Source organism: Ensifer sp. D2-11 (assembly GCF_054161295.1).
Window position 1 is genome coordinate 2,284,218 of sequence record NZ_CP096433.1, and the last position, 56,293, is coordinate 2,340,510.

Here is a 56,293-nt window from a genome sequence, read left to right on the forward strand (position 1 = left end):
GGCGCTGGCGCTCACGGGATCAGGCGATACCGTCTGGGACTGGGACGTGGCGCGCGACCGGGTTGTTACCATTCCCGATATCTCGCACCAGCTCGGGCTTTCGCTCGGAACGATGAACGGGCCGGTGCGCAACTGGGTGCCGCGGCTGCACCCCGATGACCGCGACCGCTTCCGCGCAACGCTCGACGTGCTGCTCGAACATCGCCGCGGGCGGCTCAACCATGAATTCCGCGTGCGCGCCGAGGATGGCCATTACCATTGGCTCTCGATCCGGGCGCGCCCGGTGCTCGGCGCCAATGGCGAAATCATCCGATGCGTCGGGACCATCAACGACATCACCGAACAGCGCAATTCGGTCGAGCGGCTCTTGCACAACGCGCTTCTGGACAATCTGACCGGCCTGCCGAACAGACAGGTCTTTCTCGATCGCCTGCAGGCGATCCTCCTGATGGGCGACGGCAGCAACTCGATACGCCCGACCGTGCTTGCCATCGACATCGACCGCTACAAGCAGGTCAACGACATGCTGGGGATCGCCGCCGGCGACAATGTCCTCATCGCGCTGACGCGCCGCCTGCGCAGGCTTCTGCGCCCGCAGGACACGCTCGCGCGTCTTGGCGGCGACCAGTTCGGCTTGATCCTCATGTCCGAGCGCGATCCGGCCAAGATCGCCGACTTCGCCGATGCGGTCAGCAAAGCGATCATGGTCCCGCTCAACTACGGAAATCGGGAGATCAACCTGACCGCTTCGATCGGCCTCGTCTCATGGCTCGATCAGGAGCAGAGCGCAGCCGGACTGCTCGACGATGCCGAGCTTGCGATGTTCCGCGCCAAGAAGGCGGGCGGCAACCGGGTCGAGCCGTTCCGTCCGGCTTTCCGGACCTCCGGCTCGGACCGCCTACAGCTCGAAGCCGACCTGAAGCGCGCCATGGAGCGCAAGGAGCTTTCCCTCGTATACCAGCCCATCGTCCGCCTCAGCGATGCCGAGATCGCCGGCTTCGAGGCGCTCATGCGCTGGGACCATCCGAAGCGCGGAAATATTTCGCCGACCGAATTCATCCCCATCGCGGAGAATTCCGAGCTGATAAACCAGCTGGGCCTGTTCGCCTTCGACAAGGCCACGAGCGATCTTGCCGAGTGGCAGACGCAGACCGGCGACCTGCCGATCTTCATCTCGATCAATCTGTCGAGCGCACAGCTGCTGAACAACGAACTCTATGACGACATGCGCGCGATTCTCAGCAAGAGCCGCTGCGATCCGGCGCAGATCAAAATGGAACTGACGGAATCGCTTGTCATGGAGAACCCCGAGCAGGCCAGGCTCGTGCTCGAAAAGCTTCGCGAGGCCGGGCTGCGGCTGGCGCTCGACGATTTCGGCACCGGCCACTCGTCGCTCTCCTACCTCACCCGCTTCCCTTTCGACACGATCAAGATCGACAAGGCGCTGGTGCGCGATCCAAGCGACAAGCGCGCCGTCATCCTGCGCGCGGTGATCACGATGGCGCGCGAGCTCGACATGCGGGTGGTCGCGGAGGGAATCGAATCCGAGGAGGATGCGATCCAGCTCGCGCAGATGGGCTGCGACTACGGTCAGAGCTTCCTGTTCGGTCCGCCGGTGGGATCGGAATCGATCCTGAGGCTCCTGAAGGAGCGATTTCCGCTGATGAAGCGGGCTTGAGGGCATCTGCCCTGTCAGCCGCTCATTGCGCGATGGGGCGGCACGTTCCTCCTGCAGCCCCCGGCGTGAGAGATGCTCGAGTGACTGCCGCTTGTCCCTTCGCCCCGCCTGCGGGGAGAAGGTGCCGGCAGGCGGATGAGGGGCAATCAATCAGTTTTCAGGCGTGGCCTGAGTCCGTCGAGAGCATCGCCGGGCTGACACCCATCAGGGCCAGCGCTCTGTCGTACTTCTCGTCGAGGTCCCGGCTGAAGATCAGCTCCTCCTGCGCAGGACAAGTCAGCCAGCCGTTCTGGGTGATTTCGGCCTCCAGCTGGCCTGGGCCCCAGCCCGCATAGCCGAGCAGCATGGTCGCCTTGAGAGGTCCCTCGCCGCGCGAGATCGCCCTGACGATATCGAGCGTCGCCGTGAGGCAGATGTCGTCACTGACGGGAATGCTGGAGTCGCTCAGGTAATCGTCCGAATGCAGTACGAAGCCGCGCCCGGTCTCAACGGGGCCCCCGGCCTGGATCTGGAACTCGCGCGTAGCCGACGGCAGGCGGATCGCCTCATCCGGGTCGAGAAGCTGCAGGTGCAGCAGAACATCCGGGAAGGTCAGGCGCTGCGGACGATTCAGGATGAAGCCCATCGCCCCGTCTTCGGAATGGGCGCAGACGAAGATGACCGTCCGGGCGAAATTGGTGTCGAACATGCCGGGCATGGCGATCAGGAATTGACCGTCAAGGAAGCCGCGTTCGCGTATCGTATGCAGCACGTTTTTCGCCATGATGATGATAGCCTATCAATTCGCGACGAAATGAAAAGCGCTTCTACGTGGCGTTCGCCGAAATTTGCGCCCACGCAAGCGACACCCTGTCCATGCTCTCGTCTTGCCGATCAAGCAATTATGATCGCAGCGGCATACCGGGACCGCTGGAGACCAAGGGCGAAACGCGATACAGCTTTGGCATGACCCGACGCTCGACCCCAATGAAGATGGCCCAGCGCATCGCGACGGCAAGCCTTTTCCTCGCTTTTTTTCTGCCTGCCCGGTCCTATGGAGCCGCCAGCGAATGGGTGACCTCACCCGGTGGCGATTTCCGCATTGTCGCTTCGCAACCGAAGCCGGATGGTGCCATTCCCGCCATTCTCGAGGTTCGGCTCAACCCCGGCTGGAAGACCTATTGGCGGGATCCGGGCGCAAGCGGCATACCGCCGCAGGTCACCCTCGATCCCTCCGGCGGCGTCTCAATGCAGTCGATCCGCTTCCCGGTGCCGAAGACGTTCGGCGAAGGACCGGGACGCTACACCGGATATGATGCGCCGGTGGCGTTCCCGCTGACGCTGAAGAGAACCGGCAACGGCGGCGACGTCACCATCCGGGCCTCCGTCTTCCTCGGCATCTGCGAAGATATCTGCATTCCCGTGCAGGGGGATGTGACCGTCGCGCTCAAAAGCGGCGAGTTCGACAATCCGCTCGACGGTGCGCGCATCGAAAAGGCTTTCTCCGCACTGCCGGAGCAGCCGTCCGAGAACTTCAGGGTGGTGAACGCGAAATTCGATGCGGCCGCCGGCATGGTACGACTCGAGTTCCTGTTGCCGCCGGATGCGGCTGCCGGGTCAGCCGATCTCTTTCTCGCCGGGCCGCCCGGCGTCTTTTTCGGCAAGCCGGTTTTTCACGGTGCGCAGGGCGCCGAGCGTCGGGCCGACGTTCCGGTGAAGCTCTCCGGCAAGGACAAGAACATCGCGGGAAAGCCGATCACGCTCACCCTGCGCGCGGGCAGCCGCAGCATGGAAACGATGCTTGCCTTTGATTGAGCCGACCCTATAGTCCTGCGAAACCCCGCTACTGCATAGAGACGAGGAGAGACCAGTGACCATTGCCGTCGGAGACAAGCTGCCCAACGCCACCTTCAAGGAGAAGACCGCAGACGGCCCGGTCGAGGTAACGACCGAGCAGCTCTTCAAGGGCAAACGCGTGGTTCTTTTCGCCGTGCCGGGTGCTTTTACCCCGACCTGCTCGCTCAACCACCTGCCCGGCTATCTGGAAAATCGCGATGCCATTCTTGCGCGCGGGGTCGACGACATCGCCGTTGTCGCGGTCAACGACCTGCATGTGATGGGCGCCTGGGCGACCCATTCCGGCGGCATGGGCAAGATCCATTTCCTCTCGGACTGGAATGCCGCCTTTACCAAGGCGATCGGGATGGAGATCGATCTTTCGGCCGGCACGCTCGGCATCCGCTCGAAACGCTATTCGATGCTGGTCGAGGACGGCGTCGTCAAAGCGCTGAACATCGAGGAAAGCCCGGGACAGGCGACCGCTTCCGGTGCGGCCGCGATGCTTGAGCTGCTTTGATTCTTAAAACGGACTGCGTGCATCTGCCCCTCATCCGGCCTGCCGGCCACCTTCTCCCCGCACGCGGGGCGAAGGGACAAGCGGCATGCTCCAGTTCTAGAGCGAGCGCTCGGGAAAGACCCCGGGGCGTTCGCCGCTTGCCCCTTCTCCCCGCGTGCGGGGAGAAGGTCGCGGCAGCGGGATGAGGGGCAATAACAGACGGAGAGCTTTCTATTTCACCGCGTCCGCACGACGCGCCTTCTTGAACGGTTCCATGCCCTTGCGCGCAAGTTCGTCGGCGCGTTCGTTCTCCGGATGGCCGGCGTGGCCCTTCACCCAGTGCCAGGTCACGTTGTGGCGGTTCCTTGCCTCATCGAGCGCCTGCCATAACTCGCCGTTCTTCACCGGCTTCCGGTCGCCGGTTTTCCAGCCGTTGCGCTTCCAGCCGTGTATCCATTTGGAGATACCGTCCATCACATATTTGCTGTCGGTATGGAGATCGACTTCGCAGGGCTGCCTGAGCGCGTTGAGGGCAGAGATCGCCGCGAGAAGCTCCATGCGGTTGTTCGTCGTCTCCGCCTCTCCGCCGGACATTTCCTTCTCCACGTCGCCGTAGCGCAGGACCGCGCCCCAACCGCCCGGTCCGGGATTTCCCGAGCACGCACCGTCGGTAAAGATGTCGACGTGCTTCATGCCGGAGCCCCTTCGCGTCTGAGGCCATATTCGGCGCTCGAGACGATGGCGCGGTGGAAGCGGATCTTCGTCAGATATTCGAGCGGATCTTTCTTGACCACAAGCGCGCCCGGCGGCGTCATCAGCCAGTCATAGAGGCGCGTCAGGAAGAAGCGGAGCGCGGACCCGCGCGCAAGCAGCGGCAGCGCCTCGACCTCTTCCGCCGTCAATCTCCGCACGCTCTCATAGCCGGAAAGCAGCGCCATGCCCTTGGTGATGTTGTAGGAGCCATCCTTCTCGAAGCACCAGGAGTTCAGGCAGATGGCGACGTCGTAGGCGAGGAAATCGTTGCAGGCGAAATAGAAATCGATAAGGCCGGAAAGACGATCGCCGAGGAAAAACACGTTGTCCGGGAAGAGATCAGCGTGGATCACGCCTTCCGGCAGGTCTTTCGGCCAATGCTCCTCGATAAAGGCGAGCTCCGTCGCGATCTCGTCCTTGAGGCCGGCTTGAACCTCGTCGGCACGCGCTTCGGAGTTCCGCCATAGCGGTCGCCAGCCTTCGACGGAGAGCGCGTTGAGGCGCTTCAGGGGAAAGCCCTCGCCCGCCTGGTGCATCGATGCGAGCGCCCGGCCGACCTCGCGGGAGTGCTGCGCCTCGGGCTTTCTCAGCCACATGCCTTCCAGAAACGAGATCACGGCCGCAGGTCTTCCAGAGAGCGTTCCGAGAAGCTTGCCGTCGGCGCGTGGAAGGGGCAGCGGACAGGAAAGCCCACGCTCGGCGAGGTGATGCATGAGGCCCAGGAAAAACGGCAGATCGTCGGCGTTTACCCGCTTCTCGTAGAGCGTGAGGATATAGGCCCCTTTGGTCGTGTGGAGAAGGAAGTTTGAATTCTCCACGCCTTCGGCGATCCCCTTGTAGGAGGTCAGCGATCCCACCTCATAGGCGGCGAGGAAACGGATCAGCTCGTCTTCCGTGATATCGGTATAAACTGCCAAGGCGCGTTACTTTCCAGAGATGCGAATTGCGAGAATTTAAGCGGCTAGAGCACTTCCAGGAAAAGTGTGTAACGGTTTTCCGTCCGGAAGTGCGTTGGTTCAAATGGGTAGAGCCTTCCAGTGTTTCCATGAAACATTGAAATGCTCTAGCTTCGCTACTCGCCGTTGACGAAGGCCATGTCGGCCCCCGTCAGTTCGACGTGCCGGAGCTCGCGGTTAACGAGAAAGTGCTCATTTTCCTCCACCGTGTCGGCAAGCTCGACCGTGGCATCGTAGCGCTCGCGGAACGCTTCGATGATCTCGTTGACGATCACCTCCGGCGCGGAAGCACCCGCCGACAACCCGACCATCGAGATATCCCCCACCGTCGCCCAGTCGATTTCCGAGGCGCGCTGGACGAGAACGGCTTTTTTCGCCCCTGCCCTCAGCGCAACCTCGACGAGGCGCTTCGAGTTCGATGAATTGGGTGCGCCGACGACCAGGAAAAGGTCGCAGCCGGGCGCCGCCTGCTTCACCGCTTCCTGCCGGTTCGTGGTGGCATAGCAGATCGAATCGGCCGCAGGTGCCGTCAGGTTCGGAAAGCGCTCATGCAGCCGCTTGATGACGCCGGCGGTATCGTCGACCGAGAGCGTCGTCTGCGTGACGAAACCGAGATTCTCCGCGTCCGGCGGCATATAGACGTCGGCATCCTCGACGGTCTCGACGAGGGAGACCGCCCCCTCCGGCAATTGCCCCATGGTGCCGATGACCTCGGGGTGTCCGGCATGGCCGATCAGCACGACGTGGCGTCCCATGCGATGATGGCGCATCGCCTGCTTGTGCACCTTCGAGACGAGCGGGCAGGTGGCGTCGAGGTAGAAGAGATTGCGCTCGTCCGCATCGGCCGGAACGGATTTGGGCACGCCATGGGCGGAGAAGACCACGGGCTGCTTGCGGTGCTCGGGCGGGATCTCGTCGAGCTCCTCGACGAAAATCGCCCCCTTGGCTTCGAGCCCCTCCACCACGTAACGGTTATGCACGATCTCATGACGGACATAGACCGGCGCGCCGAACTCCTTGAGCGCGAGCACCACGATCTGGATCGCCCGGTCGACGCCCGCGCAGAAGCCACGCGGCCCGCAGAGGCGGATGGTGATCGGGGTTTTTGCTGCTGCGGATGGGGCCATCATGAAAACGCCAGTGGAACGAACAAAGCCGGATGTCGGCATGGGCCATATATAGCGGCAACGATCGGGCACACAAGGAAGAACCGGCGCGCCCTACCGCCTGCGCCGGTAGATGTAGATGCCGCTGACGGCGACGAGGGCGGCTGCAAGGCCGTACCAGGTCAGCGCATATTGCAGGTGATTGTTCGGCAGATCGAACTGGGTCACGCCGCCGATCGGCAGACCGCCGGGATTGTCCGATGCATCGGCATCGATAAAGAAGGAAACGACGCGATCGGATGCGAGGCCGGCAGAGTCCGCCATCGTATCGAGGTCCTTCCAGTAGAAGATGTTCTTGGCGGCGTCATTGTCCGGTACCAGGGACGACGGCTTTCCGGAAAGCTTCGGCCGCGCCAGACCGTTGATGGTCACACTTCCGGCGATCTGCCCTTCGGCCCGCGTGGAGGCATCCTTCTTCTCGAAGGGGACGAAGCCGCGGTTCACGAAAATGGCCCGGCCGTCGGCCAGCATAAGAGGCGTGAAGACGTAGAAGCCCGTGCGGCCTTCATGGGTGGCGAAGAAATGGCGCTCCTTGCCGTGGTCGTACACGCCGGACACGTACACTGTCCGGTAGTCGGTATCCCCGCCGGCCGCGGCCATGGCCTCGATCTTGTCGAACGAGACGGCCGGCGCCGAGCGCCGCTCGGCAATTGCGCCGATCAGCGCCTCCTTCCAATGCAGCCGTTGCATCTGCCAGGTGCCCAGCGACACGAGCACAGCGAAAGCGGCGAGCACCAGGACAACGCCCGCCGCACGGCCGGCGCGGCTGCGCGGAGCCGGCATGCGCTCGTCAACCACGGTCGATTTCACCCGGACGTGCATTGTTGCGGTATTGCAGATTGATGAGCACGCCCTTCAGCATACGCGTCAGCGCCAGGCTCAAGACGGTTGCAAGCGGAATCCACAGGAGGAAATGCAGCCAGAGCGGCGGGTTGACATTGATCTCCATCCAGAGCGCCGCGCCGACGACGACGAAGCCGACGATCAGGATGACGAAGACGACCGGACCATCGCCGGAATCCGCGAAACCATAATCGAGCTCGCAACTGCCGCAGGCCGGCCGAACCTTCAGCAGCCCGTCGAAGAGCTTTCCCTGGCCGCAGCGGGGGCAAAGACCCTTGATTCCCGTCATCACGGGATCGACGGGCGGATAGAGCGCCTTGTCTTCGTTCATGGGTTGATCACGATCGCGGTATTGTTGGGAACCATGTCCCGGATTTCGTCCATCTCGGCATTGGTAACGGCAATGCAGCCATTCGTCCAATCGAACATCTGCGTCAAAAACGCCAGCCAGCCGAAATAAGCCATATGTTCAAATGAAACGGGGCGGCCTCTCGGCCGCCCCATCATCATCGAAGCATAACGGCGTCAGCCGTGGGCGATCGGCGCGCCCCAGCCACCCCAGATATAGATGGAGAAGAAGAGGAACAGCCAGACGACGTCGACGAAATGCCAGTACCAGGCCGCCGCCTCGAAGCCGAAGTGGTGCTTCGGCGTGAAGTCGCCCCGCAGGGCGCGCAGCAGGCAGACGAGCAGGAAGATCGTGCCGACCAGCACGTGGAAACCGTGGAAGCCGGTCGCCATGAAGAAGGTCGCGCCGTAGATCGAATCCTTGAAAGCGAACGGCGCGTGCGCATACTCGTAGCCCTGCACGTAGGAGAACAGAACGCCAAGCAGGACCGTGAGCGTCAGGCCGTAGACGAGGCCCTTGCGATCGTTGTGCAGCAGCGCATGGTGTGCCCAGGTCGCCGTCGTGCCGGAGAGCAGCAGGATGACGGTGTTGTAGAGCGGCAGGTGCCAGGGATCGAGGACCTCGATGCCCTTCGGCGGCCAGACGCCGCCGGTGAACTCGGCGCGCGCGGCCTGGATCGCTTCACCGGGAAAGAGGCTGGCGTCGAAGAAAGCCCAGAACCAGGCAGCGAAGAACATCACCTCGGAAGCGATGAACATGATCATGCCGTAGCGCAGGTGCAGCGACACGACGCGGGTATGGTGGCCCTCATGCGCTTCCTTGATGGTGTCCGACCACCAGCCGAACATGGTGTAAAGGATCAGCGCCAGACCGATGAAGAAGACCCACGGATTGGCGAACTCAAGCCCGAACATCTTGAACGAGCCGCCGGAGAGATAGCGCATGTAGCCGACGCCGCCGAAGGCCATGACGAAGGCTCCGATGGAGGCAAGCAGTGGCCACGGGCTCGGGTCGATGATGTGATAGTCGTGTTGCTTCTGGTGCGCTCCGGCCATGTCGATAACCCCCGATAGTCCTCTCTTGTCGCCGTCCGGCATAGCCGAAAAGGCGCTCATGTCAAAGTTTGTTTTCGGCCTTCGCCTTCACTTGCGCGACCGGCTTGGAGGGTTCGCGCGGGTAGAAGGTGTAGGACAGCGTCAAAGTCTTGATGCCCTGCGTCTCGACCGGCTTGACGATCTCCGGATCGACGAAGAAGACGACCGGCATCTCCATTTCCTCGCCCGGCTCAAGCGTCGTCTCCGTGAAGCAGAAGCATTGCACCTTGTTGAAATAGGCACCGGCCGCCATCGGCGTCACGTTGAAGGTCGCCTGGCCCGTCGTCGGCGTGGAAGCCAGGTTCTTCGCACGGTACATGATCTGCACCGTCTCGCCGATCCTGACGTCGATATCCCGTTGAACCGGGACGAACTCCCAGGGCAGTCCGGCAGCGACGTTGGCGTCGAACGTGACCTTGATCTTCTCGTCGAGGATGAGGTCGGATGCCTGCTCGACCCGCTGCGTGGTGCCGTTATAGCCCGTGACCCGGCAGAACATGTCGTAGAGCGGAACGGCCGCATAGGCCATGCCGATCATGCCTGCCACAAAGGCAAGGCACGTGCCGACGATCACGCCGTTCGAGCGTTCCTTCCGATCTGCCTGCCTATTGTCCGCCATGCGCAACGCCTTCAATTCACCATGCCGCCGCCGACCTTGACCAGCGTGACGACGTAGAAAATTGCGACCAGGGCCGCCAGCACGATGCCGAGCGCGATGTTGCGGCCGCGGCGGGACTTCTTCTGAGCCTCGTTGAGTTCAACGGTTTCCATCAGACAATGCCTCCAAGCCAGATCCGGGCGATCGCGTAATCAACCAGGAGCGCCGAGAATATCGCGAAAAGATATGCGATCGAGAATGCGAAGAGCTTTTTCGCCGGCACCATGCGCTTGTCGCCTTCGGGCATGCGCAGTACGCCCAGCGAATACCAGACGAAGCCGAGCCCCATGGCCGTGGCAAAGGCTCCATAGCCGAGGCTCGCGAAGCCGAGCAAGGTGGGACAGACGCCGCTGACTGCGGTGAGCACTGCGTAAATGACGATCTGCCGCTTGGTCGTCGCCTCGCCGCAGACATTCGGCATCATCGGCACGCCGACCGCGCCGTAATCGCCCATCTTGAAGAGAGCCAGGGCCCAGAAATGCGCCGGCGTCCAGAGAAAGATGATGAGGAAGAGCACGATGCTCTCGACCGACACGCCGCCGGTCACGCAGGCCCAGCCTATCATCGGGGGGAAGGCCCCGGCGGCTCCACCGATGACGATGTTCTGCGGCGTCGAGCGCTTCAGCCACATCGTATAGATGGCCACGTAGAAGAAAATCGTGAAGGCGAGCAACCCGGCTGCGAGCCAGTGGACGGCGAGCCCGAGGATGATAACCGAGAACGCCGACAGGGTCAGTCCGAAGGCAAGCGCCTCCTGGGGCAGAATCTTGCCGGCCGGAATCGGACGCTTGGCCGTGCGGCTCATCACCGCGTCGATATCCGCGTCGTACCACATGTTCAGCGCACCGGAAGCGCCGGCTCCGATGGCGATGCATAGAATGGCGGTGAAGCCGATGAACGGATTGATATGGCCGGGGGCAAGGACGAGCCCGGCGAATGCGGTGAAGACGACGAGAGACATGACACGCGGCTTCAGGAGCTCGAAATAATCGCGTGCAGAGGCCTCGGAAAGTCGCGGTGCGCCTTCCATGCCAACTACCTCGTGATTGCCGATGACCGTCATGTCCGTACCTTGAACTTGCTGCGGCAGAAACAGCCGCGTCACGCCGGCCTGCCGGCGGGGAGAAGCCGCCGAAACCGGCGGCTTCTGTTCGTTACCCGTCACTTGATCCGCGGGAGCTGCTCCCACTGGTGGAACGGCGGCGGCGAAGACAGCTGCCATTCCAGCGTGTTGGCGCCTTCGCCCCAGGGGTTATCCCCCGCAACGCGCTTCTTCGCGAAAGCTTCGGCGACACAGAAGAGGAAGATCAGCACGCCGACTGCCGCGATGTAGGAGCCGTAGGACGAAACCATGTTCCAGCCGGCAAAGGCGTCCGGATAGTCGATGTAACGGCGCGGCATGCCTGCGAGCCCGAGGAAATGCTGCGGGAAGAAGATCAGGTTCACGCCGACGAACATCACCCAGAAATGCAGTTTGCCGAGAAACTCCGAGTACATGTAGCCGGTCATCTTCGGGAACCAGTAGTACCAGGCCGCGAAGATTGCGAAGACGGCGCCGAGCGACAGCACGTAGTGGAAGTGCGCCACCACGTAATAGGTGTCGTGCAGCGCGCGGTCGAGGCCGGCATTGGCGAGCTGGACACCCGTGACGCCGCCGACGGTGAACAGGAAGATGAAGCCGATCGCCCAGACCATCGGCGTCGCGAAGCGGATCGAGCCGCCCCACATCGTCGCGATCCAGGAGAAGATCTTCACACCCGTCGGCACGGCGATGACCATCGTCGCGAAGACGAAGTAGCGCTGCGTCTGGAGCGACATGCCGACCGTGTACATGTGGTGCGCCCACACGATGAAGCCGACGGCGCCGATCGCGACCATGGCGTAGGCCATGCCGAGATAACCGAAGATCGGCTTGCGCGAGAAGGTCGAGATGATGTGGCTGACGATGCCGAAGCCCGGCAGAATCAGAATGTACACTTCCGGGTGACCGAAGAACCAGAACAGGTGCTGGAACAGGATCGGGTCGCCGCCGCCTTCCGGCGCGAAGAAGGTCGTGCCGAAGTTGCGGTCCGTCAGCAGCATGGTGATCGCGCCTGCGAGAACCGGCAGCGAGAGCAGGAGCAGGAAGGCGGTGATCAGAACCGACCAGGCAAAGAGCGGCATCTTGTGCAGCGTCATGCCCGGAGCGCGCATGTTGAGGATGGTGGTGATGAAGTTGATCGCGCCGAGGATCGACGAGGCGCCGGCGATGTGCAGGCCGAGGATCGCGAGATCCATCGCGGGCCCGGGCATGCCGGATGTCGAGAATGGCGGATAGATCGTCCAGCCGCCGCCCGCGCCATAGGCGCCTGCAGGACCTTCGACGAACATCGAAAGCAGCACCAGCAGGAAGGCCGGCACGATCAGCCAGAAGGAAATGTTGTTCATGCGCGGGAACGCCATGTCCGGCGCACCGATCATGATCGGCACCATCCAGTTGGCGAAGCCGCCGATCAGCGCCGGCATGACCATGAAGAAGATCATGATCAGCGCGTGAGCGGTCGTGAAGACGTTGAACATGTGCTTGCCGCCGTCGATGGCAGCATCACCCTCGAAACCATAGACCATCTGGGCCAGACCGTGGAAGATCTGGATGCCCGGCTCCTGCAGTTCGGCGCGCATGAAGACCGACAGCGTGCCGCCGATGATGCCGGCGATGATCGCGAAGATCAGGTAGAGCGTACCGATGTCCTTGTGGTTGGTCGACAGGAACCAGCGCTGAAAGAAGGTCAGCGGCTTGTGCGCGTGGTCCGCGTGGCCATGATCGGAATGATCATGGCGTTGATCGTGATGAACGGCTGTTCCAGCCATGGTCAAGCTCCACTTCCGATTACTGTGCGGCGTTGTCGGCGACGTCAACGGCCTTGGCCGCGCCGTCGACGGACGCCATGAGCGCCTTGTTCGCTTCGCCGACATTGGTTGCGGCGGCGGCGAGCCAGGCGTCGTATTTATCCTGCGCGACAACGCGGACGGCGATCGGCATATAGGCGTGATCCTTGCCGCAGAGCTCGGAACACTGGCCGTAATAGAGACCTTCGCGGTCGGCCTTGAACCAGGTCTCGTTGAGACGGCCGGGAACCGCGTCGATCTTGACGCCGAAAGCCGGCATGGCGAAGGCATGAATTACGTCGGCAGCCGTGACGAGCAGGCGAACGGTTTTGCCGACCGGCACGACGACTTCGTTGTCGACGGCGAGAAGACGCGGATACTGCGCCTTGTCCTCTTTGCCGAGGCCCGCACGATCCTCGTCCTTCAGGAGCAGGCTATCGAAGGAGAGCGGGTTTTCGCCGACCTCATATTCATAGGACCAGTACCACTGGTTGCCGGTCGCCTTGACCGTCAGGTCCGGATTCTCCGGAGGCGTGAGTTGCGCGGTCAAAAGCTGGAATGAGGGAATCGCAAGGAAAAGCAGCACGATAACCGGGCCGACCGTCCAGACGACTTCGATCAGCGTATTGTGGCTGGTCCTCGACGGAACAGGATTGGCACTCTCGCGGAACTTGACGACCACGATGACCAGCAGCAGGAGAACGAAAAGTGTGATCGGAATGATGAACCACAGGGTGTAGTGTTCAAACCACGTGATTTCTTCCATGATGCCCGTAGCAGCCGCCTGAAAGTTCGTCTGCCAGTCGACAGGCTTGTCAGCAAAGGCGCTCGAAGCAAAAAGCAGACAGGCAAGCGCTGCCAGAACTGCATAGGCCTTGTTTTTCACAATTACGTCTCCCCAATGCGCTTGATCAGGATCAAACCCGGAACGCAGAATCCCTGCGATACTGAAGCGCTTCAAACCACAGTTTGACCAGCGCCGCAACATCTGTCCAAGCAACCTCGTGCGGCATTTTTGCACAAAGCGGAAGTTTTCGCACAGGAGACCTCGCAACCGGTCGAAAGCCCTCCCACGCACCGGCGCCCGCGCGCGGACCGGTCATTCGCCGCCCCATTTGCGGGCAGCCACGCTCACCGGCGGAGAGAAAGCGGCCCTCGGCACGCCGATTTCGTACCGGGAGGGCCCAATTTCGGCCATATGACACTGGAATGTAACGACCAGGGCTTTTCATTTATCCTCGCGCGCTTCAAGAATAGCCCTAATGATTCGAGGTTTTTGAGGTTTACATGGGCCTGTCCCTCTTCTCCCGGCTGCCCGCCCTGGCCGCGCTCGCAATTGCCGCCTTCGCACTCCCCGCAGCAAGCTTGGCCCAGCAATCCAACGCAACGCCGGGCACGGTGAAGTCAAATCACGGCGCGTGGTCGATCGTCTGCGACCAGCCGGCGGGCGCCTCGGCCGAACAGTGCGCGCTGATGCAGAACGTCATCGCCGAAGACAGGCCTGAAGTCGGTCTCTCGGTCGTCGTCCTCAAGACCGCCGACCGCAAGGCGAAGATCCTTCGGGTGCTTGCGCCGCTCGGCGTGCTCCTGCCGAACGGCCTCGGCCTCAATGTCGACGGCAAGGACATCGGCCGCGCCTATTTCGTGCGCTGCTTCTCCGACGGCTGCTACGCCGAGGTCGTGCTCGAAGACGAGCTTCTCAAGACCTTCCGCGCCGGCGCGACGGCGACCTTCATCGTTTTCCAGTCGCCCGAGGAAGGCATCGGCATCCCCGTCGACCTCAAGGGCTTCGACGAAGGCTACGACGCCCTGCCGTAACGGCAGCTTGCTTCAAGGCGAGGGAGCCGCGTCGGGTGACGCGGCTTTTATTTTGGGCTCTTCCGGATTTACAGAATCTCGGTCGCGGCGATCTTGATGCCGAAGCCCTCCAGGCCGACATAATGCCGCTCGCGCGACGAAAGAAGGCGAATGGAGGTGATGCCGAGGTCTTTCAGGATCTGCGCGCCGAGGCCGATCTCCAGCCACTCGCTTTCGCGCTCCTGTGCCTCCGAGTGGACCTCCCTCTCGTGCTTGCCCTTTCGCGCTGTCTGCGAAACTCCGACCCCCACGGAGCCCTCCCGCAGATAGACGATGACGCCCCTCCCCTCGGCGGCGATGCGCTTCATGATCTCGTCGATCTGGCGGCCGCGGCCGAAGACGTCGGCTCCGACATTTTCGAGGTGGAGACGCACCGGAATGTCGACGCCGTCGCGAATGTCTCCGAAAACCACGGCCAGGTGCTGCATCGTGTCCCAGGGCAGCGAATAGGTGTGGCCCTTGGCCTTGCCGTAGGGCGTGTCCATTTCGAAGGAATGGCCCTGCTCGATCAAGGTCTCCTTGCGCTGGCGATAGGCAATGAGATCGGCCACGGAGACCTGCTTCAGGCCGTGCGTTTCCGCGAAGGCTTCGACCTGCGGCCCACGCATGACGGTGCCGTCATCGTTGACGAGTTCGCAGATGACGCCGATCGGCGGCAGGCTCGCGAGCCTGCAGAGATCGACGGCGGCCTCGGTATGGCCGGAGCGCATCAGCACGCCGCCCTCGCGCGCCACGAGAGGGAATATGTGGCCCGGCCGGACGAAATCCGTCGGCCCGACATTCGGATTGGCAAGGTTTCTGACCGTAAGCGTTCGGTCGTCTGCGGAAATGCCGGTCGTGGTCCCGTGCTTGAAATCGACCGACACCGTGAAGGCGGTGGTGTGGGCGGAGTCGTTCTCGGCAACCATCGCATTCAGGTTGAGGCGTTTTGCCTCCTCGCGCGGCATCGGCGTGCAGACGATGCCGGAGGTATGGCGCACGATGAACGCCATCTTCTCAGGCGTGCAGTGCACCGCTGCGACGATCAGGTCGCCCTCGTTCTCACGGCCGCCGTCGTCGGTGACGACGACGATCTCGCCTGCTTCGAAGGCGCGAATGGCTTCGACGACGCGCTTCTGGTCGTAGGACATATATATTGCCTCCGCGAATATCTTGTTTGCGCAATTCCAGACGGAAAACCGCTGCGCACCTTTTCCTGCAGCGCCGCGCGTCTTTCAGACGCGCAAAGGCCGCTGCAGCAGTGGAGTTACTTCAGCCGCCCGGTCTGACCGCGGTCACGCAGATAATGATCGGCGATGGCGCAGGCAAGCATGGCCTCCCCGATCGGCACCGCCCGAATGCCGACGCAGGGGTCGTGGCGGCCCTTGGTGCGCACGTCGACCTCCTTGCCGTCGCTGTCGATCGAACGGCGCTCCGTGAGAATGGACGAAGTCGGCTTGATGGCGAAGCGCGCAACGACCGGCTGCCCGGTCGCGATCCCGCCCAGAATGCCGCCGGCATTGTTGGACAGGAAAACCGGCTCGCCCTGCGCCCCGATGCGCATCTCGTCGGCGTTCTCCTCGCCGCTGATCTCGGCTGCGGCAAAGCCGTTGCCGATCTCGACGCCTTTGACCGCGTTGATGGACATCAGATTGGCGGCGATATCCTGATCGAGCTTCGCATAGATCGGCGCGCCGATGCCGGCCGGAACGCCTTCGGCAACCACCTCGACCACGGCGCCGATCGACGATCCCGCTTTGCGGATGCCGTCGAGATATTCTTCCCAGACGGGTACGATCGCCGGGTCGGGTGCGAAGAACGGATTGTTGTTCACTTCCGCCCAGTCCCAATTGGACCGGTCGATCCGGTGCTTGCCGATCTGGACGAGTGCACCGCGGACCACCAGGCCCGGCACGACCTTGCGCGCGATAGCGCCCGCCGCCACGCGCGCAACCGTCTCGCGCGCCGAGGAGCGGCCGCCGCCGCGGTAATCGCGGATGCCGTATTTCGCATCGTAGGTATAGTCGGCATGGCCGGGACGGTATCGCTTGGCGATCTCGGAATAATCCTTGGAACGCTGGTCGGTATTCTCGATCATCATCGAGATTGGCGTACCGGTCGAAATCATCGTCTCGCCGTCGTCATCGAGCATCACGCCGGAAAGGACCTTCACAAGGTCGTCCTCACGACGCTGGGTGACGAAGCGCGACTGGCCGGGCTTGCGCTTGTCGAGCCAGGCCTGGACTTCGGCGAGCGTAAAGCGAATTCCGGGCGGACACCCGTCGACGACACAGCCAAGTGCGGGACCGTGGCTTTCGCCCCAGGTCGTGACGCGGAAAAGATGACCGAATGTATTGTGCGACATGGCGGCTACCGAACTCCGGATCGCGAAGATGGCCGATGGACCCCCTCGCGTCTATTCCAATCTCCCCGGAGCCGCAGCTGGCCCGCTCCGAGGGCCACGCGTCAGACGCGCGTGCCCTCTCTTAGTGGAAAGCGGGCACGCGGGAAAGTCCTTCTGCGCGTCGGCTGGCGCGGGTGCCATCTCCCCTGTTCCCCAGGCTTGGCGCCTTAAGGAAGATGCCGTGAAATTCCCGTGGAAAACCCGGCGAGAGCGGCTGCCGCAGAGCCGCTCCGCCGCTTTCGCGGAATCATCGGGTTGTAATTCTCTGAACCGGCCTTCACCCTCCCATGCGGCGGGCAACTGCATCGAAAAAGCAACAACATAGGGCTACTTTTGCCACAATCGGGGATCAAAGCGTGAGGACAACAAAATTCGCAGAATCATTGAAGAGGGCAAGAAGGATGCGATTTGTCATTGCCACGCTCATGGCCACCGCAAGCCTGCTTTCGCCGCTCTCCGCGCTTGCCGAGAGTGCCGACGTCGAAGCCGTGATCACCAGCGTCGATACCGACCGGCTGAGCCTCTCCCTCGATGACGGCAAGAGCTACCAGGCGCCAGAGGAGTTCAACTTCGAGGGGCTGGAGGCCGGCGTCAAGGTGCTTGTCTTCTACACCGAAGTCGACGGCAAGCGCGTCATCAACGACCTGGAGATCCTTCAGTAGGTTTGCGGCGTCAGAGCCAGCCTATCGAGCCATCCACGATTTTCAGCAGGCGGTCCTGCGGTATCGCAGCGGCCGCCGCCTCATCGGCATCCATCTCCCCAAGCAGCTTGAACAATGCCCTGATAACGCCGCCATGGCTGACGCAGACCGTAGGCCGCGTCACGCTCCTGAGCCAGGCACCGACACGCCAGGACAGGATTTCGTAGCTCTCGGCGTCAGGACCGGGCGGAATGAAATCCCATTTCGCGACGCGCCTCTCCGCGATCCGCTCGGGCACGAGCCGCTTCAGTTCGGGAAGCGTGTAGCCTTCCCAGTCGCCGAAGGACACTTCCTTCAGACGCTCGTCGGTGCGGTAGGCCAAGGGATCGAGATCCATCGCCCGCCGAAGACGCTCCATGGTTTCGCGCGTACGGCCGAGCGGGCTGCTGACGAAATCGAAGTCGGCCGCGCCGCTCCCGATGATCCTGCTCAACGCGACGCCGTTCCCGGTCGCCTGCTGCCGCCCGGTCTCGTTGAGGGGGATGTCCTTCTGACCCTGAAGGCGGCTCTCCGCATTCCAGTCCGTTTGTCCATGGCGAACCATGTAGATGAGCACAATGTCCACTCCGGGCGAGCCGCCGCGATCCCTACCGCACAATCCGCAAACCGCAGCCGGTTTGAAGATAGAACATGCAGCAGTTCAAAGTGTTACAGCCGCCATGCGGCCGAAGGACGCATGGCGGCCGTCGAGCAAAGGCTGTCAATCCTTCAGAACGCTGATGTCCGGCGCGTCAACGGCCTTCATGCCGACCGTGTGGTAGCCGGAATCGACGTGATGGACTTCGCCCGTAACGCCGCTCGACAGATCGGAAAGCAGGTAGAGGGCAGAATTGCCGACCTCCTCGATCGAGACGGTGCGCTTCAGCGGGGCGTTGTATTCGTTCCACTTCAGGATGTAGCGGAAATCACCGATGCCGGACGCAGCAAGCGTCTTGATGGGACCGGCGGAGATCGCGTTGACGCGGATGCCGCGGTTGCCGAGGTCGACCGCCAGATAGCGAACGCTTGCCTCGAGGGCCGCCTTGGCGACACCCATGACGTTATAGTGCGGCATAACCTTCTCGGCGCCGTAATAGGTGAGCGTCAGTATCGAGCCGCCGTCGTTCATGACGCGATCTGCACGTGCGGCGACCGCCGTGAAGGAATAGACCGAAATGTCCATCGTACGCGCGAAGTTGTCGCGGCTCGTATCCAGGTAGCGCCCCGTCAATTCGTCCTTGTCGGAAAAGGCGATCGCGTGCACAACGAAATCGATCTTGCCCCACTTCTCTTCGAGGGCCGAGAATACGGCATCGATCGTGGCGAGGTCGGTCACATCGCAATGGCCGGCCATGAAGGCACCAAGCTCCTGCGCCAGCGGCTCGACGCGCTTTTTCAAAGCATCGCCCTGCCATGTCAGCGCGATTTCAGCCCCTGCCTCGGCCAAGGCCTTCGCGATGCCCCACGCAATCGAGCGATTGTTTGCGACGCCCATGATGACGCCGCGCTTGCCATTCATCAGACCCGATGCCTGAGCCATGGAATGTCCCCAATACTGTCTGCCTCCACCAGCTGCTGCCGGTGGCAAAATTTCACAAATGCCAGGATGCCGCGCCTCCTGCAGCGGGTGCGGCAAATTGTCGAGCATTGCCTATGGCATAGGCGCCACAGCGGTTCAAGCAGGAGGCGGATCAGGAACTGTTAGTCCCCGTAATATTGGTTCAGCTTGTCAGAAAAGCTTCATAAAAAGAGGCCGTCACGTTGGGATCGCATGAGGTCCGTCACCTTGTCGTCCGGTTTTTCATGCAGCACCACCCGCAATTCGACGATCAGGTCGCCGCTTTCCCCGTCGGCGCCGCGCAAGCCCTTGCCGGCGATGCGGATCTCCTTGTCGGAGCCCGACCACGCCGGTACGGCCACCGTGAGCGGTCCGTTCGGTGCCTCGATCGTCGTTTCGCAGCCGAGAACCGCGTTCTGAAGATCGATCGGCAATGTGGTGACGAGGTCGAGACCGCGGGTCCGGAACGGGCCGTCCTGACTGAGGCGCAGGGTTGCCACCACGTCGCCGCGCGCCATCCCGGCAACACGGTAGCCCTGCTCCTTCAGGCGGATCGCCTGGCCGTCCGTCGCGCCGGCCGGGATGGGGACCTTCAGCAGCTCTCCATCCGGAAGCTCCACCGGCACGCGCGCGAGATTGATCACGTCTTCGACGCTGGCGTGAACGTCGACGGCAAGATCGGGCACCTTCTCGGCCGTTTTCGCGATGCGTCCGCGAATACGCTGGACGATCGCCGCGACCAGATCCGCCGCCGGCATGATCGAGCGACGGGCAAGCGCGTCGGCTTTCGGCTGCTCTTGTTTTGCTTCGGCGGCAGGCTCGGTTTTGGCTTCCACCGGCGCACGTTCCCTTTCGGCGGGACGCGCGGAAGACTTCGGCCTCGCGGCAGTGGCCTGCGGCTCGACGCCGAATATGCGCGAAATCGCTTCCTCGGCCGTTTCGGCGCCGACAGGCTCGTCCGGCACCTCCGCGCCTCGCATCTTCTCCTTCATCGCCTCCATGCGACGAAGCTCCGCCTCGCGCCGCGCCCAGTCGTAGCGGCTTCTGCGCACCGGGTCGCGAAGCAGCTCATAGGCCCTGCCCGCTTCAGCGAAGCGCTCGTTGGCGGAGGGATCGTCCTGGTTGTGATCGGGGTGGACCGCTCTGGCTACGGAGCGCCAGGCCGCCTTGATTTCCTCTTGGCCGGCGGTGCGACGCACACCAAGAATTGCATAGGGATCGCGCATGGCTGCTATCATTTTCTTTACTCGGCGGTCCTTCCCCGGATGCCCGCCTGACACCTCACGACGATCGAAGAGGGTCTGGGAAAACCTTCTCCGCCCACGAGAGATGATCGGGCGAAGTTGCTAACTATCGGTTAGTCGGAGGCGGGGACGCGCTGCCGAAAGCATCGTCCGGGACGCTTCGCCGGCCGCTTTGCGGCAATATGGTTAACCTGCGATTTCAGCTCCGCGGGCCGAAGCTCGTCAGGTACCATTCCCCGTTGCCGAGCTGGCAGGTGTTGCCATCGAACTTGGCAATGCCCTCGAAGGAGTGCCGGGTCGTCGTGAAGCGGCGGCAACGCATGCCCGAGGCATGGTCTTCCTGGATGCTGCTGATGACGCCGGCGCTGCCGGAATTCGCATTGGCCCAGGGGATGGTGCTGTCGTGGCCCTGACTGATGTCGGCAGAGGTAACGAGGTCGCGCACGGCTATGGCATCGGAAAGGCCGTCGGATGTCTTCGCCACCGGCACGGTTCCGGTCGAGACCGAACGATCGACGCCCGATCCCCCGAAGACGTCGAGGCCCGCGCCCATGCACCCCGGCAGGGCGAGAATCGTCACGCAAATTGCCGCGCTGCGCAGCAATGCGAAGGAAAGACCCTTCTTGCCATCGTTCCGCTTTGCTATGTCTTGCACGGCAATCCTGTCAGACTCGCCAGAGCGCACCACGTCCCGAGGAAGTCCGCAGGCAGGCTCTGACATTATTACGATGCGGAAACACCACTCGGGCTCATCCCGAAGCGTTCCCGCGCCAGACACACGGCATTGGAAAACAATATGACCGCGAACGAGTTAATAACCGGTGACTTCACGGAAGCAAGCGAGCCCTTTTCCCTTTTTGGCACATGGCTGAAGGAAGCCGAAAAGAGCGAGGTGAACGATCCGAACGCCGTCGCCCTTGCGACCGTCGACCCGGATGGCATGCCCAATGTGCGCATGGTCCTGCTCAAGGGGTTCGACGAACGCGGCTTCGTCTTGTACACGAATTTCGAGAGTCAGAAAGGCCGGGAAATGCTCGCGACCCGCAAGGCGGCCCTGTGTTTCCACTGGAAATCGCTGCGCCGCCAGGTGCGTCTGCGCGGTCCGGTCGAAATCGTCTCCGACGAGGAAGCCGACGAATATTTCATGAGCCGGCCCCGCGGCAGCCGCATCGGCGCCTGGGCATCGAAGCAGTCACGGCCGCTCGAAAGCCGCTTTGCGCTGGAGAAGGCCGTCGCCGAGTACACGGCGCGGCATGCGATCGGCGAGATTCCACGTCCGGACTACTGGTCCGGATTCCGCATCCGGCCGCTGTCGATCGAATTCTGGCACGACCGCCCCTTCCGGCTGCACGACCGTGTCGAGTTCCGCCGCGAAACGCCGGATGGCGGTTGGACGAAAGTGCGGATGTATCCCTGACGAAAAGACGCTGCCACCGCGCCTCAACCTGTCCGGCGGGCAAGGAGCCGGAACGGGATGCCGGAACCGAGCGCGGTCACATAGCGCGCGGCCTGGAAATGGCCGTTGAGCGAAATCCGCGGCAGCGCATGAGGATTTGCAGCCTCGGACAGCATGCCGGGCTGCGTCGTCACCGCCACGGCAAATCCGAGTTCCGCCGCCAGCAAATGATCGCGGGGCGAAACCGCGAGCCTGTCCCCATAGGGATAGGCGAAGCTCGAGGGCCGGCGACCGGTGATCGTCCTGACGCGTTCGGCGGAGGCTGAAATTTCGCGGCGCGCCTCGTCGTCGCCAAGCCGCGCGAGTGCGCGATGGCTGACCGTGTGCCCGCCGAGGCTCGCAAGCGGACTTCGGATCAGGCTCCGGAGACCCTCCTCGTCGAGCGTCAGACGCTCGGTGATGGCCAGCGGGTCGATGCCGTGCTCGTGCGCGGCCTTATTCAGTGTCACGAGCGCATGGGCCTCGTCGCTGCCATGGACATAGGCGGCGACCCGATCGAAGGCGGCCTGCTTCTGCGCAAGGTTGTCGCTCGCTACTGCTTCCTCACCTGCGCCGAAATCGAAACGAAACCTGCCGCAGACGGACAGGAGATCGGCGATCGTTTCCCACCAGAGCGTATGGCTGCGGTCGAGATAACCGGCCGTGACGAAAACGGTGAAGGGCACGCCGTGGCGCTCGAAGACCGGCAGGGCGTGATCGAGATTATTGCGGTAGCCGTCATCGAGAGTGAAGCAGGCGAAGGGCCGGTTATCGGCGGAAGCAAGGCAGGCGGGCAGGTCATCCAGCGGGACGAGGCGATAGCCGTCCCGCTTCAAAGTCACGATCGCCTCTTCGAGGAATGCCGGTGTGATTTCCAGGTGGGCGTTGGGATCGAAAGCTCGCGGAACCTTCGGGCGAACATGATGCAGGGTGAAGATCGCCCCGCGCCCGCGAGCCGCGCCCATCAGCCGCGCCCGCGCAAGCAGATGCGCAGCCTCGAGCCCGCCGGAAATGGCGGCGCGCTTGGCATGGTAGCGGACCAGACCCGCGAAGCCGTGTTTCATCTTCTTCCGTCTTCTCAAATCGTCATGTCGAGCTTGGACAGGCACTGCGGCCCGGACGGTAACGTCTGCGGGGTTAAGCCTTGCTGAATCGGCCGGGCGATGCGAAAGAGCGGGCCGCGTCTGGGCGGCGAGGTTGCAACTACGCCTTGAGCCTGTCAAAACAGCGTACCGCGTCGATATCGGCCGCACATCTCTATGAGGGGGAGTTCGATGACGAGCTTTCGATTGGCTATGGCGACGATCGCCGTGCTTTTCTTCGGTGCCGTTCAGGCAATGGCAGGCAACGCCTCTCTTGTCGTCGACGCTCGGACTGGCCGGGTTCTCTCTACCGAAAACCCCGACACGCTCCACCATCCCGCGTCTCTCACCAAGATGATGACGCTCTACATGACCTTCGAAGCGCTTCACCGCGGCCAGATCGCCTGGAAAACGCCTGTGCCCATGTCCGCGACCGCTGCACGCAAGCCGCCGACGAAGCTCGGCGTCAAGGCCGGAGGAACGATCACCGTCGAAGAGGCTGTCTACGGCATGATCGTCCGTTCGGCCAACGACGCGGCGGCAGCGATGGCCGAGCGGCTTGGCGGTTCCGAGGAAGGCTTCGCGAGAATGATGAATGCAAAGGCGCGCCAGCTCGGCATGAACCGCACATTCTTCGTCAACGCTTCGGGTCTGCCGGCAAGCGAACAGGTGACCACGGCCCGCGACATGGCGCGGCTCGCCGTGGCACTCATGCGACACTATCCACGCGAGTACCGCCTGTTCTCGGTCCAGAGTTTCGCCTTCCGCGGTCGTGTGATCCGAGGCCACAACAATCTGATGTATCGATACCAGGGGATGGACGGTATCAAGACCGGCTACACGCGGGCCTCCGGCTACAATCTCGTAAGCGCGGTGAACGACCGCAACCGACGCCTCATCGGCGTGGTGCTCGGCGGGCGGAGCGCGCGAAGCCGTGATGAGAAGATGGCGGCGCTCCTCGACCAGCACCTTGGCAGGGTCTCCTCGCCCGGCCGCCCGATGATCGCAGCGGCAAGCGCACCCCGCCTGGCCGACGTGGCAAGCTTGCCCGGCGTTTCCTTGTCTTATGTGGGTACCCAGCCCGCGGTCGAACCTGTCGCCGCAGCGCCGATGGCCGGTATCGTCCCGGCGGACCGGCCAACCGCCGTGGCGGCCGCGAGTACGGCACCACCGGCCGGCTGGCGCATTCAGATTTCCACCGCACCGACGGCGGAAGGTGCGCGCAAGATGCTCGTCGAAGCGCAATCGGCCGGCGGCGCAGCCCTTCTCGGCGCCGCCCCCCACACCGAGACCGCAGGCTCGGGCGGAGCCTATCGCATAGGTTTCGCGGGCTTCGCCAGTCGCGAGGCGGCCGCGACCGCCTGCAGCATCCTGAAAAAGCGGTCCTATGACTGCGTCTTGCTTCCTGACGGGGGGTAGAGTCCGCAACTCCTCCGCTCCTCATTCCTGTGCTCGTCACAGGAATCCAGCCAGACCAAGTCCTTGGGCTGAAAAACTCTTCCGCGCCGCAGACGCGGCGCTGCTGGATCTCTGTGACAAGCACAGAGATGAGGGAACGTTGTCAGGCTTGCGTGCCGCCGACGGTGATCTGATCCATGCGCAGGTGCGGCTGGCCGACGCCGACCGGGACCCATTGGCCGGCCTTGCCGCAATTGCCGATGCCGGTGTCGAGCTTCGTATCGTTTCCGACCATCGTCACCCGCTTCATCGCATCCGGACCGTTGCCGATCAGCATCGCGCCCTTGACGGGCGCTCCGACCTTGCCGTTCTCGATCAGATAGGCCTCGGTGCAGCCGAAGACGAATTTGCCTGAGGTGATATCGACCTGGCCGCCACCGAAGGAGACGGCATAGATGCCCCTCTTCACCGACGAGATGATTTCATCGGGCGTGCGGTCCCCGGCAAGCATGTAGGTGTTGGTCATGCGCGGCATCGGCACGTGGGCGTAGCCCTGGCGGCGGCCGTTGCCGGTCGGTTCCATGCCCATCAGACGGGCGTTCTGCCGGTCCTGCATATATCCGACGAGCTTGCCGTCCTCGATCAGGACATTGTAGCCGGAAGGCGTTCCCTCGTCGTCGATCGAGATGGAGCCCCGCCGGGCTTCGATCGTGCCGTCGTCGACGACCGTGACGCCCTTCGCAGCGACCTGTTCGCCGAGCAGCCCGGCGAAAGCGGAGGTCTTCTTGCGGTTGAAGTCGCCTTCCAGGCCGTGGCCGACGGCTTCGTGCAGCATGACGCCCGGCCAGCCGGAGGCAAGCACGACGTCCATGGTGCCGGCCGGCGCATCGATCGCCTCGAGATTGACGAGCGCTTGCCGCAGAGCCTCGTCCGCTCCGCTTTTCCAGTTTTCCTCGGTTATGAAATCGCCGAAGCCGCGCCGTCCGCCGATACCGAAGGAGCCGCTTTCCTGACGGTCGCCCTCGCCGACCACAACGGAGATATTGATCCGCGTCATCGGCCGGACATCGTGGACGCGGTGCCCGTCGGCTCTCAGAATATCCACGACCTGCCAGCTCGCCGCGACCGTCGCGGTCACCTGGCGGACCTTCGGCTCCCTGGCGCGCAGATAGGCGTCGATCTCCTGGAGCAGCTTGACCTTGGTCTCGAAACTCGGCTCGCCGATCGGGTTCTCGTCGCCGTAAAGCTTCTTGTTGGTGCGCTGCGGGGCTGCCGCGTAGGAGCCGGAATAGCCTCGGGTCACCTGCTCCACGGCATCCGCCGCCCTCTTCAGGGCCGCAAGCGACAGTTCGCCGGCATGGGCGTAGCCGACGGCTTCGCCGGCGACGGCGCGCAGGCCGAAGCCCTGGTCTGTGTTGAAACTGCCACCCTTCAGGCGGCCGTTGTCGAAGGAAAGCACCTCCGCCTGCGCATGTTCGAGGAAGAGCTCGCCGTCATCGGCGCCGGCAAGCGTTTCGGAGAGAACCTTGCGGACCGTCGCCTCGTCCGCATCGAAGAGGCTCATCAGGTTGGTGTCCATGGTTCTGCTCCCTGCCGTGAAGGATTGGGTCGTGAAACTTACTGGCTCCATTTAGGGAGCGCCGGCCCGCAAGCCAAGAAAAAACAAAGCACGAAAAATCGGTCAGGAAAGGGCAGCGTTCCAGCCCTCGAGCAAATTGACCTCCTCGACGCCGGCAAAGCGGGCGATGCGGTCGAGTTCGGCCATGAGTTTTTCCATCCGGCCCGAAGAGGGTTTGACGCCACGTTCCAGCCAGAGGCGCCGAACGTCGAGGCTTCCGCGCTTGCGATCGGCTTTCATGTCGATGCGGCCGATCATTCGGTCGCCTTCGAGCAGAGGGAAGACATAATAGCCATATTCCCGCTTCGGCTCCGGTACGAAAACCTCGATACGGTAGAAGAAGTCGAAAAGCCGTTCGGCCCGGTTCCGGTCGCGCAGCAGCGGGTCGAACGGGCTCAGCACCCGGACGCGGGCGGGCGGGTCGGGAATGTCGCCGAGCCCGTCGGGAAAGCCGGCGAAGGCAAAGGACGGGCGCGGCTTGCCGCCATTGGCAGGCTCGATGACGATCTCGCACAGTTCGTCGCGATGGGCGGCGACCCAGTCCTTCGCCTCGTCCGGCGACACGAGATCCCAAAAGGCTGCGATCTCGCCGTGGCTGGCGAAGCCCAGCCGCTCGAGCGCGCTGCGGCAGGCCCAGTCGATGAACTCCTCATGCGCGACCTCGCCGTCGTAATGGCGGGCGGGAATGACGCGTTCCGTCAAATCATAGACCTTCTGGAAATTCTCGCGCCGGGCGATCGCAAGCTTGCCCTGGCGCCAGAGCACCTCGAGAGCCGTCTTCGACGGGTGCCAGTTCCACCAGCCGCCGGATTCGTGGCCGTCCTCCTTGAGGTGGCGCGCCATGACGGCGCCATTGTTCGCGATCCTCGCATAGGTCTCCTCGCAGCCCGCATCGAAGTCTTCTCCGCGCCACTTGCGCCAGCGCTCGCGGAGCGTTTCGCTCTCCCATTTGAAGCGATGCTTCCAATAAATGAAGAAGGTGCTCGGTATGATCGAAGCGTCGTGGGTCCAATGTTCGAAGAGTTCGCCGTCCTTTTCCAGGAGCTCGGCCAGATGCTCGCGGCGATAGGTCTGATTGCGGGAAAAGAGAATCTGATGATGGGCCCGCTCGACGGTCGCTATGCTGTCGACCTGCACGAAGCCGATGTCGTGGATCAATTGCAGCAAGCCGTCCTTGCCGAGCGCGCGATGCGGCGCGGCCGAGAGCCCCTGCTTGGCGAGGAAGATGCGCCGGGCATCGCGATTGGAAAGGCGAATCGTCATGAACAGAGAGTAGGCTTTTATTCCCAAGTTTCAAACGTCAGACGGCAATAGATGTATTGTCCGCACTACATTGCCCTTTGCGATCGACTTGTCCTATAGAGCGATCACGCAAAACATCGCGAGGATCGACGGCTTGGAAATCCGCTTTACCGGTTGCTCGGTCAGCTTCGGCGAACGGGTCGCGCTTCAACCTTTGAGCCTCGCCCTCGATGAGCGGCGGGTCGGCGTCATCGGTCTCAATGGCTCCGGAAAGACCACATTCGCACGGCTGATCAACGGGCTCGTCAAGCCGACGACCGGACGGGTCAAGGTCAACGGCCTCGACACGGTCGAGGACGACAGGGCGGTGCTCACTGAGGCCGGCTTCATCTTTCAAAATCCGCAGCACCAGCTGATCATGCCGATCGTCATCGACGATATCGCCTTCGGGCTCAAGAATCGCGGGCTGCCGGCGAATGAGATCTCGTCGCGGACCGAGGCGGTCCTTGCACGCTTCGGCGTCAGCCATCTCGCACGAAGGCGGGTGCATGAGCTTTCCGGAGGCGAAACGCAGCTCGTCGCCATGGCGAGCGTCATCGTCACCGGGCCGAGAATCCTGATCCTCGACGAGCCGACCAATCAGCTCGACCTCAGAAACCGCCGGATGGTCGCCGAAACGATCGACACGCTCGACGAAGACACGATCGTCATCACCCATGATCTGGCGCTTGCCGAGAGCGCCGAACGGGTCCTGCTCTTTCACGAGGGCCGCCTCCTTGCCGATGGAGCGCCGGACGAAACCATCCGGCGCTATCACGAGGTCGCCGGATGCTGACGAGCCTCTATGTCGAGGGAGCAAGCTGGTTTCACCGCGTGCCGGTGCGCGCCAAGCTCGTCGCGCTCGCCGTCTTGAGCATCGCGCTCTTTGCGACGGACTCACCCTTCCTGCTCCTACCTGCCTTTCTCCTCAGCGGCTGGCTTTATCTCTCGTTCGGGCTGAGACCGCGCGAAGCGCTGTCGCGCGTCGGTTTCGTTTTCTTCACCATACTGATCCTTGCCGCGGTCAATCTGTTCCTCGTTCCCGTGCCGCAGGTCGCAGCGCTCGTCTTGCGGCTGATGGCTCTCGTGCTCTTCGCCGCTGCGGTCACGGCGACCACGACGATCGGCGCTTTCATGGACGAGATAACGATCATTCTGAAGCCGCTGGAGCGCCTCGGTCTCCTGAGGGCGGCAGATGTCGGCCTGGCGCTTGGCCTCGTGTTACGGTTCGTGCCCGATATCTTCACCCGTTATCAGGCACTCGCCGAAGCGCATCGGGCACGCGGGCTGCCGGTCCGGCCGTTGACCATCATCGGCCCGCTGATCATCCTGACGCTGAAAGATGCGGACACGATCGCGGCCGCCATTGACGCGAGGGGATTTCGCCGTCAATAAATTCGCGCTTTCTAATAAGAGGTAGGACTATATGAATACCAGAGATCTCGTCCTCGTCGCGCTTTTCACTGCCATCATCGTCGTGCTCGGCCTCGTACCGCCGATCACGCTCGGCTTCATTCCCGTTCCGATCACGGCGCAGTCGATGGGCGTGATGCTCGCCGGCTGCATCATCGGCGCGAAGCGCGGCGCGCTCGCCTTCCTCCTCCTCGTCCTGCTCGTCGCCATCGGACTGCCGGTGCTCTCGGGCGGCCGCGGCGGGCTGGCCGTCCTCGCCGGTCCTTCCGGCGGGTTCATCTTCGGCTGGGCAGTTGCCGCCTTCGTCACCGGCCTGATCGCCGAGCGCTTCGTCAAGCCTGCGACTTCCGAAGCGCGCCAGTTTGCCGGCTTCTTCCTCGCCTCGGTCGTCGGCGGCATCGTCGTGCTCTATGGGATCGGCGTTCCGTGGCTTTCGGCCGTCACCGGCACGCCTCTCGCGGCCGCCGCAACCGGCTCGCTCGTCTTCATTCCGGGCGACCTGTTGAAAGCCGCGATCGCGACGCTCGCCGCCCGGGCCGTCTACGCCGGCTACCCGCTGCTGCCGGCGCGCGTCTGACGCAGTGCCGCTCGCAGAGGCAGTCGCGCTCCATGCGAGCGAACGCCCGCATTCCCCGGCCTTCCGCATGGAAGGCCGGGTTCTCACCTATGGCGAGCTTGCCGCGGGAGCCAAGCGCATTCTCCCGGCCGTTCAACGATCGGCAGCAGAGGCGACGGAGAGAAGCCTCCTTTCCGGGCCCGTGCGGCTGGTTGCGCTCGAAACCGGCAACCATCCACTTTTTCCTGCGGCTTTCATCGCTGCGACCGCGGCCGGCCATTGTGCCGCTCTGATCGACCCGCATTTGCCGGAGATCGTGCGCCGGCGAATGAAAGAACGGCTGCGGCCGGAGATCGTCATCCGCGCCGAAGGCGATCTCTTGCGCATCGATGTGCCATCGGCAGGACAAAGCCGTCTGCTGCAAGGCGCCTCCGATGCTCCGCCTCCAATCCCGGCCGGCGACGGCGGTGAACTCTTTCTCGTGGTCTTCACCTCGGGCACGACCGGTGAACCGAAGGCGATCATCCGCAACCGCCGGTCCTGGCGGGTGAGCCTCAAGACCGGCCAGGGCTTTTTCGGGCTCGGGCCGGAGACAACGACTTACGCGCCGGGACCGCTGGCGCACGGCCTGACGCTCTACGCGCTTGCGGAAACCTTGACGGCCGGAGCCGAATTCGTCGGCGCCCGGCACTTCGAGGCGGATCAGGCTTTGGCCACGATTGCGGCCGCCGGGGCGAAACGGCTGGTGCTGGTGCCGACGATGCTGCGGCGGCTGTGCGAGCGCGCGGCCGGTTCGCCGTTGACATCAGTCGGACAGATTACCGTTGCCGGAGCCAAGCTCACGACGGCGGATCGGGATGCGGCGAGACGCGCTTTTCCGGAGGCTCAGGTCACGGAATATTACGGCGCCTCGGAACTCGGTTTCATCAGCGTTTCCCAAGCGACGGACAGGCACATGCCCACCGCAGTCGGAAAGGCCTTTCCGGGCGTTCGCCTGGAGATCCGGGACGAGAGAGGCGAGCGCCTTCCCGCCGGAGAAACAGGCACGATCTTCGTCGAAAGCGAACTGATATCCGACGGTTACATCGCGGGCGGCGACGGAGCGGGATTCCGCCGGCAAGGAAAGCTCGCGACGGTCGGCGACCTCGGTTTCCTTGACGAAGACGGTACGCTGCACCTCATCGGCCGGGCGGGCGGAATGGTGGTCTCGGGCGGGAACAACATCTATCCATCGGAGGTGGAGACCGCGATCCAGGGGGCCGGCGGCGTGAACGCGGCCTTTGTCTTCGGTCTCGATCATCCGGATCTCGGCAGCGAGCTTGCGGCGGTGATCGAGCCTGGCGACGGATTCGATCATGCGGCACTCGAACGTCATCTCGCCGCCGACCTGCCGCGCTACAAGCGCCCGCGCAGGATATGGCTCTGCCGGAAGATGCCCATGACCGCCTCCGGCAAGGTCGCGGCCGGGGAGCTTCGCCAATGGATTGCGACGGAGAACAGCGCCCTTGAACGCCTCGTCTGACCCCGCTCGCACCCCGGTCGTTATCGCCGCGCTGCGGACGCCGATCGGCCGCGTCAACGGCAGCCTTGCTGCGGTCGAACCGGCAAGCCTTGCCGCCTTGCTGATCGAAAGGATCATTGCGGATACGGGCATCGACCGGGCAGAGATCGACGACGTGCTCGTCGGTAATGCCGCCAACAGTGCCGGCAATCTCGCGCGCCTGGCCGCCCTCGAGGCAGGATTGCCCGTCGCAATTCCGGGCGTCACCGTCGACCGTCAATGCGGTTCGGGGCTGGAGGCGATTGTCCTTGCGGCCCGGCAGATCCAGGCCGGCGCGGGGCGCTTCTACCTTGCCGGGGGCACCGAGAGCGCCAGTCGCGCCCATATCCGCCTTCGGCCCCCGCTCACGCGCGGCGAAGAGCCTCAGCCGGTCAAGCGCGCGCGGATGGCTCCCGACTCGATCGGCGATCCGGATATGGGCGTTGCGGCGGAGAACGTCGCCACTGCCTGCGGCATCTCGCGTGAGCGGCAGGATCGTTTTGCGCTCGAAAGCCACCGACGCGCCGTTGCGGCCGAAGCGGAGGGCCGGTTCTTGCGCGAGATCGTGCCCGTGCCGACACCAGAGGGGCCGGTCGCCAGGGACGAATGTCCTCGCGCAAACGCCTCTGCCGAGACGCTCTCGCGACTGAGGCCGGTTTTCGTTGCCGGCGGCACCGTCACCGCCGGAAATGCCTGCCCCGTCAATGACGGCGCGGCGATGGTACTGATGACGAACCTCGCGGAGGCGCGGAAGCTCGGTGCGCGCTTCGGCCTCGCTTTCACCGATGCTGCGGCGGCCGGCGTCGAACCGAAGCTGCTCGGCCTCGGCCCCGTCCCCGCCATGGCGAAGCTTCGCGCGCGCAATCCCGCGCTCGATGTGGCCCGCGTCGATTTCATCGAATTCAACGAGGCCTTTGCCTCGCAGGTTCTCGGGAGCCTCGACCAGCTCGATATCGCACCCGAACGCGTCAATCGCGACGGCGGCGCGATCGCGCTCGGCCACCCCTATGGCGCTTCCGGCGCTATTCTCGTCGTCCGGCTGTTTTCGCAGATGTTGGCGGCTTCATCCCCGGCCGAGGGGCTGGCCATGATGGGCATCGGCGGCGGCATGGGGATCGCCGCCCACTTCAGCAGCTGCAGACCGGATCAGGCGGCATAGCCGGCGAGCCATTCCCGGGTGGGGCCCGGCAGCTGTACCGGTTGATGGCGGGCACGGTCGACGGCCACCCAGACGATCTCGACCTCGGCAGCAAGCTTGTCGCCGGTCTCGACGCGCACGGCAAAACCTATCGAGCTGCCGCCGATCTTCGCGACGGTGACCGTAAAGCGCGCGGGCTCGTCGAAGCGCAGACCGCGATGGAAGATGCAGGCGGAGCGGCGGACGAGATAGGCCGGTTCTTCCGCGATTGCCGGCCGGTGCCGCCAGAGATTGGCAAGTGCGGCCTCCGCATGCGCATAATAGGCCGCATTGTGCATATGGCCGTGCATGTCTATATCGCGGAACGGAATGCGAATTTCCGTGACATTTTCCCGCTCTGTGCCGTCCATGCGAGGCTCCCCGATGCGCTCCACACTCGTTAGACAGTTTGGCGACCCCGGACAAGTCATCGAGCTCGTCGACGCACCCCGCCCTGCCCCAGGCACGGGCGAAGTCGAGGTCGAGATATCGCTCGCGGCAATCAATCCTTCGGACCTGGTCCCCGTTACGGGCGCCTATAGCGCGCGCACCGCCCTGCCTTTCGTCCCCGGCTTCGAGGGCGTCGGCATCGTCAGGCGCGTCGGGCCGGACGTGCAAGGTTTCAAGGCCGGAGACCGGGTCGTCCCGATCGGCGCGAGCGGGCTTTGGCAGCAATTCCTCCTCCGTCCGGCCGAGTGGTGCTTTCACGTGCCAGGCGGGATCGAGGACGCACAGGCGGCGATGAGCTATGTCAATCCGCTAACGGCGTTGAGGCTTGCCGAAGCGCTGCGGGAGCATTTCGGATCGCTCGAGGGCATGGATGTCGGCGTGACCGCGGCGGGCTCGGCCATCGGCGGCATGCTGATGAAGCTGCTTGCGCTCGAAGGCGCGGTGCCGACGGCCATGCTTCGCAGCGACAGAAGCCGCGGCCGTCTCGGCGAGACACACCGGATCCTGGTGGCCGACAGCGGCGACGGCCTTATGGGCAGCCAATTCGATGCGGTGCTGGACGCCGTCGGCGGCACGCTGGCGGGCGAACTGATCGGGCGGTCCATCCGCCCCGGCGGGACCTTCATCCAGTATGGAGCGCTCAGCGGCGCACCCGTGCCGCAGACGGCGATCAGCGGCCGGCCGGACATACGCTTCGCCTTTCTTTGGCTGAGAACCTGGGTGCATTCCGCCGGCCGGGAGGCACTCGAAGCCGCTTTCCTGCGCAGCTTCGCCGGGCTGCAGAGCGGCCTCTTTGCCAGCCCTATTGCCGCCACCTACCCCTTGAGCCGGCTTGCCGACGCCCTTGCGCATCAGGCCGACCCGCGTCGCGACGGCAAGATCCTGCTCGATCCGCGCTGTTGAAAATCGGCAGTTTCGCGTCGCCCACCATGGATTTTGACAGGCATGCGCACTAGTTTCGCCGGATGACCACGCATCTCTACGAAAACCCGGTCTTCCTGAAGCACGAGGTCCCGGAAGGGCACCCCGAGCGGCCGGATCGGCTGAAGGCCTTGAATCTTGCGTTGGAGCATCCGAATTTCGCGGATCTCGAGCGGGTCGAGGCATCGAAGGGTGACGAAAATCTGGTGTTGCTCGCCCACACCGAAGAGCACCTGCTGGGGATCAAGCGGGACATTCCGGACGAGGACATCAACCAGATCGAGTCCGATACCTATGCAAGCCCGCAAAGCCTCGAGGCCGCATTGACCGGTATCGGCGGTGCTGTGGCGGCCGTCGACGCGGTCTTCGCCGGCGAAGCGGACAATGCCTTCGTGGCAGCCCGCCCGCCCGGCCACCACGCCGAGAAAAACAGGGCCATGGGCTTCTGCTTTTTCAACAATGTAGCGATCGCCGCGCGCTACGCGCAGACGGCGCATGGTGCGGAACGTGTTGCCATTGTCGACTGGGACGTCCACCACGGCAACGGCACACAGGACATTTTCTGGGACGACCCGTCGGTGCTCTTCTGCTCCACGCATCAGATACCGCTCTATCCCGGCACCGGTGCCAAGGACGAGACGGGCGTCAGGAACAATGTCGTCAATGCGCCGATTTCGCCCAACAGCGGCAGCGAGCATTTCCGCGATGCCTTCCGATCGCGCGTGCTGCCCGCGCTTGAAAATTTCCGGCCCGATTTCCTTCTGATTTCCGCCGGCTTCGACGCCCACCACCGCGATCCATTGGCCCAGATCAATCTCGTCGGCGAAGATTTCGACTGGGCGACGGGTCGCCTCCTAGACGTTGCCGGCAGGAGCGCCGGAAACCGCATCGTCAGCCTGCTCGAAGGCGGTTATGACCTGCAAGGGCTCGCCGAGTCGGCCGGCCTGCATATTCTGAGATTGATGAGAGGGTAATTCATGAACAACAATGCGCAACCGGACGTTTCCGCCCTCTCCTTCGAGCAGGCCGTCGAGGAATTGGAACGTATCGTTTCGGCGCTTGAACGCGGCGACGTCGCACTCGACAAATCGATCGAGATCTACGAGCGCGGCGAGGCCCTGAAGAAGCACTGCGAGGCCCTGTTGAAGGCGGCAGAGGATCGTATCGAAAAGATCCGCCTCGACCGCGCCGGTCGGCCGCAGGGAGTCGAGCCGCTCGACGCGGAGTAGCCTTCATTCCAGGCGAGATTCGCCCCCTCATCCGGCCTGCCGGCCACCTTCTCCCCGCGGGCGGGGCGAAGGGACAAGCGGCACGCATCGGTGCAAAAGTCCCTCTCTCCGCTTGCGGGACTCGGAACAGGAAACGCTCCGTCTCCCGATTGCCGCTACCGAACCGGAAGCACTGAGGGTAATCTTCAGTGAATGCCACCAACCGGAGCGCCTGCCATGTCCTTCTTTCCCGGTCCCGATCCGCTCGCCGGAGACAAGCCCGCCTGCGACGCAATCGAGCATCTGATCATCCCGCGCACCAGCGATATCGGCGGCCTGCAGGTCAGGCGGGCGCTGCCGACCGCGAAACGCCGGCTCGTCGGTCCTTTCATCTTCTTCGACCGGATGGGCCCGGCGCTGCTGCGTGCCGGCCAGGCGATCGACGTCCGCCCGCATCCGCATATCGGCCTTTCGACCGTCACCTACCTGTTCGACGGCGAGATCAAGCACCGCGACAGCCTCGGCACCGAAATGGTCATCCGCCCGGGCGACGTGAACCTGATGACCGCCGGGCGCGGCATCGTGCATTCGGAGCGCTCGCCGGAAAACCAGCGCGGGCACGAACGCTCGCTTTCAGGACTGCAGACCTGGCTGGCGCTGCCCGACGCCATGGAGGAGATCGATCCGGTCTTCGTGCACACCGAGGAGCGTATGCTGCCGCATCTTGCCGACGGCGGGGTTCGCGCGCGCGTCGTCATCGGCCAGTTCGAAGGGGCGGCTTCGCCCGTTTCCACCTTTACCGATACGATCTATGTCGACCTCATGATCGAGCCCGGCAAGAGCGCGCCTTTCGCGGCCAACTGGGAAGAGCGGGCGCTCTACATCCTTTCCGGCGAAGCGATCATCGCCGGCGACCATTTCGACAACAATCAGCTCCTCGTATTTCGTCCCGGCGACGAAATCACCATCACCGCAGGGCCTGCAGGCTGTCATGTGATGCTCTTCGGCGGGGCAGCGCTCGGCTCGCCGCGGCATATCTGGTGGAATTTCGTTTCCTCCTCCAAGGAGCGGATCGACAAGGCAAAGGAAGAATGGCGCACGGGACGCTTCGATATCGTGCCGGGAGACGAGGAAGAGTTCATACCCTTGCCCGCAAGCTGATCTCCGTCAAGCTCGCTTTCAGGCGTTGGATCGCGGTGCGGCGGAAAACCGCGCAGGTTTTCCTCATCCCGCACTTGGTTGAAGCCGCAGGAAAGCCTAATTTTGCATTCAACGGCGATTACCTCTAATAAAGAGCCGTTCCGACGACCCATCAACAATGCGCGCGCCTGTCTCCGGCGCGCATGAGGCATGCAGCGTGACACAACTGCCAACCAACCCGATGCCGGCAACTCCCCTGCTCGATAAGGTCGACTATCCCGACGATCTGAAGAAGATCGACGACAGGGACCTGCCGCAGCTGGCGGCCGAATTGCGTGCCGAGATGGTCGATGCCGTGTCGCGCACCGGGGGGCACCTGGGCGCGGGCCTCGGCGTCGTCGAACTGACGATCGCAATCCACAAGATCTTCGACACGCCGCATGACCGTCTGATCTTCGATGTCGGACACCAGTGCTATCCGCACAAGATCCTGACCGGCCGGCGTGATCGCATCCGCACCTTGCGCCAGGAAGACGGGCTCTCGGGCTTCACCCGGCGGGCGGAAAGCGAATACGACCCCTTCGGCGCAGCACATTCCTCCACCTCGATCTCGGCCGGTCTCGGCATGGCTGTCGCCGCCGAACTCGACGGCAAGAGCCGCAATGTGATCGCGGTGATCGGCGACGGCGCGATGTCGGCCGGGATGGCCTTCGAAGCGCTCAACAATGCCGGCGCGCTCGATGCGCGCCTCATCGTCATTCTCAACGACAACGACATGTCGATCGCACCGCCGACCGGCGCGATGAGCGCCTATCTGGCGCGACTCGCCTCCGGGCGGACCTATATGGGCATTCGCGAGGTCGGCAAGAAACTCACCGCCTATCTCGGCAAGACCGTCGACCGGGCGATCACCCGCGCGGTGGAGCATGCCCGGGGCTATGTCACCGGCGGCACGCTCTTCGAGGAGATGGGTTTCTACCATATCGGCCCGATCGACGGACACTCCTTCGACCACCTGCTTCCGGTCCTGCGCAACGTTCGCGACAATGCGAAAGGCCCCGTCCTGATCCATGTGGTCACGCAGAAGGGCAAGGGCTATCCGCCGGCCGAAGCCGCGGCCGACAAGTATCACGGCGTCAACAAATTCGACGTGATTACCGGGGCTCAGGCGAAAGCCAAACCCAACGCCCCCGCCTATACCTCCGTCTTCGCGGACGCGCTCACGCAGGAGGCGAGCCTCGACGACAAGATCGTCGCGATCACCGCCGCCATGCCGTCCGGGACGGGCCTCGACAAGTTCGCGTCGGTGCATCCCTCGCGCTGCTTCGATGTCGGCATAGCCGAGCAGCATGCCGTGACCTTCGCGGCCGGCCTTGCGGCGGAGGGATACAAGCCTTTTGCGGCGCTTTATTCCACCTTCCTGCAGCGCGCCTATGACCAGGTTGTCCACGACGTGGCCATCCAGGGTCTGCCGGTCCGCTTTCCGATCGACCGCGCCGGTTTCGTCGGCGCCGACGGGCCGACCCATGCCGGCTCCTTCGACACGACCTATCTGGCGACACTGCCGGGCTTCGTCGTCATGGCGGCGGCCGACGAGGCGGAACTGAAGCATATGGTGCGCACCGCCGCGGCCTACGACGAGGGTCCGATCTCGTTCCGCTATCCGCGCGGCGAAGGCGTCGGCGTCGAGCTGCCGGAGCGCGGCGAGATCCTTGCGATCGGCAAGGGCCGGATCGTCAAGCAAGGGAACAAGGTGGCGCTGCTTTCCTTCGGCACACGGCTCGCCGACTGTCTGCTGGCGGCTGAAGACCTGGATGCGGCCGGCCTCTCGACGACCGTCGCCGACGCCCGCTTCGCCAAGCCGCTCGATCATGATCTGATACGCCAGCTTGCCCGCCATCACGAGGTTCTGATCACCATCGAGGAAGGGGCGGTCGGCGGTTTCGCAAGCCACGTCCTGCAGTTCCTGGCGGAAGAAGGCCTCATCGACGGCGGCCTCAAAGTGCGCCCCATGGTGATGCCCGACATCTGGATGGAGCAGGCAAAGCCGGAGGCGATGTATGCCCGTGCCGGGCTCGACCGTGCCGGCATCGTGTCCACCGTCTTCAAGGCGCTCGGCCAGAAGCACGGCGTCGGCCTCGGCGCCGCCGGCTGAGCCGTCCAAGAGTTCGCTTGCATTGCGCGGCGGGACGCGCGATGTCGGCCAATGTCCCAAGATACACAGATGACGATCCGCCTCGATCAATTGCTCCTGAACAGGGGCCTGGTGGCCAGCCGCGCCCGCGCCCGTGACGCGATCCAGCGGGGAACCGTGAAGGTCGACGGCCGCACCGTGACCAAGCCGGCTTCGACCTTCGCGCAAGGCGTGACGCTCACCATTGACGATCCGGCGCAGGATTATGTTTCGCGTGCGGCACTGAAACTCGTCGCGGCGCTCGATCATTTCGGCCTCGATCCATCGGAGCAGACCTGTCTCGACGTCGGGGCTTCGACCGGCGGCTTTACCGAGGTGCTGCTGAAGCGCGGCGCCGCGCATGTGGTCGCCGTCGATGTCGGCCACGGTCAGATCCATCCGCGCGTCGCCGAAGACCCGCGCGTGACGAATATCGAGGGCTTGAACGCCCGGTCCATGACGCGCGGCGACATCGATGAGCGCGCCATCACTTTCATCGTCTCGGACGTCTCCTTCATCTCGCTGAAGCTTGCGCTGCCGCCGGCCCTCGGCCTGGCCGAACCGGGCGCCTGCTGCATCCTGCTCGTCAAGCCGCAGTTCGAGGCCGGCCGCGATGCGATCAGCAAGGCCGGGCTGCTGAAGGATCCGGAGAGCGCTCCGGCGGTGGCAGCCGAACTCGAGCGGTGGCTTGTCGAGGACATGGGCTGGCGAAGCCTCGGCCTGATCCCCTCGCCCATTGCCGGCGGTGACGGCAACAGCGAATTTCTTCTGGCGGGGCGCAAGCCATGAGCACCGGGACCGTGACCATCGATCGACTCGGCGCCCAAGGCGACGGCGTCGCTCGGACGGAAGCCGGGCCCGTCTTTGCACCGTTCACGCTCCCCGGCGAAACCGTCTCGCTCGCGGTCAACAAGGCGAACGGGACGCTGATCTCGCTGAAGGAGGCTTCCCCGGAGCGGGTGGAGCCGCCATGCCGGCATTTCGGGCCGGACGGCGTCAACGGGACGTGCGGCGGCTGCACGCTGCAGCACGCATCCGACGCGCTCTACCACGCCTTCAAGCGCAATCTCGTCATCGACGCCTTGAGGTCGAAAGGGCTGACGCCGGAAGTCGGAGCACTCATCATCGCACGGCCCGGCGATCGCCGCCGCGCCGCTTTCACCGCCCGGCGGACGGAAAAGGAACTGCTGCTCGGCTATAACCAGATGCAGAGCCATCACATCGTTTCGATCGGCGAATGTCCCATCACCAGCCCGGGCATCGTCTCGCGGCTGGCGACCATCCGCAAGATCGCCGCGGCCATGGCGTCGAGCGCCGAACCATTCCGTATCACCGTGCTCGAAACCGATACCGGCCTCGATCTCGCCTTCGAGGGACTGAAGCTCAGCGACCCGCAGCGGCGCTCGGCCGTCGATGCCGTTCTTGGCGAGCGGGGTATCGCGCGCGTCAGCTTGAATGGCGAAATCGTCGTCGAGCCGCTCAAGCCTGCGATCGATTTCGACGGCGTGACGGTTTCGCCGCCGCCCGGCGCCTTTACCCAGGCGACGCGGCCCGCCGAGGACGCCATGGCGAAGCTGGTGCTGGCTCACGTCGGCAAGGCGAAGCGCGTTGCCGACCTCTTCGCCGGCATCGGCACTTTTGCGCTGAGGATTGCACGAACGGCACGCGTTCACGCGGTGGAAGGCGACGACAGGGCGGTGAAGGCGCTGGATTTCGCCGCACGCAACACCCAGGGACTGAAGCCGGTGACCGCCGAGAAGCGCGATCTTTTCCGCCGGCCGATGATGGCGCAGGAATTGAAAGCCTTCGACGCCGTGGTCTTCGACCCGCCCCGCGCCGGCGCCGAAACGCAATGTCACGAGCTTGCCCGGTCCGGCGTGAAGAAGATCGCCGCCGTCTCCTGCAATCCGGTGACGCTCGCGAGGGACCTTTCGATACTGACCGCAGCCGGTTATCGCATTACGGGGGTGACGCCGATCGACCAGTTCCTCTGGTCGGCCCATGTGGAAACGGTAGCGACGCTCGAAAAGTGAAAAAGGCCCGGTGACGAACCGGGCCTTGTTAGTTTTACGATTCCAGACGGAAACCGCTGCACATTTTTCTTGGAATTGCCGTCAGGCTGCGCGGCGGCGGCTCGTGGCCTGGTAAGAGGCCGCTTGCGTCTCGCCCAGTATAAACTGGGCGAGCAGCGCGTTGAGCGCCGCGGCCTCGGATGCGAGGCCGTGACTGGCAGCCGTCTGCTGCTCGACCATAGCAGCATTCTGCTGGGTGCCCTGGTCCATCGTGTTGACGGCCGTGTTGATCTCCTGGAGACCGGTCGACTGCTCGCGCGTCGCCGTTACGATCGCGCTTACATGCTTGTTGATCTCCTGCACCTCCGCGACGATCGCCTGCAGCGCCCGTCCGGTATCACCGACCAGCGTCACGCCGGAATGCACCTGCTCGCCCGAGGTGGTGATCAGCGCCTTGATTTCCTTGGCGGCATTGGCCGAGCGTTGGGCGAGTTCGCGCACTTCCTGGGCGACGACAGCGAAACCCTTGCCCGCCTCGCCGGCCCGTGCCGCTTCGACGCCGGCATTGAGCGCCAGGAGATTGGTCTGGAAGGCGATGTCGTCGATGACGCCGATGATGTTCGAGATTTCTCCGGACGATTTCTCGATGGCGTGCATGGCCTCGACCGCATTCTGCACCACCTCGCCGGACTTCTCCGCACCGGCACGGGTGCGGGCGACCAGCGCACCGACTTCCTCGGCCCGGTGGGCGGAATCGCGGACGGTGGTGGTGATCTCCTCGAGCGCAGCGGCCGTTTCTTCGACGGATGCCGCCTGCTGTTCGGTGCGGCGTGCGAGGTCGTCGGCGGCCGAGCGAATCTCCGTCGCGCCCGCGTCGATCGCGCGGGCATTGGCGCCCACTGCGCAAAGCGTGTCGTGCAGCTTGGCGACCGAGTTGTTGAAGTCTTCCCGGAGGCGATCCAGGCGGTCAGCAAAGGGACTGCCGATCCGATAGGCGAGATCGCCGTCGGCCAGCCGTCCGAGACCCGTCGCCAGCGCATCGACCGCATGCTGAACCTCGGCGGCATCGCGGGTCTTCTGCGCCTCGCGCTCGAGACGCTCGCGCTCCGAAAGCGAACGGTTGGAATCGGCCTCGTCTTCGAGGCGCTTCCGTTCGACCGCATTGGCACGGAAAACCGCGACGGCCGCCGCCATCGACCCGATCTGGTCGCGCCGCTCCTCTCCCGGGATCGTAACGTCGAGACTGCCGGCTGCGAGCTTCTCCATGGCACCAGTCATGTCGGTTACCGGACGGATGACGAGGCGGCTCAGAAGCGTGGCGAGGAAGGCGATCATCGCGCCGACCGCCAGGATCGTGGCGATCGTCGCGGCGACGCGGAACTGGCTGATCGCCGAATAGGCGACATCCGCATCGAGCGCGAAGCCGACATACCACTCGACCGACGGAAGCCCCTTCACCGGCACGAAGCTCACGAGCATCGGCTTGCCGTCGAGCTCGGTGTGCATGATCCCGGCGCCGATCGCCGGCGTATCCACCGGGAAGGCGTCGGCGAGCGTCTTCGTCACGAGCTTGGCATTGGGATGAACCAGGATCTGACCATCCTTGTTGGCGAGGAACGCAAAGCCTTCGCCGCCGACATCGATGCCGTTGACCATGGAAACGAGGGCCTTGAGCGAGAAATCGCTGCCCGTCACACCGTAAAGCTTGCCCTCGTGCTTCACCGGTACGGCGGCGCTGATGATCAGGTCGCCGCTCGACGCGTCGACATAGGGTTCGGTGAGGACGCGCGCATCGGCCTTTACCGCCTGCTGATACCAGGGGCGCTGGCGCGGATCGTAACCGTCGGGCATCTTCGAATCCGGCCAGATCATGAACTGGCCGCTCTCGTTGCCGACATAGGTGGAGATGAATTCGCCGGTCAGCACGTCGTTCTTCAGGACGCTCACGATGGCGGCTTCGTCAGCCACCTGGCCGGCAGCGTCCGCCGCCATCGCGGTCAGCGTCACACGGCCGTTCAGCCAGTTGGCGACGCTCTGCGCCGCCTGATTGCCGGAAGAAGCGATATCCTCCTCCACTGCTTTCGTGGTCGTGGCGCGCTGGAGACTGTCGATATAGACGGAAAAGCCTGCAAAGGCGCCGACGACGACGCAGGACGCGGCAACGAGAATGCGCGTCATGAGATTCGATCGTTTGGACAAGGTGGGGCTCCCTGAAAGAGGCGGCATCGCCGCCGGGGATGAGCTCGTGATGATCTTCCCGGGCGCGACGGATCGGCCGCTGAGCGACTTGAAGGACGGCGGGAAAACGATGGACATGCCGCAAAGGCGGAGCCGGCAATGCTTCATGCGGCCGGGGGCCTCGCGTGCCGCAAAATTTCTGTGGCGCCGAAGGAGACCTACTGCGGCTGGACGCTAGCGGGAGCTATTTAAGAAGCGATTAAAATTGCTCCATGAACGTCGCAATGGCCGGAAGCGACCGCCCTACCGGCGCATGAAGGCTTCGAACGCGGCGCGCGCCTCGGCGCTTTTCAATTGCGCGGCAAAATGCTTCGCCTCCTCCTCGATCCGGGCAAGCACATCGCTGCGGTCGCCGCGAATGAGGTCGCGGGCGATGCGCAGCGCTTCCGGCGGTTTTTTTGCGAGGCGCACTGCAGCTGAAAGCGTCTCCTCCTCGACGGCGGTCTCTTCCACGATCTTCCAGATCAGCCCGGCCTCGCGCGCACCGGCGGCGTCGAGCGGCTCGCCGGCTGCAAGCAGGGCAAAGGCGCGCTGATGGCCCATGATGCGCGGAGCGATCAGGCTCGAGGCCGCTTCCGGAACGAGCGCCAGATCGACGAAGGGGGTCTTGAACACCGAGCGGGCGGAGGAGACCGTCAGGTCGCAATGGAGGTGGATGGTCGTGCCGATGCCGATCGCCAGTCCGTCGACGCCGGAAACGATCGGTTTCGTCGCGCCGGCAAGCGCCCGCAGGAAATCCAGAACCTCGCCCCCCATGCTGCCCCCCATGGCGAAGGCGAGGAAGTCGGCCATGTCGTTGCCGGCCGAGAAGCACCCTTCCGTTCCGAGGAATGCCATCGCGCGAATGGCGGGATCCGTTCCGGCAGCGGTCAGCGCCTCCGTCATCCTGGCGTACATCTGGCGGGTGATGGCGTTCTTCTTCTCAGGCCGATTGAACCGGATGAGCTGAACGCCGGGATAGGCTTCCGGCCGTTCGACGAGCACGTGGTCGGTCATGAGGTTTCCTCAGTCGAGTATGGAACGGGCAGCGGCAAGGCTCGCTGCGCCGTTGACGACGCGGTCCTTGAGCGCGCTCGTCTCCGAGAGCAGATTTTCCGCTGCGAAGCGGCAAAGTGCAACGCGCCGGTCCTGCCCCCCGTCGCCGGCTTCGGCGAGCCCGCCCTTGGCGAGATAGACTCCGGTCAGCACGAGGCCGAACAGGCGCTGATAGGCGGTCGCGCCGGAGAGCGCCTCGGCAAGCTTTCCGTCGCGCAGCCTCGAAAGCAGCCAGTCGGTCGCCCCTTCGAGATCCGCAACCGCCGCATCGAGCCGTGCGGCCGTTTCGCCGAAGCCTTCCCTGTTCGACGCGGCGACGGCAGCGGCGACCTCCCGGAGTTCGGCGATGAAGCCGCGCACCTGTGCGCCATCGGAAAGCGGCAGCTTGCGGGTGACGAGGTCGATCGCCTGGATGCCGTTGGTGCCTTCGTAGATCGGCGCGATGCGGGCGTCGCGAAGATAGCGCGCGGCCCCGGTCTCCTCGATGAATCCCATGCCGCCATGGACCTGAATGCCCATCGAGGCGACGTCGACGCCGGCGTCGGTGGCGAAGGACTTGGCGATCGGCGTCAGCAGGCTCGAACGCTCCTGCCACTGGCGGGCGTCCTCGCCTTGCGCGGCATGCGCCATGTCGACGGCGTGGGCGCAGGCATAGGCGATGGCGCGCGACCCTTGGGTCAGCGCCTTCATCGTCAGCAGCGTGCGGGCAATATCCGGATGCTCGATGATCGGGCTCATGCCGTCGCCGCTCCACCCGGGCGCGCGGCCCTGCGTGCGCTCCTTGGCATAGGCGATCGCCTTCTGGGTGGCGGCCTCCGCGATCGCGACGCCCTGCATCCCGACGGCAAGCCGCGCATTGTTCATCATCGTGAACATGCAGGCGAGACCCCGGTTTTCCTCACCGACCAGATAGCCGATCGCCCCCTTCTCGCGGCCGAATTTCCCGTCGCCGTAGATCATGGTGCAGGTCGGCGATCCGTGGATGCCGAGCTTGTGCTCCAGCGAATGGCAGAAAACGTCGTTTCGCTCGCCAAGCGAACCATCCTCGTTGACGAGGAACTTCGGCACGAGAAACAGCGAAATGCCCTTCGTCCCGGCTGGCGCATCGGGTAGCCGCGCGAGTACCAGATGGACGATATTGTCGGTGAAATCGTGCTCGCCCCAGGTGATGAAGATCTTCTGCCCCAGGATGCGATAGGTGCCGTCGTCGCGGCGCTCTGCGCGGGTCTTGAGCACGCGGAGGTCCGAGCCGGCATGCGGCTCGGTCAGGTTCATGGTCCCCATCCATTCGCCCGACACCATGTTCGGCAGGAAGGTCGCCTTCAGAGCGTCGGTGCCGTGCTTCTCGAGCGCTTCGATGGCGCCCATGGTGAGCGTCGGCGCAAGTGCGAAGGCCATTGAGCCGCTGTTCCACATTTCCATGGCGGCGACGTGCAGCATGTGCGGCAGGTTCTGCCCGCCGAAGGCTTCCGGAGCCGTCAGGCCGTTCCAGCCGCCGGCAATCCAGTTGCGGTAGAGTTCCCGCCAACCCTCAGGCGTCTTCACGGCGCCATCGACGAGCCGCGACCCCTGCCGGTCGCCCTCGTCGCCGAGCGGCGCCACCTCTTCCGAGGCGAAGCGCCCGGCCTCGCCGAGGATCGCGTCGACAAGGTCCTCGCCGAGTTCGCCGAACGTCCCGGCGTCGAGAGCCTCGGCCATGCCGGCAACATGCTTCAGGGTGAATGCGATCTCCTCGACCGGTGCCTTGTACATGGTGCTCCTCCCCTGCTTCCGCCGGCGCCTATTGGATGGGCGGCAGACTAGCTAATTTTACGTGAACGTCAACGTCACTCACCACATCCGGACGGCGACTGCGGCCGGGCAACTTTAACAAAACTGTCACGGGCCGCGAATAGAAGCCGTCTCGACCGATCCGGCCGAGGCACTGCGATGAATCTGATCTCACCCGATATACCGGGCCTCGTCTGGGCCTACCGGTTCGTACCGGGAGAAAGCCGGTGCCGGCGCATAGCCGCCGATTCGCCCGTCGAGAGCCTTGAGGCAGGCGAAGACTGGGTCTGGCTGCACCTCGCGCTCAGCGACGCACGCACACCGGCGCTGATCGAGCGCATCGGAAATCTCCCGCAGGAGGCAATCGCCACCCTGACGAGTCACGACACGCAGGCCGCGATCACGGTGGCGGACGACGTCGTGCACGGCACTCTGGTCGATTTCGAGCGGACATTCGATGCGGTGACGCAGACGATCGGCTGGCTTCATTTCGCCGTCAGCGACCGGATGATCATCACCACGCGCCTGCACCCGCTGAGAAGTGTCGATCGCGTGAAAGCGGCCGTGGAGAAGAACGCCAGATGCCGCCGCCCTATCGACCTCTTCGAGATGCTCGTCGTGGAGTTCCAGCGCACTCTGATCACGCTGGTGCTCGAGCTGACGGAGGAATTGAACGTCATAGAGGACCATGTCTATGGGGAGGCCGGGCACAGCAAGCAGCCGGGCCTGGCGCCATTGCGCCGGACCGTCGTGCGGCTGCACCGGCACCTGCGGACGGTGCTCGCCCTGTTGCGCCGGGCCGGAGCCCTGGAAGAGGACGAGGTGCCGCCGGGCTTTATCGACGTGGCCGAGAGACTTTCGGATCGGCTGGAGGCCGTCGACCGCGATGTCTTCGCCCTCCAGGAACGCGCGAGGCTGCTGCACGAGGAAATCGACAGCAAGATTTCCTCGGAAACGAATCGTCACCTCTATATCCTCTCGCTGATGACCGCCTTCCTGCTGCCGCCAACGCTCGTCACCGGCTTCTTCGGCATGAACACGGGGGCGCTCCCCTTTTCCGAGGGCAGCGGCACCGCTTTTGCGGGCATGCTCATTGCCTCGTCCATGGGCCTTGCCTGGATCGTCCTCAAGCGCATCGGCATCATCTGAGAGGCGATCTGCGCAGCTATAGGGCGAATAGCACTGCCGGCGGGGCCGTTGCCTTGGGGAGAAACCGGCTGGCTTCCAGTTTTGCGGTCTGCCGACGGCATCGTTTGGGAGGCGTGAAGGTCAAGCCGCTTGTCGTCTCCCCCAAGGCAATGGTCCCGCGGGAGGGTCAGATGTGTATATGCCCTAGCTTCAGCTATAGGGCGAATAGCACTGCCGGCGGGGGCCGTTATAGGGTTGATAGCTGTTGTCGTAGGCCCTGTAAGAGCGATAGCGATCATAGCACCATTGGACATGCCGGCTGCCGTAACGGACCGGCGGGCGGTAAGCGGGACGGCGCTCGATTACGATTCCGAAAGCAGCCGGCGGGTACCACCAGCCCCGGTAATAGCGATAGCCGGGGCGCTGGTAGCGGTAACCACGGTGACCGTTGTAATAATAGAAGTCGCCATACCGGTAATAGCCACGCCTCGGCACATACTGAACGTCCGTGACGGCGCTCTCGGCGGCAACCCGCGGGGGCAGAGGCGTGAAAGCCTGCGACGGCACCGCCGATGCCGCCAGCACGATCGCTGCAAGCGCGCCCGAAAGCCATTTGCGTGACATCATTTCCTCCTCGCATTCGATTCGCGTACAACCGGCCCTTGCAGGGGCGATATACCAAGACTAGAGCAGAAATCGCCGGAAGCAACTGCTGCGCGCGGATGCAGCAATGGAAAAATCCCTCCGTCGGTACAATCCTGGGCGGAATCGGGCCGTCGACTTTGCCTCTTGAGGTCGGTGTACAGAAGTGTTCGCCTCGCGCAGATTGGGGCCGGGGCTGAGATTTACGACCTCTTAACGCTAAGTCGGCAATCTCAGAGAATGGAAAAGCGGGGAATCTCGATCATAGGGATGATCTTGCGCCTGGCGGTCCTCATGGGCCTGACCTTCGCGGCGGCGAACGCACGCGCTAGCGAAGTGGAGCCGTGGAAAGAGCGGCGGAACGCCATCATCGTCGACGCTTACGAGCTGAACAGCATCGACTGGGAAGCCATGCTGAAGGACAAGCGGATCGCGGGCTTCATCGCGAAGGCTTCCGACGGCCTGCCGGAAAGCTACACCTGTACCGGTGACCACGGCGGCGATACGGTTGCCCATTGCAGGACGATGTGGCGCAAATATGCGGTCAGCCGCGAACTCTATCAGACGCGCCGGATGCTCGCGCGCTCGCATGGTCTGCTCTGGGGCGCCTATCATCTGGCAAGGCCTGGCAACCCCGTCGATCAGGCGAACCACTTCATCGACTATGCCGATCCGCGCGACGACGAGCTGATGGTGCTCGATATCGAAGGGATCGATCCGGAAAAATACATGTCGCTCGAAGACGCCGCGATCTTCGCCGGCCATGTGAAGGCCCGGACGGGGCGCTATCCCGTCCTCTACACCAACCACGCAACTGCGAAACACATTGCCGCCAACCGTTTCAAGCATCGGCTTCTTTCGCGCCTTCCGCTCTGGTATGCGCGCTACAAGCCCGATATCCGTAAAGTCTTTCCGATGGGAAACTGGGACCGCTACGCGCTCTGGCAATTCTCCTCGGCGCATAATTGCGGAAAGAAGCGCTGCCCCTATCGGGTGCCCGGCACCCTCGACGATATAGACGTGAATGTCGCAGCGATGAGTGCATCGGCACTGAAGAGCGTCTGGCCTCATGGCGCGCTTCTTCCGGAGAAGCCGCCGGTGCTCACTGTTATCGCCTCGGCCACCGTCGGCACGATCCCGGCGCTGAACGCAAATGCAACGGCCACTCTTTCGCGGCCGCTCGTGATAAGCCGCGCCGAGGCGGAGAGCGGATCAGGAGCCGGCGCCGACGAGACGGTTACCGGCTCCATCGCCGTCAGGGCCGCCGAGGCACGCCTGCCCTACCAATCCGAGCGGCGTTAACTCAGGCCTCGATCTGGACGTCGCTTGTCGGCCGCGAACAGCAGGCGAGGATGTAGCCCTCCTCGATCTCGTCGTCGAGAATGCCGCCATTGTGGTTCATCTCGACGTCGCCGGCGATCTTCAACACCCGGCACGTTCCGCAGATGCCGCCCTCGCAGGCGGCCCCGATCCTGACACCGTTGGCGCGGGCCGTCTGCAGGATCGTCTGGCCGGGAACGGCGGTCGCTTCCTTGCCGCTCATGGTAAAGGTCACCCGCGCCGCCCCGGCCCCGGCATCGGCGGTAGGCCCGGCCCGAATTGCAAGCTCCTCGGCCGCCGGCGCCGCGGCGGGCTGGAAACTCTCCTGGTGATAGCGGGCCATGTCGAAGCCCGCCGCTTCCAGCATTGCCCGAACATTGCCCATGAACGGCTCGGGCCCGCAGCAGAAGACGGTTCTTTCCAGGAAATCCGGTGCGAGCATCGGCAACTTCGCCGCGTCGATGCGGCCGCGCAGACCATGCCAGCCGTGCCGCGCCTCATGCCCCTCCACGAGGAAGCCGAGATTGAGCCCCGGCATCTGACGGGCGAGAACTTCGAGCTCCGATCTGAAGAGGAGATCGTCCGGGCGCCGGGCGCAGGAAATGAAGGTGACATCCGTTTCCGGCGCGCAGTCGGCCATCCAGCGCGTCATCGACATCATCGGCGTGACGCCCGACCCCGCCGATATGAAGAGATATTTTTCACCGGGATGACGGACGAAGCTGAAATCGCCGAGCGGCCCGAACGCCTTGAGCATCATGCCCGGCTTCAGATTGTCGAACATCCAGCGGGTGCCGATGCTTCCCGGCTGCGCCTTGACCGTGACCGCGACCGAAAGCGGGCGCGAGGGCGAGGATGACAGCGTATAGGTGCGCATCACCGGCTCGGCTGGGACGGGCAGTTCGAGCGTCACGAACTGCCCGGGCAGGTAGCGGAACCAGGCCGGCTTGTCGGAGCGGAAGGTGAAGGTCATCACGTCAGCGGTTTCGGCTACGGCCGACATGCACTCCAGCATGTGCTGACGGTCTCTCCAGGGGTCGAGCTCGTCGAAATGGTGAAAGGAGCGAGGCATTTCCATCGTCATGCCACCCGCGAGAGATGCGCGGCCCCGCCCTGAAGGCGGTCCAGCATGAAGCTCGAATACCACTCGACGAACTGCATGACGCCGCCCTCGTGTTCGGCGGAATAAGGACCCGGCTCATAGGCGGGCGAGCGGATTCCGAACGCGTTTTCCTCGACGATCTGCCGGTCCTGGTCGTTGGTCTCCGTCCAGACGTGCGTCAGCTCGTCTATCGTGTAGTCGACGCCCTCCACCGCATCCTTGTTGACCAGCCATTTGGTCGTAACCTCAGTCAGTTCCGGCCCGAGCGGCAGAACGCGGAAGGTGATCGCATGGTCGCCGAGAATGTGGTTCCAGGTCGTCGGATAATGGAAGAGGAGCAGCGTGCCGATGCCATCGGCGTCTACGCCGGTGGAGAGTTGCTTGCGGACGGCCTTCTGTCCGGACATCGTATAGCTCTCGGCGCCGTTGATGAGCGGCATTCTCGTCATGCGGAACTGGCCCGTGGGCGCGATCTTGAAGGCGCTCGGAAGGCCCGCGGCCTCGCATTTCTGCCAGTGGGCGCCGATTTCCGGATCGTTCATCGCCCCCTGGACACCGGTTACGGTCGGCGCTTCCGGATAGGTACGGCAGAGTTCCGGATGATTGGCGGCGCAGTGGTAACACTCGCGATTGTTCTCCCAGACCAGCTTCCAATTGCCCTTCTCGACGATGGTGCTTTCGAAGGCGACCTTCGTTTCCCCCAGGCGATGCGGCGCGAGATAGGCCGCGACCGTCTCGCGGAACGGCCGGAAGTCCATCGGGTGTTCGGCAAGACTGATGAAGATGTAACCGCCGACGGTCTCGCAGTGGATCGGCTTCAGACTGTGCTCGGCCGGGTCGAAGCCCTCGGGCATCTGCCGCGCGAAGAGCAGGCGGCCGTCGAGTTCGTAGGTCCACTGGTGGTAGGGACAGACGAGTTTGGCGGATGAGCCTTTGTGCTGCGTGCAGACGCGCGAGCCGCGATGGCGGCACGAATTGTGCAGTGCCCGGACCGCGCCCTGCCTGTCTCGAACGATAACGACCGGGTAATCGCCGACCTGCGCCGTGAAATAGTTCCCCGGCCGCGGGACTTCGCAATCATGGCCGATGAACAGCCAATCCTTGTACCAGATCTGCTCCAGGTCCTGACGGTAATAATCAGGATCGACGTAGAAGGCGCGGTCGAGGCTGTAGCCTTCGCGACGGGTCTTCAGCTTGCGCAGCATTTCGGTCTGAATTTCCATGCCCTTGTCCTCGTTTTTCCGCCGTTTCGGAGAGGCAGGACTGGAACCCGCGCCGGCCGCATGGACCCGCAACGCAATTGGCTCCGATCCGGCTGCCCGCCGCAACCAGCTACGGTCTATTTCTGCTTCAAGGCTGGTTTCCGGGCTCTGGAGCCGTCCGCAAGGGACCTGCCCGGCGCCTTCCCGGACGCGGTGTCCAGTGGCCTTCTGCCGTGGCTGTTCGCTCCACCACCGTTGCGGGGGCAGCGCCGGGATTTGACCGGCTTCCCAATTCTCCGCCCTCCCTTCGAGGCGGCACCTTGAGTGTCCTCATCTAAGCCTGAGGACCGGCCCGGCAACTGCCAATAGACGACATCCGATTCCAGAAAGACGACAGCCAGACGCGACACAATCGGCACGAAGGCATGCAATATTATCCATAACAAACAAGGAAATAGATGAATCCCTGCGCAGCTGGAGGATTTTTCGGCAGCGCCGTTCATGGCGCGAAGGCGAGTGGCCATTCTGCGACACGGCCCGCCAACACAAGGGTCTGATCGATGCCGGCCCGGACATACCGGGACCAATTCGTTAACTGTGATGATTTAACGTTCGCCGCGATCAACCCGCTTGCGGACAGGATGGCGCGACGACGCCCATGGCAAAACTCCGATATTACGACGCTGCCGACAAGGCGGCCGCGCCGCCGAAAGCCAAGGCTCACACCGAGTTCCTGCGGACCGGCCGGATCGATAGACGCCGGTGGATGCCGAACGAGCGACAGTATCTGAGTTATGCCGAGGTGGCGCAGCAGACGGCGCGGAAGCTGACGACAGCGGGCGAGACGACCCACAGGCGAATCAACGGCTTTCATGCCTCGATCCAGTTCCCGAAGATGGTTTTCCATCGCACGCTCCCCAGCAGTCCGCATCTCGGCTATTGCCACGTGACCGCCGCGAAAACCTGCCTCGCCAATGGGCATGAGATCACCTGGTCCTTTTATTTCGCGAACTTCTTCTGCGAGCTCGGGAACGAGACCCATTTCTTCGACCGTATCCAGCCGGGCTACTCGCGCATGTATTTCGCCGTCGCGATCGAGCCCGACGCCAGCGAGGAACGGATCGTCGTCAACCGCAACGTGCGCGGCAACGGGCTGATTTTCCGGACGCAGGATCCGAAGGTGGCGCTGAAGAACGTGCTGATGCTCGGCGCACGCGACGAAGCCTTGCGCCGGATCGTTCGCAGCCTTTGACAAAGAAAATCGTTCTGTTTTTGCGGTCGCTCCGTTAAGGAAGCGACGGAAAGGATCAGAACGCCATGGCCGAAATCATCGACACGCGCATCGAACCTGAGCGGGCAATCGAGAAAGCCTGCGCGGTTCTTTCGGACGGCGAACCGGTCGCGATCCCGACGGAGACCGTATACGGCCTTGCCGCCGATGCCACGACCCCCGATGCGATCAGCCGCATCTATGAGATGAAGGGGCGGCCGCGGTTCAATCCGCTGATTTGCCACGTCTGCGATCTGGCGATGGCAGAGGCGCATGTGACCTTCGATCCGGTTTCGAGACGTCTGGCCGAGGCCTTCTGGCCCGGCCCCCTCACGCTGATCCTGCCGCAGCGGCGGGAGAGCACCGTGCACACGCTCGCATCCGCCGGTCTCGATACGCTCGGAATTCGCATGCCCGACGGCTTCTCGCGCCGGGTGATCGCCCGGTTCGGGCGGCCTTTGGCAGCGCCGAGCGCCAACACCTCGGGCAAGATCAGCCCCACCAGTGCGGCCCATGTGCAGGCGGATCTCGGTTCCAGGCTGAAGCTCATCCTCGACGCGGGGCCGGCCGCGATCGGCCTGGAATCGACCATCGTCAAGGTCGAGAACGGAAGGTTGCGGCTGCTGAGGCCCGGGGGGCTCGACGCGGCAGAGATCGAAGCGCTGACCGGGCTCGCCATCGAGCGCCCGGAGGCCGCCGGCGCTGTCATCGAGGCGCCCGGCATGCTCGCCTCGCATTACGCTCCCGGTGCCACTGTGCGGCTCGATGCCGATGAGGTCCGGAAGGGAGAAGCCCTGATCCGCTTCGGCGGAGAGGCGCTTCCCGGTGAAGCCGATGCCGCGATCGTCCTGGATCTCAGTCCGGACGGCAGCCTGCGGGAAGCCGCCGCCAATCTTTTCGACTATATGAAAAAAGCGGATGCCAGCGGCGCCGCGACCATCGCTTTCGGCCCGATCCCGAGCGAGGGGCTCGGCGAGGCGATAATCGACCGGCTGCAGCGCGCGGCCGCGCCGCGGGGCTGATGGCCATCGGCACGCTTGAAGCAACCACGTTGATCCGAGGCAGGGCCATGACCACCGTACTTCCTTCTCCCGAACTCATCGCCTCCTTCGTCGATATCGTCGGGCCTGGCAATGCCCTCACCGCACCCGCCGACACGGCACCCTACCTCGTCGAGTCCCGCGGGCTCTACCGCGGCACGACGCCGCTCGTGCTCAGGCCCGGCTCCGTCGAGGAAGTTTCGCTGGTGATGCGGCTTGCGAGTCAGACCCGAACGGCAGTCGTGCCGCAGGGCGGCAATACCGGACATGTGGCCGGACAGATTCCACGCGAGGGCAAAGCCGACGTGGTCCTTTCCCTCGAGCGGCTGAACCGCATCCGCGACATCGACCCGGTCGGCAACGTGATCGTGGCCGACGCCGGCTGTATCCTGGCGGACATCCAGAAGGCCGCCGATGACGCCGACCGGCTTTTTCCCCTGTCACTCGGCTCGGAAGGCTCTGCCCGGATCGGCGGCAATCTTTCGACCAATGCCGGCGGCACTGCCGTGCTTGCCTATGGGAACATGCGCCAGCTCTGCCTGGGGCTGGAAGTCGTGCTCCCGACCGGGGAGATCTGGGATGGGCTCAGACGCCTCAGGAAGGACAATACCGGCTACGATCTGCGCGATCTTTTCATCGGCGCCGAGGGAACGCTCGGCGTCATAACCGGCGCCGTTTTGAAGCTCTTTCCGAAACCGCGCGGCCACCAGGTGACCTTTGCCGGCCTCAGGAGCGTCGAGGACGCACTTACGCTTTTCGATCGGGCAACAAGCGTCTGCGGGCCGGCCCTGACGGGCTTCGAACTGATGCCGCGGCTCGGCATCGAGTTCACCACCCGGCACATCGCCGGCGTCAGAGATCCGATGGAAACGACGCATCCGTGGTACGCGCTGATCGATATCTCCACCTCGGATACCGCCGAAAGCGCGGAACGGATGGTGCAAGACCTTCTCGAAGCCGTCATTGCCGACGGTCTCGTCGAAAACGCGGTCATCGCCCAGAACGAAGCGCAACGCAGAGCGCTCTGGCACATGCGAGAAAGCATGTCGCCGGCACAAAAGCCTGAGGGTGGCTCCATCAAGCATGACGTTTCGGTCCCGGTGTCGAGCATTCCGGCCTTCATGACGGAGGCGGATGCGCTGGTCTCCAAGGCCATCCCCGGCGCGCGCATCTGCGCCTTCGGCCATATGGGCGACGGCAATATCCACTACAACATCTCCCAGCCCGTCGGCGCGGACAAGCAGAGCTTTCTCGATCGGTGGCGCGAGATCAATGCGATCGTTCACGCCGTCGTGCTCAAACATGACGGCTCGATCTCTGCCGAGCATGGCATCGGCCAGTTGAAGCGAGACGAACTCGCGGCGATCCGATCGCCGATCGAGATCGAGCTCATGCGACGGATCAAGCACGCCTTCGACCCGGCGGGGATCATGAACCCCGATAAGGTGCTGCGCGAGGATCGAGGCGAGTAACGACGGCATCCCGAAGTGCGCGATTCCGGGCCGCCCGCCATTAAGCCCTACCCGCCCTTCCTGAGCTGCGACAGTTGGAAGAGCGTATCGGCGCTGATGCCGATATTGCTGCCGCTGCCTGAAAGCACCACCACGGCCGGATCGACTTCCATGTTGTTCTCCAGATCGTAGAGCACGGTGAAGCGCGCGAGGAGTTTCTTCAGTTCGGCGGGATCGCTCAGCTTCTCGAGATCGAGGTTCTTCTCGACGATCTTTGCCTGCTGGTCGATGTCCATGGAACTGAATTCGTCGGGCAGGCTGAAGATGGTGCGGAACACTTCGGCGAGCGCATCATCCGCCAGGAGATCGTAGGCGTCGACGAGCGAGCCTGCCTGGCGCTCGAAATAGAGTGCCAGGCGGACACCTGCATTGTCCTCGCCTGCCTGTTCTTCCAGCGACTGGTGCAGATACCGGTCGAGGGTCTCGTAAAGCCCCTGCCGCGTGATGATGACGCTCTTGTCCTCGCGCAGAACATTGCCGCCGCTGTCGAAATTGAACGAGGTGACCAGGGCGATGTAGGCTCCGGAGTTCTGCTGCTGATTGATGAAGCTCTTGGGATCGTCCAGATCGGAGGTGAAGATGTCGCGGAGGAAATCGACGGTGACATTCTCGGGATCGATGCCGTTTGCCTCGAGAGCGAAATCGACCAGGCGGGAATCGGCGAGAAACTCGTCGAGAGAGGAGAGTTTGGCGACTTCGGCCGTATAATATTCGGCTTCCGCTTCGGCCTTGGTCTTGTCCTCCTCCGAACCAAAACGGGACTTGTTGACGATATAGGTCTTGGCGGTCTCCTGGATCAGCGTCTCCGACTGGGCCAATGCCGGAACGCCGATATCGCCCGATGTCGTAAAGTTGAACAGCTGGGCGAGCTTCAAATAACGCTCGTCCTTCAGCGTATAGACGAAGCTTTCCGGATCGGTGAGATCGCTGGTCAGCACCCGCTTGATCGTCCGCGCGCTTTCGGAATCCGGATCGAGGCCGACGGCTTGCAGCGCGAAATCGTAGATCGAAGCCGTTTCGATGAAGTCGCTGACGGACGTCATCTTCTCTACGGCAAGCTTATAGGCGCCGATCGCCTTCTCGTCCGCTGCGTCGTCCTTGTCATTGTAGCGCGTCATGTAACGGCTGGAGGTGAGTGTCGTCTGCTCCGCGGTCTGCGCTGCATCGCCCGCCGCGAGCGTGCCATCCGCCTGGAAGTTGAAGGCCCTGGCGAGCGCCTTGTAGTTCTCGTTGCCCTTGCCGATCGTGTTGATGTAGCTGTTCGGGTCGTCCGGATCGCTGGTCAGGATATTCTTGATCGTCGCCGGCACGATCGTGACCTCGTTGAGATCGAAGGCCGTGCGGATGTAGTTATAGAGGCGCGTATCGGCGACAAGCTCGCTGACGGTCGTGATGCTCGCGATCTTCTCCTCGAAATAGGCCTTATTCAGGAGCGCCGCCTGAGGCGTGACCCGGGAATTGCTGGAGACGTAGAGTTCATTCATGGTCTTCTTGTGCGCGGCGGTCTGTGCCGATCCCGCGGCCACCGTGCCGTCGGCTTCGAACTGGAAAGCCGCCGCCATCGCCAGGTAATTGCTGACCGTGGAAATCGACTTGTTGTAGGTGGCTATCTTCGCCTGGAGTTCCAGTTTTTCCGCCTGCGTCGTGCCGCTCTGCTGGAGCTTCGCCTGAGCGTCGGCTCTGGCAGCCTCGAGCTCCGATAGTCTGGGCTCGAGCACGGTGTTCTCATAGCTTTCCGGGTCGTCGGCATTGCTGGAGAGAACCTTGCGGAGCGTTTCACGGGAGTAAGTGCTCTCGTCGATACCGAAGACAGTGAAGACATAGGTCCGCAGACGGTCATTGTTCAGAAGCTGATCGACGCTGGTGACCTTGTCGATCATGACGTTGTAGTAGCGCGTCTCTTCCTTCTGGGTTTCCCCGATGCTGGCGATACTCGTATTATAGAGGCCGATCATCTCGTCGAGCTGCGCTTCCGTCTGGGAAACCGCCGTTCCACCGCTGAAGCTGAACGCCATCGTGAAATCGCGGTATCGTTCGTCCGTCAGCTTGTTGGCAAAGCTGTTGTCGTCGGACAGATCGCTTTCGAGCACCTTCCGCATGAAGGCGACCGACTCGATCATGTCCGCCAGGCCATAGGCCTTCATCGCGTAGGAATAGAGGCGGTAATCGGCTAGGAACTCGTCGACAGAGGCCACACTGCCGATGTTCTCCCTGTAATACTGCGTATCGC

General features: G+C 63.6%; 54 protein-coding genes and 1 riboswitch (2 of these 55 only partly in view). Of the genes, 24 read left to right on the forward strand and 30 right to left on the reverse strand.

What is annotated here, in order from left to right; all coding sequences use genetic code 11:
- On the forward strand, positions 1–1,678 hold the 3' portion of the coding sequence (locus M1D34_RS11065; RefSeq protein ID WP_498779039.1) for an EAL domain-containing protein. 1,235 nt of this gene lie to the left of the window's left edge; only the last 1,678 of its 2,913 coding nucleotides appear in the window; its start codon lies off the left edge, out of view; the stop codon is at positions 1,676–1,678.
- A gap of 157 nt (positions 1,679–1,835) precedes the next feature.
- On the opposite strand, the gene M1D34_RS11070 is transcribed toward M1D34_RS11065, so the two are convergent.
- A complete protein-coding gene (locus tag M1D34_RS11070) occupies positions 1,836–2,441 on the reverse strand; it encodes a YqgE/AlgH family protein (protein ID WP_003532305.1) in 606 nt (201 codons plus the stop codon).
- Between the two features lie 203 nt (positions 2,442–2,644).
- Between M1D34_RS11070 and M1D34_RS11075 the strand changes: the two genes are divergently transcribed.
- Both M1D34_RS11075 and M1D34_RS11080 read left to right on the forward strand, forming a co-directional pair.
- Entirely contained in the window at positions 2,645–3,472 is an 828-nt protein-coding gene (locus M1D34_RS11075) for a protein-disulfide reductase DsbD domain-containing protein (RefSeq protein WP_498779041.1), read from the forward strand.
- A 55-nt stretch (positions 3,473–3,527) separates the two neighbouring features.
- Positions 3,528–4,013 carry a peroxiredoxin gene (locus tag M1D34_RS11080; protein WP_003532309.1) on the forward strand — a complete coding sequence of 162 codons (486 nt, stop codon included), beginning with the start codon at positions 3,528–3,530 and terminating at the stop codon, positions 4,011–4,013.
- 210 nt (positions 4,014–4,223) lie between these two features.
- Here M1D34_RS11080 and rnhA read toward each other — a convergent pair whose 3' ends face one another.
- The 12 genes from rnhA to coxB form a co-directional block, all read right to left on the reverse strand.
- Positions 4,224–4,685: a ribonuclease HI gene (gene rnhA / locus M1D34_RS11085; protein WP_003532311.1), complete on the reverse strand. Its 462-nt coding sequence runs from the start codon at positions 4,683–4,685 to the stop codon at positions 4,224–4,226.
- Complete coding sequence (locus tag M1D34_RS11090; protein ID WP_498779044.1) at positions 4,682–5,662, reverse strand: homoserine kinase; 981 nt, start codon at positions 5,660–5,662, stop codon at positions 4,682–4,684. Before M1D34_RS11090 ends, rnhA begins: the two co-directional genes overlap by 4 nt.
- 155 nt (positions 5,663–5,817) lie before the next feature.
- Positions 5,818–6,828, reverse strand: a complete 1,011-nt coding sequence (ispH, locus tag M1D34_RS11095) for a 4-hydroxy-3-methylbut-2-enyl diphosphate reductase (protein WP_127540458.1) — start codon at positions 6,826–6,828, stop codon at positions 5,818–5,820.
- Between the two features lie 93 nt (positions 6,829–6,921).
- Positions 6,922–7,689: an SURF1 family protein gene (locus M1D34_RS11100; protein ID WP_498779046.1), complete on the reverse strand. Its 768-nt coding sequence runs from the start codon at positions 7,687–7,689 to the stop codon at positions 6,922–6,924.
- Positions 7,658–8,041: a DUF983 domain-containing protein gene (locus M1D34_RS11105; protein ID WP_010968910.1), complete on the reverse strand. Its 384-nt coding sequence runs from the start codon at positions 8,039–8,041 to the stop codon at positions 7,658–7,660. Before M1D34_RS11105 ends, M1D34_RS11100 begins: the two co-directional genes overlap by 32 nt.
- Positions 8,038–8,175 carry a L,D-transpeptidase gene (locus M1D34_RS11110; RefSeq protein WP_080676637.1) on the reverse strand — a complete coding sequence of 46 codons (138 nt, stop codon included), beginning with the start codon at positions 8,173–8,175 and terminating at the stop codon, positions 8,038–8,040. The genes M1D34_RS11105 and M1D34_RS11110 overlap by 4 nt, the downstream gene beginning before the upstream one ends.
- A 60-nt stretch (positions 8,176–8,235) precedes the next feature.
- Complete coding sequence (locus M1D34_RS11115) at positions 8,236–9,114, reverse strand: cytochrome c oxidase subunit 3 (RefSeq protein ID WP_003532322.1); 879 nt, start codon at positions 9,112–9,114, stop codon at positions 8,236–8,238.
- Positions 9,115–9,175: 61 nt separating this feature from the next.
- Positions 9,176–9,772, reverse strand: coding sequence for a cytochrome c oxidase assembly protein (locus tag M1D34_RS11120; RefSeq protein ID WP_027992631.1), 597 nt, complete (start codon positions 9,770–9,772; stop codon positions 9,176–9,178).
- An 11-nt stretch (positions 9,773–9,783) separates the two neighbouring features.
- The gene (locus tag M1D34_RS11125; RefSeq protein ID WP_010968907.1) at positions 9,784–9,924 is read right to left on the reverse strand and encodes a cytochrome c oxidase system small membrane protein; all 141 of its coding nucleotides are present in this window, start codon (positions 9,922–9,924) and stop codon (positions 9,784–9,786) included.
- Positions 9,924–10,874: a heme o synthase gene (locus tag M1D34_RS11130; RefSeq protein ID WP_013844112.1), complete on the reverse strand. Its 951-nt coding sequence runs from the start codon at positions 10,872–10,874 to the stop codon at positions 9,924–9,926. Before M1D34_RS11130 ends, M1D34_RS11125 begins: the two co-directional genes overlap by 1 nt.
- Positions 10,875–10,972: 98 nt before the next feature.
- Positions 10,973–12,661 (reverse strand): cytochrome c oxidase subunit I, encoded by a 1,689-nt coding sequence (gene ctaD / locus M1D34_RS11135; RefSeq protein WP_003532329.1) that lies wholly within the window; start codon positions 12,659–12,661, stop codon positions 10,973–10,975.
- Positions 12,662–12,680: 19 nt separating this feature from the next.
- Entirely contained in the window at positions 12,681–13,565 is an 885-nt protein-coding gene (gene coxB, locus M1D34_RS11140; RefSeq protein WP_027989677.1) for a cytochrome c oxidase subunit II, read from the reverse strand.
- A 401-nt stretch (positions 13,566–13,966) separates the two neighbouring features.
- Between coxB and M1D34_RS11145 the strand changes: the two genes are divergently transcribed.
- Positions 13,967–14,497, forward strand: coding sequence for an invasion associated locus B family protein (locus M1D34_RS11145; RefSeq protein WP_003532333.1), 531 nt, complete (start codon positions 13,967–13,969; stop codon positions 14,495–14,497).
- A gap of 68 nt (positions 14,498–14,565) precedes the next feature.
- Here the strand turns inward: M1D34_RS11145 and ribB are convergent, their stop codons facing one another.
- Both ribB and aroC read right to left on the reverse strand, forming a co-directional pair.
- Complete coding sequence (gene ribB / locus M1D34_RS11150; RefSeq protein WP_498779050.1) at positions 14,566–15,666, reverse strand: 3,4-dihydroxy-2-butanone-4-phosphate synthase; 1,101 nt, start codon at positions 15,664–15,666, stop codon at positions 14,566–14,568.
- A 116-nt stretch (positions 15,667–15,782) separates the two neighbouring features.
- On the reverse strand, positions 15,783–16,880 hold the full coding sequence (gene aroC / locus M1D34_RS11155; RefSeq protein WP_498779052.1) for a chorismate synthase: 1,098 nt from the start codon (positions 16,878–16,880) through the stop codon (positions 15,783–15,785).
- 440 nt (positions 16,881–17,320) lie between these two features.
- Between aroC and M1D34_RS11160 the strand changes: the two genes are divergently transcribed.
- Positions 17,321–17,581: a DUF1344 domain-containing protein gene (locus M1D34_RS11160; RefSeq protein WP_003532345.1), complete on the forward strand. Its 261-nt coding sequence runs from the start codon at positions 17,321–17,323 to the stop codon at positions 17,579–17,581.
- Positions 17,582–17,591: 10 nt separating this feature from the next.
- On the opposite strand, the gene M1D34_RS11165 is transcribed toward M1D34_RS11160, so the two are convergent.
- From M1D34_RS11165 to M1D34_RS11180, 4 genes are all read right to left on the reverse strand, one after another.
- Positions 17,592–18,176, reverse strand: coding sequence for a histidine phosphatase family protein (locus M1D34_RS11165; RefSeq protein WP_003532346.1), 585 nt, complete (start codon positions 18,174–18,176; stop codon positions 17,592–17,594).
- Positions 18,177–18,320: 144 nt separating this feature from the next.
- On the reverse strand, positions 18,321–19,139 hold the full coding sequence (gene fabI / locus M1D34_RS11170; RefSeq protein WP_003532347.1) for an enoyl-ACP reductase FabI: 819 nt from the start codon (positions 19,137–19,139) through the stop codon (positions 18,321–18,323).
- Between the two features lie 200 nt (positions 19,140–19,339).
- Positions 19,340–20,395, reverse strand: a complete 1,056-nt coding sequence (locus M1D34_RS11175) for a DnaJ C-terminal domain-containing protein (RefSeq protein WP_027989679.1) — start codon at positions 20,393–20,395, stop codon at positions 19,340–19,342.
- 205 nt (positions 20,396–20,600) lie between these two features.
- On the reverse strand, positions 20,601–21,056 hold the full coding sequence (locus tag M1D34_RS11180; RefSeq protein WP_003532349.1) for an RT0821/Lpp0805 family surface protein: 456 nt from the start codon (positions 21,054–21,056) through the stop codon (positions 20,601–20,603).
- A gap of 141 nt (positions 21,057–21,197) precedes the next feature.
- On the opposite strand from M1D34_RS11180, the gene pdxH reads away from it, so the two are divergent.
- The gene (gene pdxH, locus M1D34_RS11185) at positions 21,198–21,818 is read left to right on the forward strand and encodes a pyridoxamine 5'-phosphate oxidase (protein WP_003532354.1); all 621 of its coding nucleotides are present in this window, start codon (positions 21,198–21,200) and stop codon (positions 21,816–21,818) included.
- 23 nt (positions 21,819–21,841) lie between these two features.
- Here the strand turns inward: pdxH and M1D34_RS11190 are convergent, their stop codons facing one another.
- Positions 21,842–22,900 carry a polysaccharide deacetylase family protein gene (locus M1D34_RS11190; protein ID WP_498779055.1) on the reverse strand — a complete coding sequence of 353 codons (1,059 nt, stop codon included), beginning with the start codon at positions 22,898–22,900 and terminating at the stop codon, positions 21,842–21,844.
- A 210-nt stretch (positions 22,901–23,110) separates the two neighbouring features.
- Between M1D34_RS11190 and M1D34_RS11195 the strand changes: the two genes are divergently transcribed.
- Positions 23,111–24,337, forward strand: a complete 1,227-nt coding sequence (locus tag M1D34_RS11195; RefSeq protein WP_498779056.1) for a serine hydrolase — start codon at positions 23,111–23,113, stop codon at positions 24,335–24,337.
- Positions 24,338–24,479: 142 nt separating this feature from the next.
- Here the strand turns inward: M1D34_RS11195 and tldD are convergent, their stop codons facing one another.
- Positions 24,480–25,895, reverse strand: a complete 1,416-nt coding sequence (tldD, locus tag M1D34_RS11200) for a metalloprotease TldD (RefSeq protein WP_498779057.1) — start codon at positions 25,893–25,895, stop codon at positions 24,480–24,482.
- Positions 25,896–25,997: 102 nt separating this feature from the next.
- On the reverse strand, positions 25,998–27,197 hold the full coding sequence (locus tag M1D34_RS11205) for a winged helix-turn-helix domain-containing protein (RefSeq protein WP_498779059.1): 1,200 nt from the start codon (positions 27,195–27,197) through the stop codon (positions 25,998–26,000).
- A 133-nt stretch (positions 27,198–27,330) separates the two neighbouring features.
- Between M1D34_RS11205 and M1D34_RS11210 the strand changes: the two genes are divergently transcribed.
- The 5 genes from M1D34_RS11210 to M1D34_RS11230 are packed head-to-tail and all read left to right on the forward strand — an operon-like array spanning position 27,331 to position 31,883.
- Complete coding sequence (locus M1D34_RS11210; RefSeq protein WP_498779061.1) at positions 27,331–28,011, forward strand: energy-coupling factor ABC transporter ATP-binding protein; 681 nt, start codon at positions 27,331–27,333, stop codon at positions 28,009–28,011.
- Entirely contained in the window at positions 28,005–28,610 is a 606-nt protein-coding gene (locus M1D34_RS11215) for a CbiQ family ECF transporter T component (protein ID WP_498779063.1), read from the forward strand. Before M1D34_RS11210 ends, M1D34_RS11215 begins: the two co-directional genes overlap by 7 nt.
- Before the next feature lie 31 nt (positions 28,611–28,641).
- A complete protein-coding gene (locus tag M1D34_RS11220; RefSeq protein ID WP_498779065.1) occupies positions 28,642–29,205 on the forward strand; it encodes a biotin transporter BioY in 564 nt (187 codons plus the stop codon).
- Positions 29,206–29,209: 4 nt separating this feature from the next.
- Complete coding sequence (locus tag M1D34_RS11225) at positions 29,210–30,706, forward strand: AMP-binding protein (RefSeq protein WP_498779066.1); 1,497 nt, start codon at positions 29,210–29,212, stop codon at positions 30,704–30,706.
- Positions 30,690–31,883, forward strand: coding sequence for a thiolase family protein (locus tag M1D34_RS11230; RefSeq protein ID WP_498779068.1), 1,194 nt, complete (start codon positions 30,690–30,692; stop codon positions 31,881–31,883). The genes M1D34_RS11225 and M1D34_RS11230 overlap by 17 nt, the downstream gene beginning before the upstream one ends.
- Here the strand turns inward: M1D34_RS11230 and M1D34_RS11235 are convergent.
- Positions 31,871–32,272: an acyl-CoA thioesterase gene (locus M1D34_RS11235; RefSeq protein ID WP_010968892.1), complete on the reverse strand. Its 402-nt coding sequence runs from the start codon at positions 32,270–32,272 to the stop codon at positions 31,871–31,873. The genes M1D34_RS11230 and M1D34_RS11235 overlap by 13 nt on opposite strands.
- A 13-nt stretch (positions 32,273–32,285) precedes the next feature.
- On the opposite strand from M1D34_RS11235, the gene M1D34_RS11240 reads away from it, so the two are divergent.
- The 7 genes from M1D34_RS11240 to M1D34_RS11270 all read left to right on the forward strand — a co-directional run bounded on the left by M1D34_RS11240 (position 32,286) and on the right by M1D34_RS11270 (position 39,826).
- A complete protein-coding gene (locus M1D34_RS11240) occupies positions 32,286–33,254 on the forward strand; it encodes a zinc-dependent alcohol dehydrogenase family protein (protein WP_498779071.1) in 969 nt (322 codons plus the stop codon).
- Positions 33,255–33,316: 62 nt separating this feature from the next.
- Positions 33,317–34,246, forward strand: coding sequence for a histone deacetylase family protein (locus M1D34_RS11245; protein ID WP_003535812.1), 930 nt, complete (start codon positions 33,317–33,319; stop codon positions 34,244–34,246).
- A gap of 3 nt (positions 34,247–34,249) precedes the next feature.
- On the forward strand, positions 34,250–34,501 hold the full coding sequence (locus M1D34_RS11250; protein ID WP_003535810.1) for an exodeoxyribonuclease VII small subunit: 252 nt from the start codon (positions 34,250–34,252) through the stop codon (positions 34,499–34,501).
- Between the two features lie 216 nt (positions 34,502–34,717).
- A complete protein-coding gene (locus tag M1D34_RS11255) occupies positions 34,718–35,641 on the forward strand; it encodes a pirin family protein (RefSeq protein WP_498779074.1) in 924 nt (307 codons plus the stop codon).
- Between the two features lie 220 nt (positions 35,642–35,861).
- On the forward strand, positions 35,862–37,775 hold the full coding sequence (gene dxs / locus M1D34_RS11260; protein WP_033044606.1) for a 1-deoxy-D-xylulose-5-phosphate synthase: 1,914 nt from the start codon (positions 35,862–35,864) through the stop codon (positions 37,773–37,775).
- Between the two features lie 51 nt (positions 37,776–37,826).
- Positions 37,827–38,582, forward strand: a complete 756-nt coding sequence (locus tag M1D34_RS11265) for a TlyA family RNA methyltransferase (protein ID WP_010968888.1) — start codon at positions 37,827–37,829, stop codon at positions 38,580–38,582.
- The gene (locus M1D34_RS11270) at positions 38,579–39,826 is read left to right on the forward strand and encodes a class I SAM-dependent RNA methyltransferase (protein WP_010968887.1); all 1,248 of its coding nucleotides are present in this window, start codon (positions 38,579–38,581) and stop codon (positions 39,824–39,826) included. Before M1D34_RS11265 ends, M1D34_RS11270 begins: the two co-directional genes overlap by 4 nt.
- Positions 39,827–39,907: 81 nt before the next feature.
- Here M1D34_RS11270 and mcpU read toward each other — a convergent pair whose 3' ends face one another.
- The 3 genes from mcpU to M1D34_RS11285 form a co-directional block, all read right to left on the reverse strand.
- The gene (gene mcpU, locus M1D34_RS11275) at positions 39,908–42,004 is read right to left on the reverse strand and encodes a methyl-accepting chemotaxis protein McpU (RefSeq protein WP_164849327.1); all 2,097 of its coding nucleotides are present in this window, start codon (positions 42,002–42,004) and stop codon (positions 39,908–39,910) included.
- A gap of 282 nt (positions 42,005–42,286) precedes the next feature.
- A complete protein-coding gene (locus M1D34_RS11280; RefSeq protein ID WP_027992619.1) occupies positions 42,287–43,039 on the reverse strand; it encodes a crotonase/enoyl-CoA hydratase family protein in 753 nt (250 codons plus the stop codon).
- Between the two features lie 9 nt (positions 43,040–43,048).
- Positions 43,049–44,830, reverse strand: coding sequence for an acyl-CoA dehydrogenase family protein (locus M1D34_RS11285; protein WP_498779076.1), 1,782 nt, complete (start codon positions 44,828–44,830; stop codon positions 43,049–43,051).
- A gap of 177 nt (positions 44,831–45,007) precedes the next feature.
- On the opposite strand from M1D34_RS11285, the gene M1D34_RS11290 reads away from it, so the two are divergent.
- Positions 45,008–45,997: a transporter gene (locus tag M1D34_RS11290; RefSeq protein ID WP_431068557.1), complete on the forward strand. Its 990-nt coding sequence runs from the start codon at positions 45,008–45,010 to the stop codon at positions 45,995–45,997.
- 189 nt (positions 45,998–46,186) lie between these two features.
- On the opposite strand, the gene M1D34_RS11295 is transcribed toward M1D34_RS11290, so the two are convergent.
- Positions 46,187–46,600, reverse strand: a complete 414-nt coding sequence (locus M1D34_RS11295; protein WP_498779078.1) for a BA14K family protein — start codon at positions 46,598–46,600, stop codon at positions 46,187–46,189.
- Positions 46,601–46,858: 258 nt separating this feature from the next.
- On the opposite strand from M1D34_RS11295, the gene M1D34_RS11300 reads away from it, so the two are divergent.
- The gene (locus M1D34_RS11300; protein WP_015007263.1) at positions 46,859–47,920 is read left to right on the forward strand and encodes a glycoside hydrolase family 25 protein; all 1,062 of its coding nucleotides are present in this window, start codon (positions 46,859–46,861) and stop codon (positions 47,918–47,920) included.
- Between the two features lies 1 nt (position 47,921).
- On the opposite strand, the gene M1D34_RS11305 is transcribed toward M1D34_RS11300, so the two are convergent.
- Positions 47,922–49,022, reverse strand: a complete 1,101-nt coding sequence (locus M1D34_RS11305) for an FAD-binding oxidoreductase (RefSeq protein ID WP_498779080.1) — start codon at positions 49,020–49,022, stop codon at positions 47,922–47,924.
- Positions 49,019–50,263, reverse strand: coding sequence for an aromatic ring-hydroxylating oxygenase subunit alpha (locus M1D34_RS11310; RefSeq protein ID WP_003533331.1), 1,245 nt, complete (start codon positions 50,261–50,263; stop codon positions 49,019–49,021). Before M1D34_RS11310 ends, M1D34_RS11305 begins: the two co-directional genes overlap by 4 nt.
- Before the next feature lie 114 nt (positions 50,264–50,377).
- Positions 50,378–50,580: riboswitch (cobalamin riboswitch) on the reverse strand.
- Between the two features lie 320 nt (positions 50,581–50,900).
- On the opposite strand from M1D34_RS11310, the gene M1D34_RS11315 reads away from it, so the two are divergent.
- From M1D34_RS11315 to M1D34_RS11325, 3 genes are all read left to right on the forward strand, one after another.
- A complete protein-coding gene (locus M1D34_RS11315) occupies positions 50,901–51,494 on the forward strand; it encodes a DUF6656 family protein (RefSeq protein WP_010968878.1) in 594 nt (197 codons plus the stop codon).
- Between the two features lie 65 nt (positions 51,495–51,559).
- Entirely contained in the window at positions 51,560–52,534 is a 975-nt protein-coding gene (locus M1D34_RS11320) for an L-threonylcarbamoyladenylate synthase (RefSeq protein ID WP_498779083.1), read from the forward strand.
- 47 nt (positions 52,535–52,581) lie between these two features.
- Positions 52,582–54,024, forward strand: a complete 1,443-nt coding sequence (locus M1D34_RS11325; protein ID WP_498779085.1) for an FAD-binding oxidoreductase — start codon at positions 52,582–52,584, stop codon at positions 54,022–54,024.
- Between the two features lie 47 nt (positions 54,025–54,071).
- On the opposite strand, the gene M1D34_RS11330 is transcribed toward M1D34_RS11325, so the two are convergent.
- A protein-coding gene (locus tag M1D34_RS11330) for a DUF1217 domain-containing protein (protein ID WP_498779087.1) crosses the window boundary here: on the reverse strand, positions 54,072–56,293 show its 3' portion. Its footprint extends 88 nt past the window's final position; only the last 2,222 of its 2,310 coding nucleotides appear in the window; its start codon lies beyond the right edge, outside the window — the gene reads right to left on this strand; the stop codon is at positions 54,072–54,074.

Coding starts and splice junctions, on each gene's coding strand:
- M1D34_RS11145 (WP_003532333.1), top strand. CDS start 13,967: ATGGGCCTGTCCCTCTTCTCCCGGCTGCCCGCCCTGGCCGCGCTCGCA.
- tldD (WP_498779057.1), bottom strand. CDS start 25,895: ATGGACACCAACCTGATGAGCCTCTTCGATGCGGACGAGGCGACGGTC.
- M1D34_RS11100 (WP_498779046.1), bottom strand. CDS start 7,689: ATGCACGTCCGGGTGAAATCGACCGTGGTTGACGAGCGCATGCCGGCT.
- M1D34_RS11240 (WP_498779071.1), top strand. CDS start 32,286: ATGCGCTCCACACTCGTTAGACAGTTTGGCGACCCCGGACAAGTCATC.
- aroC (WP_498779052.1), bottom strand. CDS start 16,880: ATGTCGCACAATACATTCGGTCATCTTTTCCGCGTCACGACCTGGGGC.
- fabI (WP_003532347.1), bottom strand. CDS start 19,139: ATGGCTCAGGCATCGGGTCTGATGAATGGCAAGCGCGGCGTCATCATG.
- M1D34_RS11105 (WP_010968910.1), bottom strand. CDS start 8,041: ATGAACGAAGACAAGGCGCTCTATCCGCCCGTCGATCCCGTGATGACG.
- M1D34_RS11235 (WP_010968892.1), bottom strand. CDS start 32,272: ATGGACGGCACAGAGCGGGAAAATGTCACGGAAATTCGCATTCCGTTC.
- M1D34_RS11070 (WP_003532305.1), bottom strand. CDS start 2,441: ATGGCGAAAAACGTGCTGCATACGATACGCGAACGCGGCTTCCTTGAC.
- M1D34_RS11315 (WP_010968878.1), top strand. CDS start 50,901: ATGGCAAAACTCCGATATTACGACGCTGCCGACAAGGCGGCCGCGCCG.
- rnhA (WP_003532311.1), bottom strand. CDS start 4,685: ATGAAGCACGTCGACATCTTTACCGACGGTGCGTGCTCGGGAAATCCC.
- M1D34_RS11300 (WP_015007263.1), top strand. CDS start 46,859: ATGGAAAAGCGGGGAATCTCGATCATAGGGATGATCTTGCGCCTGGCG.
- M1D34_RS11175 (WP_027989679.1), bottom strand. CDS start 20,395: ATGATAGCAGCCATGCGCGATCCCTATGCAATTCTTGGTGTGCGTCGC.
- M1D34_RS11195 (WP_498779056.1), top strand. CDS start 23,111: ATGACGAGCTTTCGATTGGCTATGGCGACGATCGCCGTGCTTTTCTTC.
- ribB (WP_498779050.1), bottom strand. CDS start 15,666: ATGTCCTACGACCAGAAGCGCGTCGTCGAAGCCATTCGCGCCTTCGAA.
- pdxH (WP_003532354.1), top strand. CDS start 21,198: ATGACCGCGAACGAGTTAATAACCGGTGACTTCACGGAAGCAAGCGAG.
- ispH (WP_127540458.1), bottom strand. CDS start 6,828: ATGGCCCCATCCGCAGCAGCAAAAACCCCGATCACCATCCGCCTCTGC.
- M1D34_RS11205 (WP_498779059.1), bottom strand. CDS start 27,197: ATGACGATTCGCCTTTCCAATCGCGATGCCCGGCGCATCTTCCTCGCC.
- M1D34_RS11110 (WP_080676637.1), bottom strand. CDS start 8,175: ATGGCTTATTTCGGCTGGCTGGCGTTTTTGACGCAGATGTTCGATTGG.
- M1D34_RS11245 (WP_003535812.1), top strand. CDS start 33,317: ATGACCACGCATCTCTACGAAAACCCGGTCTTCCTGAAGCACGAGGTC.
- M1D34_RS11115 (WP_003532322.1), bottom strand. CDS start 9,114: ATGGCCGGAGCGCACCAGAAGCAACACGACTATCACATCATCGACCCG.
- M1D34_RS11320 (WP_498779083.1), top strand. CDS start 51,560: ATGGCCGAAATCATCGACACGCGCATCGAACCTGAGCGGGCAATCGAG.
- M1D34_RS11190 (WP_498779055.1), bottom strand. CDS start 22,900: ATGAAACACGGCTTCGCGGGTCTGGTCCGCTACCATGCCAAGCGCGCC.
- dxs (WP_033044606.1), top strand. CDS start 35,862: ATGCCGGCAACTCCCCTGCTCGATAAGGTCGACTATCCCGACGATCTG.
- M1D34_RS11130 (WP_013844112.1), bottom strand. CDS start 10,874: ATGACGGTCATCGGCAATCACGAGGTAGTTGGCATGGAAGGCGCACCG.
- M1D34_RS11125 (WP_010968907.1), bottom strand. CDS start 9,924: ATGGAAACCGTTGAACTCAACGAGGCTCAGAAGAAGTCCCGCCGCGGC.
- M1D34_RS11280 (WP_027992619.1), bottom strand. CDS start 43,039: ATGACCGACCACGTGCTCGTCGAACGGCCGGAAGCCTATCCCGGCGTT.
- M1D34_RS11075 (WP_498779041.1), top strand. CDS start 2,645: ATGAAGATGGCCCAGCGCATCGCGACGGCAAGCCTTTTCCTCGCTTTT.
- M1D34_RS11265 (WP_010968888.1), top strand. CDS start 37,827: ATGTCCCAAGATACACAGATGACGATCCGCCTCGATCAATTGCTCCTG.
- M1D34_RS11290 (WP_431068557.1), top strand. CDS start 45,008: ATGAATCTGATCTCACCCGATATACCGGGCCTCGTCTGGGCCTACCGG.
- M1D34_RS11270 (WP_010968887.1), top strand. CDS start 38,579: ATGAGCACCGGGACCGTGACCATCGATCGACTCGGCGCCCAAGGCGAC.
- M1D34_RS11325 (WP_498779085.1), top strand. CDS start 52,582: ATGACCACCGTACTTCCTTCTCCCGAACTCATCGCCTCCTTCGTCGAT.
- M1D34_RS11220 (WP_498779065.1), top strand. CDS start 28,642: ATGAATACCAGAGATCTCGTCCTCGTCGCGCTTTTCACTGCCATCATC.
- M1D34_RS11305 (WP_498779080.1), bottom strand. CDS start 49,022: ATGACGATGGAAATGCCTCGCTCCTTTCACCATTTCGACGAGCTCGAC.
- M1D34_RS11120 (WP_027992631.1), bottom strand. CDS start 9,772: ATGGCGGACAATAGGCAGGCAGATCGGAAGGAACGCTCGAACGGCGTG.
- M1D34_RS11250 (WP_003535810.1), top strand. CDS start 34,250: ATGAACAACAATGCGCAACCGGACGTTTCCGCCCTCTCCTTCGAGCAG.
- M1D34_RS11215 (WP_498779063.1), top strand. CDS start 28,005: ATGCTGACGAGCCTCTATGTCGAGGGAGCAAGCTGGTTTCACCGCGTG.
- ctaD (WP_003532329.1), bottom strand. CDS start 12,661: ATGGCTGGAACAGCCGTTCATCACGATCAACGCCATGATCATTCCGAT.
- M1D34_RS11160 (WP_003532345.1), top strand. CDS start 17,321: ATGCGATTTGTCATTGCCACGCTCATGGCCACCGCAAGCCTGCTTTCG.
- M1D34_RS11285 (WP_498779076.1), bottom strand. CDS start 44,830: ATGTACAAGGCACCGGTCGAGGAGATCGCATTCACCCTGAAGCATGTT.
- M1D34_RS11310 (WP_003533331.1), bottom strand. CDS start 50,263: ATGGAAATTCAGACCGAAATGCTGCGCAAGCTGAAGACCCGTCGCGAA.
- M1D34_RS11255 (WP_498779074.1), top strand. CDS start 34,718: ATGTCCTTCTTTCCCGGTCCCGATCCGCTCGCCGGAGACAAGCCCGCC.
- M1D34_RS11295 (WP_498779078.1), bottom strand. CDS start 46,600: ATGTCACGCAAATGGCTTTCGGGCGCGCTTGCAGCGATCGTGCTGGCG.